The sequence below is a fragment of the Streptomyces sp. NPDC093598 genome (assembly GCF_044764825.1).
In the GTDB taxonomy this organism is placed as follows: domain Bacteria; phylum Actinomycetota; class Actinomycetes; order Streptomycetales; family Streptomycetaceae; genus Streptomyces.
The window spans coordinates 55569-112162 of the sequence record NZ_JBIWIV010000020.1; the positions used below are offsets into that span (position 1 = coordinate 55569).

General features: G+C 72.1%; 50 protein-coding genes (1 of these 50 only partly in view). 32 read left to right on the forward strand and 18 right to left on the reverse strand.

Annotation, left to right across the window (positions count from 1 at the left end; translation table 11 throughout):
- Positions 1 to 69 precede the first annotated feature (69 nt).
- On the reverse strand, positions 70 to 915 hold the full coding sequence (locus tag ACIRDU_RS35200; protein ID WP_403587516.1) for a class I SAM-dependent methyltransferase: 846 nt from the start codon (positions 913 to 915) through the stop codon (positions 70 to 72).
- A gap of 305 nt (positions 916 to 1220) precedes the next feature.
- The gene (locus tag ACIRDU_RS35205; RefSeq protein WP_403587519.1) at positions 1221 to 1496 is read right to left on the reverse strand and encodes a DUF2530 domain-containing protein; all 276 of its coding nucleotides are present in this window, start codon (positions 1494 to 1496) and stop codon (positions 1221 to 1223) included.
- A 117-nt stretch (positions 1497 to 1613) separates the two neighbouring features.
- Between ACIRDU_RS35205 and ACIRDU_RS35210 the strand changes: the two genes are divergently transcribed.
- Positions 1614 to 3065, forward strand: coding sequence for an NCS2 family permease (locus tag ACIRDU_RS35210; RefSeq protein ID WP_403587522.1), 1452 nt, complete (start codon positions 1614 to 1616; stop codon positions 3063 to 3065).
- Here the strand turns inward: ACIRDU_RS35210 and ACIRDU_RS35215 are convergent.
- Entirely contained in the window at positions 3035 to 3268 is a 234-nt protein-coding gene (locus ACIRDU_RS35215; protein WP_403587524.1) for a ribbon-helix-helix protein, CopG family, read from the reverse strand. The genes ACIRDU_RS35210 and ACIRDU_RS35215 overlap by 31 nt on opposite strands.
- Before the next feature lie 149 nt (positions 3269 to 3417).
- Between ACIRDU_RS35215 and ACIRDU_RS35220 the strand changes: the two genes are divergently transcribed.
- Both ACIRDU_RS35220 and ACIRDU_RS35225 read left to right on the forward strand, forming a co-directional pair.
- Positions 3418 to 3855, forward strand: coding sequence for a MarR family winged helix-turn-helix transcriptional regulator (locus tag ACIRDU_RS35220; RefSeq protein WP_104786119.1), 438 nt, complete (start codon positions 3418 to 3420; stop codon positions 3853 to 3855).
- A gap of 26 nt (positions 3856 to 3881) precedes the next feature.
- Positions 3882 to 5255, forward strand: a complete 1374-nt coding sequence (locus ACIRDU_RS35225) for an MFS transporter (RefSeq protein WP_403587527.1) — start codon at positions 3882 to 3884, stop codon at positions 5253 to 5255.
- Positions 5256 to 5262: 7 nt separating this feature from the next.
- Here ACIRDU_RS35225 and ACIRDU_RS35230 read toward each other — a convergent pair whose 3' ends face one another.
- On the reverse strand, positions 5263 to 5850 hold the full coding sequence (locus tag ACIRDU_RS35230) for a Uma2 family endonuclease (protein WP_403587529.1): 588 nt from the start codon (positions 5848 to 5850) through the stop codon (positions 5263 to 5265).
- Positions 5851 to 5945: 95 nt separating this feature from the next.
- The gene (locus ACIRDU_RS35235) at positions 5946 to 6467 is read right to left on the reverse strand and encodes a GNAT family N-acetyltransferase (RefSeq protein WP_403587532.1); all 522 of its coding nucleotides are present in this window, start codon (positions 6465 to 6467) and stop codon (positions 5946 to 5948) included.
- A 25-nt stretch (positions 6468 to 6492) separates the two neighbouring features.
- On the opposite strand from ACIRDU_RS35235, the gene thpR reads away from it, so the two are divergent.
- Positions 6493 to 7065: an RNA 2',3'-cyclic phosphodiesterase gene (gene thpR, locus ACIRDU_RS35240; RefSeq protein WP_403587535.1), complete on the forward strand. Its 573-nt coding sequence runs from the start codon at positions 6493 to 6495 to the stop codon at positions 7063 to 7065.
- A gap of 286 nt (positions 7066 to 7351) precedes the next feature.
- Here thpR and ACIRDU_RS35245 read toward each other — a convergent pair whose 3' ends face one another.
- A complete protein-coding gene (locus ACIRDU_RS35245) occupies positions 7352 to 8344 on the reverse strand; it encodes an aldo/keto reductase (RefSeq protein WP_403587537.1) in 993 nt (330 codons plus the stop codon).
- Positions 8345 to 8419: 75 nt separating this feature from the next.
- On the reverse strand, positions 8420 to 9094 hold the full coding sequence (locus ACIRDU_RS35250) for a GDSL-type esterase/lipase family protein (protein ID WP_403587540.1): 675 nt from the start codon (positions 9092 to 9094) through the stop codon (positions 8420 to 8422).
- Between the two features lie 122 nt (positions 9095 to 9216).
- Here ACIRDU_RS35250 and ACIRDU_RS35255 point away from each other — a divergent pair, with 122 nt between their 5' ends.
- The gene (locus ACIRDU_RS35255) at positions 9217 to 10191 is read left to right on the forward strand and encodes a WD40 repeat domain-containing protein (protein ID WP_403587542.1); all 975 of its coding nucleotides are present in this window, start codon (positions 9217 to 9219) and stop codon (positions 10189 to 10191) included.
- Positions 10192 to 10228: 37 nt separating this feature from the next.
- Here ACIRDU_RS35255 and ACIRDU_RS35260 read toward each other — a convergent pair whose 3' ends face one another.
- Complete coding sequence (locus tag ACIRDU_RS35260) at positions 10229 to 10696, reverse strand: MarR family winged helix-turn-helix transcriptional regulator (RefSeq protein ID WP_403587544.1); 468 nt, start codon at positions 10694 to 10696, stop codon at positions 10229 to 10231.
- 82 nt (positions 10697 to 10778) lie between these two features.
- Here ACIRDU_RS35260 and ACIRDU_RS35265 point away from each other — a divergent pair, with 82 nt between their 5' ends.
- The gene (locus tag ACIRDU_RS35265; RefSeq protein WP_403587547.1) at positions 10779 to 11240 is read left to right on the forward strand and encodes an ester cyclase; all 462 of its coding nucleotides are present in this window, start codon (positions 10779 to 10781) and stop codon (positions 11238 to 11240) included.
- 12 nt (positions 11241 to 11252) lie between these two features.
- Here the strand turns inward: ACIRDU_RS35265 and ACIRDU_RS35270 are convergent, their stop codons facing one another.
- Positions 11253 to 12026 (reverse strand): TetR/AcrR family transcriptional regulator, encoded by a 774-nt coding sequence (locus ACIRDU_RS35270; protein WP_403587550.1) that lies wholly within the window; start codon positions 12024 to 12026, stop codon positions 11253 to 11255.
- A 111-nt stretch (positions 12027 to 12137) separates the two neighbouring features.
- On the opposite strand from ACIRDU_RS35270, the gene ACIRDU_RS35275 reads away from it, so the two are divergent.
- The 5 genes from ACIRDU_RS35275 (at position 12138) to ACIRDU_RS35295 (ending at position 19971) form a co-directional block, all read left to right on the forward strand.
- Positions 12138 to 13097, forward strand: coding sequence for an ATP-binding cassette domain-containing protein (locus ACIRDU_RS35275; RefSeq protein ID WP_403587553.1), 960 nt, complete (start codon positions 12138 to 12140; stop codon positions 13095 to 13097).
- Entirely contained in the window at positions 13094 to 13915 is an 822-nt protein-coding gene (locus ACIRDU_RS35280; RefSeq protein WP_403587555.1) for an ABC transporter permease, read from the forward strand. The genes ACIRDU_RS35275 and ACIRDU_RS35280 overlap by 4 nt, the downstream gene beginning before the upstream one ends.
- A 136-nt stretch (positions 13916 to 14051) precedes the next feature.
- The gene (locus tag ACIRDU_RS35285; RefSeq protein WP_403587558.1) at positions 14052 to 15569 is read left to right on the forward strand and encodes a cellulase family glycosylhydrolase; all 1518 of its coding nucleotides are present in this window, start codon (positions 14052 to 14054) and stop codon (positions 15567 to 15569) included.
- 904 nt (positions 15570 to 16473) lie between these two features.
- Positions 16474 to 18660, forward strand: a complete 2187-nt coding sequence (locus tag ACIRDU_RS35290; protein WP_403587560.1) for a bifunctional polysaccharide deacetylase/glycosyltransferase family 2 protein — start codon at positions 16474 to 16476, stop codon at positions 18658 to 18660.
- A gap of 636 nt (positions 18661 to 19296) precedes the next feature.
- Positions 19297 to 19971: a formylglycine-generating enzyme family protein gene (locus tag ACIRDU_RS35295; RefSeq protein WP_403587562.1), complete on the forward strand. Its 675-nt coding sequence runs from the start codon at positions 19297 to 19299 to the stop codon at positions 19969 to 19971.
- 94 nt (positions 19972 to 20065) lie between these two features.
- Here ACIRDU_RS35295 and serC read toward each other — a convergent pair whose 3' ends face one another.
- Positions 20066 to 21184, reverse strand: coding sequence for a phosphoserine transaminase (serC, locus tag ACIRDU_RS35300; protein WP_403587564.1), 1119 nt, complete (start codon positions 21182 to 21184; stop codon positions 20066 to 20068).
- A 74-nt stretch (positions 21185 to 21258) separates the two neighbouring features.
- Here serC and ACIRDU_RS35305 point away from each other — a divergent pair, with 74 nt between their 5' ends.
- The 4 genes from ACIRDU_RS35305 to ACIRDU_RS35320 all read left to right on the forward strand — a co-directional run bounded on the left by ACIRDU_RS35305 (position 21259) and on the right by ACIRDU_RS35320 (position 27181).
- Positions 21259 to 24144 (forward strand): FAD-binding and (Fe-S)-binding domain-containing protein, encoded by a 2886-nt coding sequence (locus ACIRDU_RS35305; protein ID WP_403587567.1) that lies wholly within the window; start codon positions 21259 to 21261, stop codon positions 24142 to 24144.
- A 120-nt stretch (positions 24145 to 24264) separates the two neighbouring features.
- Positions 24265 to 25386, forward strand: coding sequence for a lipid II:glycine glycyltransferase FemX (locus ACIRDU_RS35310; protein WP_403587569.1), 1122 nt, complete (start codon positions 24265 to 24267; stop codon positions 25384 to 25386).
- A 161-nt stretch (positions 25387 to 25547) separates the two neighbouring features.
- On the forward strand, positions 25548 to 26507 hold the full coding sequence (locus tag ACIRDU_RS35315) for an EamA family transporter (protein ID WP_403587571.1): 960 nt from the start codon (positions 25548 to 25550) through the stop codon (positions 26505 to 26507).
- 71 nt (positions 26508 to 26578) lie between these two features.
- A complete protein-coding gene (locus ACIRDU_RS35320; protein ID WP_403587574.1) occupies positions 26579 to 27181 on the forward strand; it encodes a DinB family protein in 603 nt (200 codons plus the stop codon).
- Positions 27182 to 27258: 77 nt separating this feature from the next.
- Here the strand turns inward: ACIRDU_RS35320 and ACIRDU_RS35325 are convergent, their stop codons facing one another.
- Positions 27259 to 28125 (reverse strand): hypothetical protein, encoded by an 867-nt coding sequence (locus ACIRDU_RS35325; RefSeq protein ID WP_403587576.1) that lies wholly within the window; start codon positions 28123 to 28125, stop codon positions 27259 to 27261.
- 193 nt (positions 28126 to 28318) lie between these two features.
- Here ACIRDU_RS35325 and ACIRDU_RS35330 point away from each other — a divergent pair, with 193 nt between their 5' ends.
- Genes ACIRDU_RS35330 through ACIRDU_RS35370 form a run of 9 tightly spaced genes read left to right on the forward strand, consistent with a single transcriptional unit; the run spans position 28319 to position 38996 of the window.
- Positions 28319 to 29113, forward strand: a complete 795-nt coding sequence (locus tag ACIRDU_RS35330; RefSeq protein WP_403587578.1) for a TIGR03084 family metal-binding protein — start codon at positions 28319 to 28321, stop codon at positions 29111 to 29113.
- Positions 29110 to 30816 carry an acyclic terpene utilization AtuA family protein gene (locus ACIRDU_RS35335; protein WP_403587581.1) on the forward strand — a complete coding sequence of 569 codons (1707 nt, stop codon included), beginning with the start codon at positions 29110 to 29112 and terminating at the stop codon, positions 30814 to 30816. Before ACIRDU_RS35330 ends, ACIRDU_RS35335 begins: the two co-directional genes overlap by 4 nt.
- Complete coding sequence (locus ACIRDU_RS35340; RefSeq protein ID WP_403587583.1) at positions 30813 to 32411, forward strand: acyl-CoA carboxylase subunit beta; 1599 nt, start codon at positions 30813 to 30815, stop codon at positions 32409 to 32411. The genes ACIRDU_RS35335 and ACIRDU_RS35340 overlap by 4 nt, the downstream gene beginning before the upstream one ends.
- Before the next feature lie 8 nt (positions 32412 to 32419).
- A complete protein-coding gene (locus ACIRDU_RS35345) occupies positions 32420 to 34261 on the forward strand; it encodes an acetyl/propionyl/methylcrotonyl-CoA carboxylase subunit alpha (protein WP_403587586.1) in 1842 nt (613 codons plus the stop codon).
- A gap of 58 nt (positions 34262 to 34319) precedes the next feature.
- Positions 34320 to 35441 carry an acyl-CoA dehydrogenase family protein gene (locus ACIRDU_RS35350; protein ID WP_403587588.1) on the forward strand — a complete coding sequence of 374 codons (1122 nt, stop codon included), beginning with the start codon at positions 34320 to 34322 and terminating at the stop codon, positions 35439 to 35441.
- 39 nt (positions 35442 to 35480) lie between these two features.
- Positions 35481 to 37049, forward strand: a complete 1569-nt coding sequence (locus ACIRDU_RS35355; RefSeq protein ID WP_403587589.1) for a 4-coumarate--CoA ligase family protein — start codon at positions 35481 to 35483, stop codon at positions 37047 to 37049.
- Entirely contained in the window at positions 37046 to 37780 is a 735-nt protein-coding gene (locus ACIRDU_RS35360; RefSeq protein WP_403587591.1) for an enoyl-CoA hydratase family protein, read from the forward strand. Before ACIRDU_RS35355 ends, ACIRDU_RS35360 begins: the two co-directional genes overlap by 4 nt.
- Positions 37768 to 38379, forward strand: coding sequence for a TetR/AcrR family transcriptional regulator (locus ACIRDU_RS35365; protein ID WP_403587593.1), 612 nt, complete (start codon positions 37768 to 37770; stop codon positions 38377 to 38379). Before ACIRDU_RS35360 ends, ACIRDU_RS35365 begins: the two co-directional genes overlap by 13 nt.
- A 35-nt stretch (positions 38380 to 38414) precedes the next feature.
- Positions 38415 to 38996, forward strand: a complete 582-nt coding sequence (locus tag ACIRDU_RS35370) for a hypothetical protein (RefSeq protein WP_403587596.1) — start codon at positions 38415 to 38417, stop codon at positions 38994 to 38996.
- Between the two features lie 12 nt (positions 38997 to 39008).
- Here the strand turns inward: ACIRDU_RS35370 and pdxH are convergent, their stop codons facing one another.
- Positions 39009 to 39677, reverse strand: a complete 669-nt coding sequence (pdxH, locus tag ACIRDU_RS35375) for a pyridoxamine 5'-phosphate oxidase (protein WP_403587598.1) — start codon at positions 39675 to 39677, stop codon at positions 39009 to 39011.
- A gap of 282 nt (positions 39678 to 39959) precedes the next feature.
- Between pdxH and ACIRDU_RS35380 the strand changes: the two genes are divergently transcribed.
- Both ACIRDU_RS35380 and ACIRDU_RS35385 read left to right on the forward strand, forming a co-directional pair.
- The gene (locus tag ACIRDU_RS35380; RefSeq protein ID WP_403587601.1) at positions 39960 to 41060 is read left to right on the forward strand and encodes a citrate synthase 2; all 1101 of its coding nucleotides are present in this window, start codon (positions 39960 to 39962) and stop codon (positions 41058 to 41060) included.
- Positions 41061 to 41668: 608 nt separating this feature from the next.
- On the forward strand, positions 41669 to 43126 hold the full coding sequence (locus ACIRDU_RS35385; RefSeq protein ID WP_403587604.1) for a PAS domain-containing protein: 1458 nt from the start codon (positions 41669 to 41671) through the stop codon (positions 43124 to 43126).
- Positions 43127 to 43153: 27 nt separating this feature from the next.
- Here the strand turns inward: ACIRDU_RS35385 and ACIRDU_RS35390 are convergent, their stop codons facing one another.
- Positions 43154 to 43909 carry an SIS domain-containing protein gene (locus ACIRDU_RS35390; RefSeq protein WP_403587607.1) on the reverse strand — a complete coding sequence of 252 codons (756 nt, stop codon included), beginning with the start codon at positions 43907 to 43909 and terminating at the stop codon, positions 43154 to 43156.
- 270 nt (positions 43910 to 44179) lie between these two features.
- On the opposite strand from ACIRDU_RS35390, the gene ACIRDU_RS35395 reads away from it, so the two are divergent.
- Both ACIRDU_RS35395 and ACIRDU_RS35400 read left to right on the forward strand, forming a co-directional pair.
- Positions 44180 to 44872 carry a metal-dependent transcriptional regulator gene (locus tag ACIRDU_RS35395; protein ID WP_010035781.1) on the forward strand — a complete coding sequence of 231 codons (693 nt, stop codon included), beginning with the start codon at positions 44180 to 44182 and terminating at the stop codon, positions 44870 to 44872.
- A 602-nt stretch (positions 44873 to 45474) separates the two neighbouring features.
- Positions 45475 to 46392, forward strand: coding sequence for an alpha/beta fold hydrolase (locus ACIRDU_RS35400; protein ID WP_403587610.1), 918 nt, complete (start codon positions 45475 to 45477; stop codon positions 46390 to 46392).
- Positions 46393 to 46413: 21 nt separating this feature from the next.
- On the opposite strand, the gene ACIRDU_RS35405 is transcribed toward ACIRDU_RS35400, so the two are convergent.
- From ACIRDU_RS35405 to ACIRDU_RS35415, 3 genes are all read right to left on the reverse strand, one after another.
- Positions 46414 to 48006, reverse strand: coding sequence for a transporter (locus ACIRDU_RS35405; protein WP_403587613.1), 1593 nt, complete (start codon positions 48004 to 48006; stop codon positions 46414 to 46416).
- Complete coding sequence (locus ACIRDU_RS35410) at positions 48003 to 48794, reverse strand: ABC transporter ATP-binding protein (RefSeq protein ID WP_403587616.1); 792 nt, start codon at positions 48792 to 48794, stop codon at positions 48003 to 48005. The genes ACIRDU_RS35405 and ACIRDU_RS35410 overlap by 4 nt, the downstream gene beginning before the upstream one ends.
- Positions 48795 to 48905: 111 nt before the next feature.
- The gene (locus tag ACIRDU_RS35415; protein ID WP_403587619.1) at positions 48906 to 49568 is read right to left on the reverse strand and encodes a bifunctional DNA primase/polymerase; all 663 of its coding nucleotides are present in this window, start codon (positions 49566 to 49568) and stop codon (positions 48906 to 48908) included.
- 306 nt (positions 49569 to 49874) lie between these two features.
- On the opposite strand from ACIRDU_RS35415, the gene ACIRDU_RS35420 reads away from it, so the two are divergent.
- Together ACIRDU_RS35420 and ACIRDU_RS35425 are read left to right on the forward strand one after the other, a co-directional pair.
- Positions 49875 to 51260, forward strand: coding sequence for a transcriptional regulator (locus tag ACIRDU_RS35420; RefSeq protein ID WP_403587622.1), 1386 nt, complete (start codon positions 49875 to 49877; stop codon positions 51258 to 51260).
- Between the two features lie 201 nt (positions 51261 to 51461).
- The gene (locus ACIRDU_RS35425) at positions 51462 to 53303 is read left to right on the forward strand and encodes a hypothetical protein (protein WP_403587625.1); all 1842 of its coding nucleotides are present in this window, start codon (positions 51462 to 51464) and stop codon (positions 53301 to 53303) included.
- Positions 53304 to 53346: 43 nt separating this feature from the next.
- Here ACIRDU_RS35425 and ACIRDU_RS35430 read toward each other — a convergent pair whose 3' ends face one another.
- Complete coding sequence (locus tag ACIRDU_RS35430) at positions 53347 to 54657, reverse strand: ABC transporter substrate-binding protein (protein WP_403587628.1); 1311 nt, start codon at positions 54655 to 54657, stop codon at positions 53347 to 53349.
- 117 nt (positions 54658 to 54774) lie between these two features.
- Here ACIRDU_RS35430 and ACIRDU_RS35435 point away from each other — a divergent pair, with 117 nt between their 5' ends.
- Both ACIRDU_RS35435 and purU read left to right on the forward strand, forming a co-directional pair.
- Positions 54775 to 55275 carry a hypothetical protein gene (locus tag ACIRDU_RS35435; protein ID WP_403587631.1) on the forward strand — a complete coding sequence of 167 codons (501 nt, stop codon included), beginning with the start codon at positions 54775 to 54777 and terminating at the stop codon, positions 55273 to 55275.
- A 46-nt stretch (positions 55276 to 55321) separates the two neighbouring features.
- The gene (gene purU / locus ACIRDU_RS35440; RefSeq protein ID WP_403587634.1) at positions 55322 to 56203 is read left to right on the forward strand and encodes a formyltetrahydrofolate deformylase; all 882 of its coding nucleotides are present in this window, start codon (positions 55322 to 55324) and stop codon (positions 56201 to 56203) included.
- Positions 56204 to 56299: 96 nt separating this feature from the next.
- On the opposite strand, the gene ACIRDU_RS35445 is transcribed toward purU, so the two are convergent.
- On the reverse strand, positions 56300 to 56594 hold the final stretch of the coding sequence (locus tag ACIRDU_RS35445; RefSeq protein ID WP_403587637.1) for a zf-HC2 domain-containing protein. It continues 1070 nt past the right edge of the window; only the last 295 of its 1365 coding nucleotides appear in the window; its start codon lies beyond the right edge, outside the window; it ends in the stop codon at positions 56300 to 56302.

Below are 56594 nucleotides of genomic sequence, written 5' to 3' on the forward strand. Positions count from 1 at the left end.
AAGGACGGACTTCATGCCGTGGTCGTACGGCAGTTGTACGCCGTCCGACCTCGGTGCCGGTCCCGCATGTCAGCCCGCCCGGCGGGCGGTGAAGAGCAGGTACTCCCACTCCAGGACCGTCCCGCCCGGGCCCGTGCCGAGGTCGCCGTCGCGGGCGAGATCCACCAGGGCACCGTCCAGGGCGGCGGCGCGTTCGGGCTCGCCGGCGATGTTCTTGTAGACGCTGATGGTCGGGCCGTAGCGCTCCTTGAAGTAGTCGCGGAACATCTCGGGCGTCTCGAAGCGGTCGATCCGGACCGTGCGGCGTTCGGCACGCACGTCTGTGACCGCGTCGCCGAGGAGGGCGCGCACATGGTCCTCGTCCCCCCACAGCGGGGGCGGCTGGGCTCCGGGCGGGGGCGGTGGCGCGTACGGCTTCATCACGGCGAACATCCGGCCGATGAAGCCCTGCGGCGTCCAGCTGAGCAGCCCGATGGTCCCGCCCGGGCGGCAGACCCGGACGAGTTCGCCGGCGGCCTGCTCGTGGTGCGGAGCGAACATGACGCCGACGCAGGACAGCACGGTGTCGAACTCCGCGTCGCCGAAGGGCAGGGCCTCCGCGTCGGCCTCCTGCCAGGTGAGGTGCGCGCCCTGCTTCTCGGCCACCCGCCGGCCGGCCTCGAACAGCTCCGGGGTCAGGTCGGAGGCCACCACGTCCGCACCGGCCAGGGCCGCCGGGATCGCGGCGTTGCCGGAGCCGGCGCCCACGTCCAGCACGCGCTGACCGGAGCGCACCCCGCACGCCTCGACCAGGATCGCGCCCAGTTCCGGGATGACCTCGGCGGCCAGGGACGGGTAGTCGCCCTGGGCCCACATCGCCCGGTGCTTGGACTTCAGGGCGCGGTCGGCCTCGGCCGCGCCGTTCCGCATCGTCATCGCTGCGCTCCTCACCGGTCCGGCGGCGGGTCCGCGCGACGGATTCGAGCGTTTCGCCGCCATCTCCTGAGCGTAGGGAGGGGGCGGGCGGGTGTCTCGTCGTGGAGCGCGGGTTCGCGTTCGCGTCGCCTTCGCGTCGGGGGTGGGTCGGGGCCGCGCCGGGGGGTGTCCGTCCTCGGAACGGCGCGATGGGGTCGGACGCCGACTGACTGTTCGTCGACGCGCCAACCGCTGCGGGCGGACACCCCCCGACACGACCCCTTCTCGCCGTACGCGGGCGTGGGCGCGTCTCGGCTCGACTCGGCCTACTGGGCCGTGGGAGTCGCCGTCGGATCCTGTGCCGCCGCGCGTTTGATCGCGGCGTCGCGCCTGCGGACGTACCAGACGCCGATCAGTCCCAGCCCGCCGCCGGCCAGGCAGGTCCACACCCACCAGGTGTGGCCGTGGTCGTCGAACCAGCCGTAGAAGGGGAGCTGGACCAGGAAGAGGACGAACCACAGGAGCGTGCCGCCGGTGATGGTGGCGACCACGGGGCCCTCCAAGGGCTCCGGCGCCTCGTGTCTGGGGGTCCATTTCGCCATGGGGACAGCTTACGAGGCGATCAGGTCTACGCGCGGAGATGGCCGATCGAGGCCTTATATGTTCATACTGAAACGGTTTGTGTCTGACCACTTCTCTTCGTAGGAAACACCAAACACATGTCCTCCTCGGCTCCCGCCAAGGTCCCCGCCCCTCAGCAGCCGGGAGCCGGGCGCACGTACGGCGCACTCGACCGCTTCTTCCGGATCTCCGAGCGGGGCAGCACCCTGTCCCGCGAGGTCCGGGGCGGTCTCGCCACCTTCTTCGCGATGGCCTACATCATCGTGCTGAACCCGATCATCCTCGGCAGCGCCAAGGACATGTACGGTCACCAGCTCGACAACGGGCAGCTGGTCACCGCGACGGCCCTCACCGCCGCGCTCACCACCCTCCTCATGGGCGTCATCGGCAACGTCCCGATCGCGCTGGCCGCCGGGCTCGGCGTGAACTCCGTCGTCGCCCTCCAGCTCGCCCCGCGGATGTCCTGGCCGGACGCGATGGGCATGGTGGTCCTCGCCGGGTTCGTGGTCATGCTGCTGGTCGCCACGGGACTGCGCGAGCGCGTCATGAACGCCGTGCCCTACGGGCTGCGCAAGGCCATCTCCATCGGCATCGGCCTGTTCATCATGCTGATCGGGCTGGTCGACGCGGGCTTCGTCTCCCGGATCCCGGACGTCGCCCAGACCACCGTCCCGCTCCAGCTCGGCGGCGACGGTCACCTCGACGGCTGGCCGGTCCTCGTCTTCGTGCTGGGCGTCCTGCTGACCCTCGCGCTCATCGTGCGCAAGGTCTCCGGCGCGATCCTGATCTCGATCGTCGCCATGACGGTCCTCGCGGTGATCATCAACGCGGTGGCCAAGGTGCCGAGCTGGGGCCTGACCACGCCCAAGTGGCCGGGCAACCCGGTCGCGAGCCCCGACTTCGGGCTGATCGGGCAGGTCAGCCTGTTCGGCGGTTTCGGCAAGGTCGGCATGCTCACCGGCGTGCTCTTCGTCTTCACCGTGCTGCTGTCGTGCTTCTTCGACGCGATGGGCACGATCATGGGCGTCTCCGACGAGGCGAAGCTGACCGACGGCGAGGGACAGATGCCCGGCATCAACAAGGTGCTGTTCGTCGACGGCCTCGCGGTCGCCGCCGGCGGCGCCAGCTCCTCCTCCGCGACGACCGCCTTCGTCGAGTCCACGGCCGGGGTCGGCGAGGGTGCCCGGACGGGTCTGGCGAACGTCGTCACCGGCGGCCTCTTCGCCCTCGCCCTCTTCCTGACGCCCATCGCCACGATGGTCCCGTCCCAGGCGGCCACGCCCGCGCTGGTCGCGGTCGGCTTCCTGATCATGGCCGGTTCGGTCAAGGAGATCGACTGGGCGGACCACACGATCGCCGTCCCGGCCTTCGTGACGATGCTGATGATGCCGTTCACCTACTCGATCACCAACGGCATCGGCATGGGCTTCCTCACCTTCGTGGTGCTGCGGCTGGCGGCCGGGCGGAGCCGGGAGGTGCCGGTGGCGATGTACGTGGTGTCGGCGGTGTTCGCGTTCTACTACCTGATGCCGGCGCTGGGTCTGACCTGATCCTCGTCGCCCGAGTCGGGGGAGCCGTAGAACCTCTCCGTCTCCTCGACGGCGGCCTGGAACCGCTGGTCGAAGTCATCTCGAATGAGCGTCCGGACGACATGGTCCTGGACGCTCATTCCCCTTTTCGCGGCATGATGCCGGAGCCGTTCGAGCAGGTCGTGGTCTATTCGCAGGCTGAGCACGCTGGTCCCCATGGCCATGAGGGTCTCGGCACCGCTCGGTGCGGCGGGGCGCGTTCCGCCGCCGTGTCACCCATATGAGTGATGTCACGGTTCAGTGGCGGGCGTCACGGACGGTCCTGCGTGTTCCGGCTGGTCTTTAGCGAGAGTAATGAGTTACGCTAAAGAACATGCCGGACCTCAACCATGGCGACGACGTAGCCGCCGTGAACTCCCTCCGCTCCGCCGTGATGCGGCTGTCCCGTCGGCTCAAGCACCAGCGGGTCGACGAGTCGCTCAGCCCCACCGAGATGTCGGTGCTGGGCACCCTGTCGCTGTGCGGCCGGGCCACCCCGGGCGAGCTCGCCCGCAAGGAGCACGTCCAGCCGCCGTCGATGACCCGCATCGTGGCGCTGCTGGAGGCCAAAGGCCTGGTCCGGCTGGAGCCGCACCCCGAGGACCGGCGCCAGAAGGTCGTCACACGCACCGAGCAGGCCGAGGCCATGCTCGCGGAGAGCCGCGCCAAGCGGAACGCGTTCCTGGCCACGCTGGTGGAGAACCTCGACGAGGACGAGTGGGCGAAACTGCGCGCCGCCGCCCCCGTGCTGGAGAAGCTCGCGCATCTGTAAGAAGCCGTTGCAAGGAGGCGACCCATTTGAGTTCGGGACCCGGAGCAGCTTCCGCCCCCGCACCTGACCCCCACGATTCCCCGCCCACCTCCGACGCACCCGCCGCCCGGCCCGCCCGCAAGTCCTCGATGTTCTCCTCCCTGAGGGTGCGGAACTACCGCCTGTTCTTCATGGGGCAGGTCGTCTCCAACATCGGCACATGGATGCAGCGCATCGCCCAGGACTGGCTGGTGCTCAGCCTCACCGGCTCCTCCGCCGCCGTCGGCATCACGACCGCCCTGCAGTTCCTGCCGATGCTGCTCTTCGGCCTCTACGGCGGTGTCCTCGTCGACCGGCTGCGCAAGCGGCCCGCGCTGCTCGTGACGCAGTCGGCGATGGCGCTCACGGCGATCGCCCTGGCCGTCCTCACGCTCACCGGGCACGTCCAGGTGTGGCACGTGTACGTCGCCGCGTTCGCGGTCGGCCTCGCGACCGTCGTCGACAACCCGGCCCGGCAGTCCTTCGTCTCCGAGCTGGTCGGCCCGGGGCAGCTGCAGAACGCGGTCAGCCTGAACTCGGCGAACTTCCAGTCCGCCCGCCTGGTCGGCCCCGCCGTCGCGGGCATACTCATCACCGGCGTCGGCACCGGCTACGCGTTCCTCTTCAACGGCCTGTCCTTCATCGCGCCGCTCACCGGCCTGCTGCTGATGCGCGCCCGCGAGCTGCACGTCGTGGAGCGCGCCCCGCGGGGCAAGGGGCAGCTGCGGGAGGGCGTGCGTTACGTCACCGGCCGCCCGGAGCTGATCTGGCCGATCGTCCTGGTCGGCTTCGTCGGCACGTTCGCCTTCAACTTCCCCGTCTACCTGTCGGCCTTCGCGGACGACGTGTTCCACGCGGGCGCGGGCGCCTACAGCATGTTCAACACGCTGATGGCGGTCGGCTCGGTCGCGGGCGCGCTGCTCGCCGCGCGGCGGGGCACGGCCCGGCTGCGGCTGCTGATCCTGGCGGCCATGGCCTTCGGCGCGCTGGAGATACTGGCGGCCACGACCCCCACGCTGTGGATGTTCGCGCTGCTCATGGTCCCGCTGGGCCTGTTCGGCATGACGGTCAACGTCACGACGAACACCAGCATCCAGATGTCCACGGACCCGGCCATGCGCGGCCGTGTCATGGCCCTCTACATGATGGTCTTCCTCGGCGGCTCCCCGGTCGGCGCCCCGATCGTCGGCTGGATCACCGACACCTACGGCGCACGGGTCGGCCTGGCGGCCGGCGGTGCGGTGGCGGCGCTCGCCGCGGCGGTGATCGGCCTGATCCTGGCCCGGGTCGGCAACCTGCGCCTGTCGGTGGGCTGGCACCGCGGCCACCCCCGGGTGCGTTTCGTCCCCCGGGAGCAGGAGGCGCTGGCCCCGGCGGCGTAGGGCGGCGTCAGTCCCGGGGGAACTCGCCGGTCTTCAGGACGAGCCCGACCACCGTTGCGGTCAGGTCGATCTCGTCCCCGAAGTCCAGACTCAGCTCGCCCCGGTACTCGCCGTCCTTGGGCTTGGTGTGCAGATGCCAGCGGCCGGTGTACGGATCCACGATCAGGTACACCGGCACGCCGGCGGCGGCGTAGGCGTCCTTCTTCGGGCCGTAGTCGTTGGCGCCGGTCTTCCTGGAGATGACCTCGGCGACGAACTCGACGTCCTGGTAGCGCCACAGTCCCTTCGCGTTCTTCGCCGCGCCCTCCGCCATCACGGTGATGTCGGAGGCGAAGCCGTTGAGGTGGCCCGGGTAGTCGACACGGACGTCGGACTTCACGCGCTTGCGCGGGTACTTGGCGCGTAGCTGCTCGACGATGTCCAGGATGATGTCCCAGTGGGTGTCCCGCTGAGGCGCCATGAAGATGTTCCCCCCGACGATCTCGACCTTGTAGCCCTCGGGGACCGGCATCGACTCCACCCACTCGAACAGCGTGTCGAGGGTGAGTTCACCGCTGCTGTCGGCCATCTCGATCCTGTCGTCAAGGACGGTCATCGTGGCGCTCCTCCCCGGCCGCACCCGCGGATGGGCCCGGCCGCGCGGTACAACGATACGCACGGTGACCTGGACACGCCCGGGCCGGAGACCGCCTACACCCGCCGGGCCAGCAGCTGCCCCGGCCAGTCGTTCTCGCCGACCGTGAAGGCCTCGGTGCGGGTGAAGCCGTTGGACTCGTAGTAGCGGACGAGCTTGCCGTCGTCGCCGGCGTAGCAGTCGACGCGGAGGAGGGAGACTCCGGCCCGGCGGGTCTCCCCGGCGGCGTGGGCGAGGAGGACGCTGCCCACGCCGTGCCCCTTGAAGCGGCGGTCGGAGGCGAGCCAGCGGATGTAGCGCTCGGGTTCGCCGGGCTGCGGGAGGTGCGACAGGTAGGCGCCCGCCGAGTCGGTGAGGGTGAGCGTGCCGGCGGGGACGCCGTCGACATCGGCCATGTACACACTGCCCTCCGCCACGTACCGGCCGACGGACTCCACCGTCTTCGGGCTCTGCGACAGGGGCCGCGTCCCCCACTGCCCCGTGCGCCCCTGGGAGACCAGCCACTCCACGCAGCTGTCGAGCATGCCGAGTATCGCGGGAATGTCGTCGGGCCCGCCGTCCCGGATGGTGATCCGCATGGCCTCATGGTGCCAGGCTGGCCCCATGAGACTCTTCGCGGCCGTGCTGCCCCCTGACGAGGTGTGCCGGGAACTCGGCGCCGTGGTGGACGAGTTGCGGGAGCTGCCCGGCGCCGACGGCATGCGCTGGACCGGCCGTCCCGGCTGGCACTTCACGCTCGCCTTCTACGGCGAGGTCGACGACGGGCTCGTCCCGGAGCTGTCGCAGCGGCTGGAGCGTGCCGCGCACCGCACCGGGCCGTTCCCGCTGGCCGTACGGGGTGGGGGCCAGTTCGGGCACGGCAAGGCGCTGTGGGCCGGTGCCGAGGGGGATCTGGCGACGCTGCGGCTGCTGGCCGAGCGGGCCGAGGCCGCGGCGCGCAAGGCGGGGGTGCCGATGGGGGAGCACCGGCGGTACAAGGCCCATCTGACCGTGGCGCGAAGCCGGGCGGCAGGGGATGTGCGGGCCTTCCTGGACGCCCTCGCGGGATTCACGGGCCGGACCTGGACCGTGCGGGAGCTCTGCCTGGTGCGCAGCAATCTGCCGACCTCCGGGGTTCCGGGGGAGCAACCCCGGTACGAGGCGGTCGGGCGCTGGCCGCTCGGAGGCGCCGGTTAGGCTCGGTGCCGTGGACCCGAAAACCCGCAACCGGATCATGGCCGGTGTGCTCGTGCTGATGTTTCTCGTCGTCGCCCTGGCTTCGGTGCTCGGGAGGTAGAGCAGGCGGCGGGGGAACTGCGGACGGCTGTCCCTCGGCTGCGGGCCGGTGGGGGCCGGTCGCGCAGTTCCCCGCGCCGCTCGTCAGGGGCGGCCTACTGCCCGGTGAGGCCGGTCGCGCCCAGGCGGCGGGGCCGCACCTTGACGCAGCCCCGCGCCCCCGGAAGAGGCACCGGCCCACCCACGACTACCAGGCGAAGGCCTCCGGGCTCGGCCCCGGGCCCGGGAAGATCTCGTCCAGGCCGGTCAGAAGCTCCTCGGACAGCTCCAGCTCGGACGCGCGGACGGCCGAGGCGAGCTGCTCTGCGGTGCGCGGGCCGACGATCGGGCCGGTCACGCCGGGGCGGGTGAGCAGCCAGGCCAGGGCGGCCTCGCCGGGCTCGACGCCGTGCTTGTCGAGCAGGTCCTCGTAGGACTGGATCCGGGCGCGGGTGCCGGCGTCGGCGAGCGCGTCGGCCGCGCGGCCGGAGGCGCGGCGGCCGCCCTCGACCTCCTTCCTGATCACGCCGCCCAGCAGACCGCCGTGCAGCGGGGACCACGGGATGACGCCGAGGCCGTACTCCTGCGCCGCCGGGATGACCTCCATCTCGGCGCGCCGCTCGGCGAGGTTGTACAGGCACTGCTCGCTGACCAGGCCGATGGTCCCGCCGCGCCGGGCGGCGATCTCGTTGGCCTGGGCGATCTTGTAGCCGGGGAAGTTCGACGACCCGACGTAGAGGATCTTGCCCTGCTGGACCAGGACGTCGATCGCCTGCCAGATCTCGTCGAAGGGGGTGGCCCGGTCGACGTGGTGGAACTGGTAGACGTCGATGTAGTCGGTCTGGAGCCGCTTGAGGCTGGCGTCCACGGCCCGCCGGATGTTCACCGCGGACAGCTTGTCGTGGTTGGGCCAGGCCGGGCCGTCGGCGCCCATGTTGCCGTACACCTTCGTGGCGAGGACGACCTTGTCGCGCCGTCCCCCGCCCTGGGCGAACCAGTTGCCGATGATGCTTTCGGTGCGGCCCTTGTTCTCGCCCCAGCCGTAGACATTCGCGGTGTCGAAGAAGTTGAGGCCCGCGTCCAGCGCCGCGTCCATGATGGCGTGACTGTCGGCCTCGTCGGTCTGCGGACCGAAGTTCATGGTGCCGAGGACGAGCCGGCTGACCTTGAGTCCCGTGCGTCCGAGCTGCGTGTACTTCATGGTCCCCAAGCCAACGTGTTGAAGTGCGCTCCAGGCAAGCGGTCTCGGGAAGATGCCGCGGCCCGTCGAGCTCGGCTACTTCTCGTAGGGACCGGCGAGGTCCCAGCCCTGGTGCATCGCCTCCGCGAAGGCCGACGCGATCTTGTGCTCGCCGCTCGCGTTGGGATGGGTGCCGTCGTAGGTGTCGGTGTCGACGTCGTACGACGGTGGGGGTGAGGCCAGGAGGATGGGGGAGCCGGGCTCGTCGAGGTCGGCTGCCGTCTTGGCGAGGAGTTCGTTGAAGCGGGCGACCTCGCCGGCGAAGGCCGCGTCCGACCGGGCGCGCACGTTCGGGGTGACCGGCAGCCACACCATGCCCACCCGCCGGTTCGCCGCCCGCGCCTCGGCCGCGAAGACCCGGACGTTCTCGGCGGTCTGCTCGGCGTTCGTGTAGAAGCCCAGGTCGATCAGGCCGAGGGAGACCAGGAGCACGTCCGCGCGGCACGAGCGCACCGCATCGCCGATCAGCGGTGCCATGTGCTGCCAGCCCTCGCCCCAGCCGGCCAGGTGGGCACGCGGGAAGTCCGGTTCGGCGTAGGCGTACGACACCGGGGCCTCGGCGAGCTTGTCGTAGAGCGTCTCGCGCGGGCCGACGAGGGTGAAGGGGCCGCTGCAGGAACGGCACAGGTGCTGCCACAGCCGGTAACGCCATGTGTGTTCGCCCGTGCTTCCGATCGTCATGGAGTCACCGACGGGCATGAACCTGAGCATCCGCTCATGATGAACGATCACGACGGCCCACGGGGTGTGAGTCGGGACACGCGCCTCGGCCGGCCGTCGGCCGGTGATCCGTTACGCCGGTGAACCGCGGAGCCAGATGGCAGGCTTGGGGCATGCGCAGACCGTTCGCCCTTCTCGCCGCGGCCCTTCTCACGGGCGCCCTCGCCGTGCCCGCCTCCGCCGCCGACGGCGACGAGAAGTTCACGATCAAGGACCCGCGCATCACCGAGTCCAGCGGCCTGGCGGCCTCGCGACAGCACCCCGGCATCTACTGGACGCACAACGACAGCGACGACGGCGCGTACCTGTACGCCGTCGACAGCGCGACGGGCGAGACGGTCGCCACGATCACCATGTCCGGGGTGGGCAGCCCGCGCGACGTCGAGGCCATCTCCATCGGGCCGGACAACCAGATCTACGTCGGTGACATCGGTGACAACCTCGGCGGCACCTGGCCGTACGTCTGGATCTACCGGCTGCCCGAGCCGAAGAACCTGCGCGACCAGACGATCAAGGCCACGCAGTACGTCGTGAAGTACTCCGACGGCGCCCGGGACGCCGAGTCCCTCGTCGTGCACCCGAAGACGGGCCGTGTCTACATCGTCGACAAGAACGACAAGGGCGGGCACCTGTACGAGGGCCCGGCCCGGCTCTCGCCCTCCGGGTCGAACACCTTCCGCCCCGTCGCGGCCGTCCCCGACCTGGAGGCCACCGACGCCACGCTCTCCCCGGACGGCGAACACCTCGTCGTACGCAGCTACTTCGGCGCGATCGCGTACGACTGGAACGGCGGGGAGATCAAAAAGAAGGAACGGCTCGGCGTGCCGTTCCTGGGGCAGGGGGAGTCCGTCACCTACACCGTGGACGGCAAGAAGCTGATGTACGGCGCCGAGGGGGCGGACAGCCCCGTGGAGCCGCAGGACGCTCCCGGCAGCGGGGGGTCCGACTCCTCCTCCGGGAACGGCGGTTCGGCCGCGTCCGACGGCGGGGGAGACGGACTGGGCGGCGATCTCAAGACGGGCGCGATCGGCGCGGGTGTCCTTCTGGTGGTCGTGCTGGGGGTGCGGGGGATGCGGCGGCGGGGCTGAAGGCGCCCGCTCCCCGGCCCGGGCACGATGTGCCGGGCTACCGCTCGCGCAGCCGTGCCGCCTGGGCGGATCCCACCTGGGTGGACTGGCGCAAGTAGCGCTCGATCACCGCGAGTTCCTCGTCGCCGAACTCGGCGAGCAGTTCGGCGAAGGCGCTGCCGGGGGCGTCCCACGCGGCTTCCGCCTCCGGTGCTCGCCGGGCGGTGAGCGAGACGCGGGTCCTTCTGCGGTCGTGCGCGTCCGGCCTCCTCTCGACCAGTCCCGCCCGCTCCAGCCGGTCGACGAGCCGGGTGGCCGAACCCGAGGTGAGGCCGGTCAGCTTGGCGATCTCGCCCGTGGTGAGTGGTTCGGGCTCAAGGCCGAGCAGGCTCACGCACTGCAGATCCGTCGGATGCAGTCCCAGCCGGTCCGCCATGGCCTGGTTGAAGAGGGTGTACGCGGCGTGCTGCCGCCGGGCGGCCACGGTGACGGCCGCGAGCAGGTCCTCACGATTCTCGATTGACACGACCCGGCATCCGCCCTTCAATTCCCTGCGTCACGCAGACACTTTGTGACGCAGATAATACCCCCCTGCGAAGGAGCGCATCATGAGCACCCTGTCCGCCGAGCGGATGACCGAGCTGTACGGCCGCTGGACCGCGCTGTGGCACGGCGACTTCAGCCCTGCCGACGAGATCCTCGATCCCGGTTTCGTCGTGCACCAGGCGCGGCCGGACGGCAGCGACTCGGAGGCGGTGACGGGTCCGGCCCGGCTGCTCCCCGAGATCGAGCAGACCATGGCGGTGTTCGGGGACGTCGGCATCACCGTGGACCTCGGGCCGATCGTCCAGGGCGACCTCGTCGCGGCACGCTGGACGCTGCGCGCACGGTATACGGGCGGCCTGGAGCACGCCGCGGCCCCGCCCGGCACCCCGGTCGAATTCAGCGGCCACGACATCCTTCGGGTCGCCGGCGGCAGGTTCGTCGAGTACTGGACCTGCACCGACGTGCTGTCCGGCCTCGCCCAGCTCGGCGCCGTCTCGGGCCCCAACGGCCCGGCCCGGTCCTGACGGCCCGAGCACCTACGCCTTGCGTGCCGCCACCAGTACCTCCAGTCCGTCCAGGATCCGCTGCAAGCCGAACTCGAAGTGGTCGAAGTCCGTGCCGAAGGCGTCCTCCGAGAGGGACGCCATGACCGGGTAGCGGCCCGAGGCCAGGACCTTCTCCAGCACCGGCACCTGCGCCTGCCAGAACTCGGTGTCCGTCAGGCCCGTCCGGCGCTCCGCCTCCTGCTGGTACAGCTGCGTGCGCGCGGCCCCGACGACGTATCCGTCGATCATGATGATCGCGGAGACCAGTTCGGGGTCGGTCAGGCCCATCGGGCGGATCAGGGTGAGGACCTTCTCCATGCCGTCGAGGGCGCTCGGGCCGAGGATCGGGCGGGACTGGTTGACCTGGAGCAGCCAGGGGTGGCGGCGGTAGAGGGCGAGGGTCTCGCGGCCCAGTGCCTCCAGGGCCGCGCGCCAGCCGCCGTCGCCGAGGTCGGCAGGGTTCTCGGAGGGGCGCTGTACCCGGTCCAGCATGAGGTCGAGCAGTTCGCCCTTGCCGGGGACGTACCGGTACAGCGACATCGTGCCGGTGCCGAGCTCGGCGGCGACGCGGCGCATGGAGAGCCCCTCCAGTCCCTCGGTGTCCGCCACCCGGACGGCGGCTTCCACGATCCGGTCCAGGGTCAATGTCGGCTTGGGGCCGCGACTGGGGCGCCGGCCGGTGTCCCACAGCAGTTCGAGGGTGCGCGCGATATCGCCGCTCCCGCTGGTCTCCGTGCCGCCCGTGCCGCTCGTACCGCTCGTCATGGAACCCAGCTTAGGTCCCCGGAGAAAAACTGGGTACAACGTACGCGCAATCGGGTACGCTGTACTCAGTTCGGGATGCCGGGCACGGCACACACAAACGGGAGGGGCGGCATGGACGGATACGCGGTGCGGGCCGAGGCGTTGGAGAAGCGGTACGGCGAGAAGCGTGCCCTCGACGGTTTCGACCTGGCGGTGCGCGAAGGCACGGTGCACGGCCTGCTCGGGCCGAACGGGGCGGGCAAGACCACCGCCGTCCGCATCCTGTCCACGCTGATCCATCTGGACGGGGGCGGTGCGACGGTCGCCGGGCTGGACGTGGCCCGGCAGGCGCGTGAGGTGCGGGCGCGGATCGGGCTCACGGGCCAGTACGCGGCGGTGGACGAGGTGCTCACCGGCCGGCAGAACCTGGAGATGTTCGGCCGCCTGTTCCACCTGGGCGGCAGGCGCGCCAAGCTCAGGGCGACCGAGCTGCTGGAGCAGTTCGACCTGACCGACGCCGCCGACCGGGGCGTCGGCAAGTACAGCGGCGGCATGCGGCGCCGCCTCGACCTCGCGGCGTCGATGATCCTCGCCCCGGCCGTCCTCTTCCTCGACGAGCCGACGACGGGTCTCGACCCCCGCAGCCGGGGTGAGGTGTGGGACTCCGTCCGGGCACTGGTGGCGGGCGGCACGACCGTGCTGCTGACCACGCAGTACCTGGAGGAGGCCGACAAGCTGGCCTCGCGCATCACGGTCATCGACCAGGGCCGGGCCATCGCCGACGACACCCCGGACGGGCTGAAGAACCTGGTCGGCGGCGACCGGATCGAGGTCGTGGTCGCCGAGCGGTCCGAGATCCCGCGGGTCGTGAAGGTCGTCGCCCGGGTCACGGACGGCGAACCCGAGGCGGAGGAGACCGAGTTGCGGGTGCACGCCCCGGTCACCGACCGGGTCACGGCCCTCACCGAAGTGGCGCGGACCCTCCAGGACGAGGGCGTCCGCGTCGAGGACATCGGGCTGCGCAGGCCGAGCCTCGACGACGTGTTCCTGCGCCTGACCGGACACCGGACCGAGAAGGAGTCCGCAGCATGAGCGCCACCGACCTGAGCACACCCGGTACGCGGAGCGGTACGTACTGGCTGCTCGCCGACTGCTGGAACATCGTCCGCCGCGGCCTGACGCACTACCAGCGCCAGCCGATCAACATCGCCTGGCAGCTGGGCTTCCCGATCCTGTCCGTGCTGCTCTACGGCTACGTCTTCGGCAGCGCGATGACGGTGCCGGGCGGCGGGGACTACAAGGACTTCCTGATGCCGGGCATGTTCGTGATGACCATGGCGTTCGGCTTCATCAACACCGCGACCGTCGTGGTCTACGACTCCACCAAGGGCGTCATCGACCGCTTCCGCTCGATGCCGATGGCCTCCTCGGCCGTGGTGGCCGGGCGCGGAGTCACCGACCTGATCGTCGCCTGCGCCGAGCTGGCCATCATGATGCTCACCGCGTTCGCCATGGGCTGGCGCCCGGACGGCGGCTTCGGCTTCCTCGCCGCGTTCGGGCTCCTGCTCTGGCTGCGGTTCGCGCTCATCTGGATCGGCGTGTGGCTCGGCCTGCTGGTGCCCAACCCGGAGGCGGCGGGCGGCCTGTTCGCGGTCGCCTTCCCGCTGACGATGATCTCCAGCATCTTCGTGGCGCCGCAGCTCATGCCCGACTGGCTCGGCTGGGTGGCGGCCTGGAACCCGATCTCCTCGACGGCGGCGGCGACCCGCGAGCTCTTCGGAACGCCGGTCGGGGGTGGCGACTCCTGGGTGGAGCAGCACGCGCTGCTGATGGCCGGGGTGTGGCCGGTGATCCTGACGGCGGTCTTCCTGCCGCTGGCCGTACGGCGGTTCAAGAAGCTCAGCCGATAGCGGTTGTGGCGGTCGCACACCTCCCGGAGTCTTGACGTGCTCATGGTGCGTCAGTTCTCTGGGAGGTGCGCGGCGTTATGGGAGCGCTCCCATTCTGTTCCGGGTGCCGCGCCTCCCCCCGAGAGGAAGCAGCCACATGTTCCGCACTCTGCGCAGAGCGCTGTGTGTTGCCGCGGCGCTCCTGTTACCGCTGGCGGGTGTGCAGTCGGCACACGCCGACGTGGACGCGAAGGCCGCCGGCGCCGGCTACTGGCACACCAGCGGCCGTCAGATCCTGGACGCGGCCGGACAGCCGGTCCGTATCGCCGGCGTCAACTGGTTCGGCTTCGAGACCGCCAACCACGTCGTCCACGGCCTGTGGGTCCGCGACTACAAGAGCATGATCGACCAGATGAAGTCGCTGGGCTACAACACCATCCGCATGCCCTACAGCGACGACATCCTCAAGCCCGGCACCATGCCCGACAGCATCAACCACGACGGCAAGAACACCGACCTGCGAGGGCTCACGTCCCTCCAGGTCCTGGACCGGATCGTGGCCTACGCCGGTCAGTCCGGCCTGAAGATCGTCCTGGACCGGCACCGCCCGGACGCGGCCGGGCAGTCGGCCCTCTGGTACACCTCGTCGGTCCCCGAGTCGACGTGGATCACCAACCTGAAGGCCCTGGCGACCCGCTACAAGGGCAACTCCACCGTGATCGGCATCGACCTGCACAACGAGCCGCGCGACCCGGCCTGCTGGGGCTGCGGCGACACCTCCCGCGACTGGCGCCTGGCCGCACAGCGCGCGGGCAACGCGGTGCTGTCGGTCAACCCCGAGCTGCTGATCATGGTCGAGGGCGTGCAGTCGTACAACGGCGCGAACGGCTGGTGGGGCGGCAACCTGATGGGCGTGGCCCAGTACCCGGTCCAGCTGGACGTCCCGAACCGGCTGGTCTACTCGGCCCACGACTACGCCACGTCGGTGGCCCAGCAGCCGTGGTTCGGTGACCCGTCGTTCCCCGCGAACATGCCGGGCGTCTGGGACAAGTACTGGGGCTACATCTTCAAGCAGAACATCGCCCCGGTGTGGCTCGGCGAGTTCGGTACGACGCTCCAGTCGACGGTGGACCAGAGGTGGCTGTCCGCGCTGGTGACGTACCTGAGGTCGACGTCGGCGTACGGCGCCGACAGTTTCCACTGGACGTTCTGGTCCTGGAACCCCAACTCCGGTGACACGGGAGGCATCCTCAAGGACGACTGGCAGACGGTGGACACCGCGAAGGACGGGTACCTCAAGGCGATCAAGGCGCCGGGGTTCGAGGGGGGCGGTCCCGGGCCGGACCCCGGCGGGCCGGGTGACCCCGGCGGCACGGCCGCCTGCACCGCCGTCTACGCCGTGAGCAGCGACTGGGGCGGCGGTTTCAACGCCGAGGTGAGGGTGACCAACACGGGCGGCACGCCGCTGAAGTCCTGGAAGGTCACCTGGGCGTGGAGCGGTGCGCAGAAGGTCACCAGCATGTGGAACGCGTCGTACACGCAGAGCGGGAGCAGCGTGACGGCTGTCAACGCCGCGCACAACGGGAGCGTGCCGGTGGGCGGTTCGGCGAGCTTCGGCCTCGGAGGGGCTCCCGGGGGCGGGGCTGCGCCGAGCGTGAGCTGCACGGCGACATGACGGCGGTGTGACGGGGGTGCTCGGTGCACACCGGGCGCCTCCGGATCACACCCGTGCCCGGCCGGGCACCCGCCCGGGGTGCTCGCCGGGAGCGCCCGTCCTCCGATGCGGAGGGGGCCCCGTGCCCGCCCGTCCTGCAACGGCGTACTCTGATCCGTATGGTGCTTCATCGTGCCAAAGCTGGACATTCAGGGTCGCAATCGTCGAGCGATGCGGGCCTCCCCGTGTTCGTCGACGCCTCCGGTCGACGCGCGCGGAATCTGCGCCGCACCGGTTACGCGCTGGCCGCCTGTGCAGCCTCGTACATGGCGGTGCTGGGGCTGAGCCTGATGGGAGCAACGCCCTTTGCGCCGGGGGCGATCCTGCCCGGTGACGTAGCGGCGCCTGCCGCGCCCGAACCGCGCACCCCCGGCCCGACGCCCCAGGCGTCACCGGAAGCCCCTTCGAACGCGACCGGCCCGAGCGCCCTGCTCATCCCTCAGCTCACCCCGCCCGGGCCTCCCCTCGCCCCACCCCTCGTGCCCGTGAGCCCACCCAACAGCGCACCCGCATCTCCTGACACACCGGAACCACAGGCACCGACGACCCAGGACCCCCTCTCATCGGCGCAGCCCACGGCCCCTGATGATCCTGCCGCTCCCGCCCCTGCACCCGGCACGGACAGCGGCACTCCCGCCTCGCCTCCGCCCCCGTCCGCACCTGCCCCGCCGACCAGCGCGCCACCCGCGCCTCCGGCACCTCCCGCGTCTCCGGCACCTCCCGCGCCACCCGCTTCACCGGCGCCTGAGCCCCCGGCACCGGTGCCGCCGCCCGCCCCCCAGCCCACCGCACCGATGACCGCTCCCTCGGCACCGCCCGTGGTCGAGCCTCCGCCCTCCGGCCCATCGGTGGCCGAGACCCCCTGATGCGGCGGCGCCACGACCGGTCACCCGGCCGCTCACCGAGGTCGCCCGGTCCCAGGCGGACACGAGCGCCCCTGTCGCCGCGGCACCGCTTCCGTCTCGTCGTTCCCCTCGTCCTGCTGGCCTTCCTCGCCTCGGTCCTGCTGGTCGAGGGGTACACCACCAGGGGCTTCGCCGGTGACCATGAGGGGCGCGGCGGACGACCGGCCACCGGCGTCCCGCGCAGGATCGCCGACGGCGGCCCGATCGTCGACACCACCGACGACCACCTGCGGACGTACCGCACACCGGACAAGACCGTCGTCCTGACCTTCGACGACGGCCCCGACCCCACCTGGACGCCCCGCATACAGGCCGTTCTCGACCACCACGGCACGCCCGGCACCTTCTTCGTCACCGGGCAGCAGACCGCCCGGCACCCGGACGTGCTGCGCAGTGTGGTCCGCTCCGGCCACGAGATCGGCGTGCACACCTTCTCCCACCGGGACATGACCACCCAGTCCGCGAGTGCCGTCGACCGTGAACTGGCCCTGACCCAACTCGCCCTCGCGGGGGCCGCGGGCATCAACACGTCACTGATGCGGATGCCCTACTCCTCGACCCCCTCCGCCCTCGACGCCGAGGCCTGGTCCGTGGCCCAGCGCCTGGGTGAGAAGGGGTACGTCCTGGCGTTCATCGACCAGGACACCAACGACTGGCGGCGGCCGGGCGCCCGGGCGATCGCCGATGCGGCCACACCGAGCGCACCGGGCCGGGGTGCGGTCATCCTCCTGCACGACGCGGGAGGGGACAGATCCCAGACCGTCGAAGCCCTCGAGACCCTGATCCCCCGGCTGAAGGCCGAGGGCTACCGCTTCACCACCCTCGCCGATCTCGTGGGCACCGAGAGTCTCACCAGCCCCGTCGACACGGCGGACCTGTGGAGCGGCCGCGTCTTCGTGGCCGCCGTCACCGTGTCGGCGACGGCGGTGTCGGCCGTCAGCGTGCTGCTGCTGGCGGTGGGTTCGCTCGTCCTCGCACGCTGTGTGCTCCTGCTCGTCCTGGCCCGGCACCACGCCCGCCGCCTCCGGCGCCCCGGGACCGGCCGGCACCGACCCGTCACCCGGCCCGTCAGCGTCGTCATACCGGCCTACAACGAGGAGCTGTGCATCGCCAAGACGCTCCGCTCCCTCGCCGCGAGCGACCACCCCGTCGAGATCATCGTCGTGGACGACGGTTCGCTCGACGGGACCGCGGACATCGCGCAGTCGCTCGCCCTCGCGAACGTCACCGTCATCCGCCGGCCCAACGGCGGCAAACCCTCCGCCCTCAACACCGGTGTCCTGCGGGCCTCCCACGACCTCGTCGTCATGCTGGACGCCGACACCGTCTTCGCACCCTCGACCGTCGGCCGCCTCGTCCAGCCGTTCGCCGATCCCCGCGTCGGCGCCGTCGCCGGCAACGCCAAGGTCGGCAACCGCCGGCGGCTGATCGGCCGGTGGCAGCACATCGAGTACGTCATGGGCTTCAACCTCGACCGCCGCATGTACGACCTGCTGCGCTGTCTGCCCACCATCCCCGGCGCCGTGGGGGCGTTCCGTGCCGAGGCCCTGCGGGACGCCGGAATGATGAGCGCGGACACCCTCGCCGAGGACACCGACATCACCATGGCCCTGCACCGGGCCGGGTGGGAGATCCGCTACGCGCCGGACGCACTCGCCTGGACGGAGGCGCCGTCCTCGCTGCGGGAACTGTGGCGCCAGCGCTACCGATGGAGCTACGGCACGATGCAGGCCACGTGGAAGCACCGTCACGCGCTGCTCGAGCGCGGGCCCGCGGGTCACTTCGGCCGCCTCGGCCTGCCCTTGCTGGCCGTCTTCCAGATCTTCACCCCTCTGCTCGCTCCGCTGATCGACATACTGGCCCTCTACGGCCTGCTGTTCGGGAACCCGCGCACCACCGCGCTGGCCTGGGGCGGCGTGCTGGCGGTGCAGGCCGTCTGCGCCGTGTACGCCTTCCGTCTCGACGGCGAGCGGCTCCGGCCGCTGTGGGCGCTTCCGCTCCAGCAGGTCGTCTACCGCCAGGTGATGTATCTGGTCCTCATGCAGGCCTGCCTGACCGCGATCAACGGCTACCGGCTGCCCTGGCAGCGGCTCAAACGCAGTGGAGACGTGGTGCTGCCCCCGCAGCCCTCCACCCGCCGGACGTGAGCTGCCCGGCCGCGGCCTCCTACGCCGGATGGCTCATCCGGCGTATCGACGTCCCCGACGCGTTCTGACGTGGCCCTTTCCCAGGCCCGCGCGCCCGGGTCTCCTCGGTGAATCGCACGATCGGGTTGAGTTGCCCTGCCGAGGGGCCGTCAGCCTTCCTCCCGCGCGCTTCTCCGCTCAAGGTGTGATCATGAAAACTCCGCTCATGCACCGTATGCCCCGATCCCTCGCGCACTCGGCCGGTGCGGTTGTCATCGTCCTCGCGGCAGCCCTGACCTCCGCAGCACCGGTGGCGGCCCACACCGCTGCGCCGGCGGACCAGGGCGGCGACCAGAGTTACTCGTGCCAAACGTCCCGCACTCAGCGGCAGGGGCTCGATCAGATCATTTGGGCTGTCCTGCTCGGGCCCCAGAAAACCGAGACGAAGACCCGGTGCGAAGGCGGCGCGGCAAAGGGGGAGCAGGGCGCGGCCACCGGGGAGGGGGAGCAGGGCGCGGCCACAGGCTTCCTCCCGCCCTCCTCGGGCTCCTGAGCTGTCAGGGGCGCTCGGGCATTCCGCGCGCCCCCGAAGTCGTGTGGCGAGCACCCGGCGGCCGAACAGGCTGCCCGGCCACGGGCACCGTTAGGGTGCCTGTCATGGGGGTCGACTCGCGGAACATGATGGTCGCCGTCCCGGCGGGGCGTGTGAGGCTCTCCGACCGGCGGACGCAGCGCAGTTGGACGGCCGAGGTCGCACCGTTGCGGATGTCGGCGTACCCGGTGACCCAGGCGTGGTACGCCGAGGTCACCGGCGAGCATCCGAGCACCGCCCGTGGCGACCGGCTCCCCGTCGAGGGCGTGTCGTGGTGGGACGCGGTCGGCTTCTGCAACGCCCTGTCCCGTCGCGCGGGGCTCACCCCCGCCTACGAGCTGCGCCCCGGCTCCGGAACGGCCGACTGGGACACCACCGCCGACGGGTACCGGCTGCCGACCGAGGCGGAGTGGGAACACGCCTGCCGCGCCGGCACCACCGGCCCCCGCTACGGCTCCCTTGACGACATCGCCTGGTACCGGGGCAACTCCGGCGACCGCATCCACCCCGTGGGCCGCAAACAGCCCAACGCCTGGGGCCTGCTCGACATGCTGGGCAACACCTGGGACTGGTGCTGGGACTTCTACGACCCCGAGGTCTACGGCACGTACCGGGTGCTGCGCGGCGGCGGCTGGTCGGACGAGCACTGGAGCTGCCGTGCCTCGGTGCGGCGCCGGAGCCATCCGACGTTCCGGATCGACGACGTGGGGTTCCGGGTCGTGCGCTCGGCTCACGGGTGACGCGGCACGACCCGGCCTCCGGGCTCCGGCACGGCGGCATGAGTGAGGACGCCCCGCACACGCGGGGCGCCCTCGTTTCACGCGGGGGAGAAGGTCAGAGCTTCTCGATGACGTAGTCGACGCACTTGGTGAGCGCCTCGATGTCCGCCGGGTCGATCGCCGGGAACATCGCGACGCGCAGCTGGTTGCGGCCGAGCTTGCGGTAGGGCTCGGTGTCGACGATGCCGTTGGCGCGCAGCACCTTGGCGACGGCGGCGGCGTCGACCTCGTCCGTGAAGTCGATCGTGCCGATGACCGCCGAGCGCTTGGCCGGGTCGGTGACGAACGGGCTGGCGTACTTGATGTCCTCGGCCCAGCCGTAGAGCGTGCGGGCGGAGGTGGCCGTGCGCCGGACCGACCAGTCCAGACCGCCCTGGCCGTTGATCCACTCCAGCTGCTGGTTCAGCAGGAAGAGGGTGGCGAGGGCCGGGGTGTTGTACGTCTGGTTCTTGCGGGAGTTGTCGATCGCCGTCGGCAGCGAGAAGAACTCCGGGACGTGGCGGCCGGAGGCGTGGATCCGCTCGGCGCGCTCGATCGCGGCCGGGGAGAAGACGCCGATCCACAGGCCGCCGTCGGAGGCGAAGGACTTCTGCGGGGCGAAGTAGTAGACGTCGGTCTCGCTGATGTCGACGGGCAGGCCGCCGGCGCCGGAGGTGGCGTCCACGAGCACCAGGGCACCCTCGTCGGCACCGGCGACGCGCTTGATCGGCATGGCGACACCGGTCGAGGTCTCGTTGTGAGTGAAGGCGTAGACGTCCACGCCCGCCTCGGCGACCGCCTCGGGATGCGTGCCCGGGTCGGCGGAGATGACGTCCGGCTCGGCCAGCCACGGCGCGAGCTTCGCGGCCTTGGCGAACTTGGAGGAGAACTCGCCGAAGCTGAGGTGCTGCGACCTGTTCTCGATCAGACCGTGCGTCGCGACGTCCCAGAACGCGGTCGAGCCGCCGTTGCCGAGGATCACCTCGTAGCCGTCGGGGAGCTGGAACAGCTCGCTGATGCCTTCGCGCACCTTGCCGACCAGGTTCTTGACGGGAGCCTGGCGGTGTGAGGTGCCCATGAGCGAGGTGCCGGTCGCGGCGAGGGCGTCCAGCGCCTCCGTCCGCACCTTGGAGGGACCCGCGCCGAAACGTCCGTCCGCGGGCTTGATGTCAGAGGGAATCCGGATCTCAGCCACGCAGGGGAGCGTAGCCGTTTCGGGAAACGCGGGCGAAACGTCGTCCGTCGGATGAGACGGTGTTGAGTGGGGTCATGTCGAAACTTGAGGCGGAGCTTCGCGGGGCCGTCCGCGGCGAGGTCGGGTTCGATGTCACCTCCCGCGCGCTGGTCACCATGGACGCGTCCAACTACCGGCGGGTCCCGCTCGGGGTGGTCGCCCCGGTGGACGCCGACGACGTGGCCGCCGCCCTGGCGGTCTGCCGGGAGCACGGCGTGCCCGTGGTCCCCCGGGGCGGGGGCACGTCCATCGCCGGGCAGGCCACCGGTACCGGTGTGGTCCTGGACTTCACCCGGCACATGAACGGGCTGGTCGCGCTGGATCCCGCGGCGCGTACGGCCGTGGTGCAGCCGGGACTGGTGCTGGACCGGCTCCAGGAGGCCGCCGCCCCCCACGGACTCCGCTTCGGGCCCGACCCTTCCACCCACAGCCGGTGCACGCTCGGCGGCATGATCGGCAACAACTCCTGCGGCTCGCACTCCGTGGCGTGGGGGACGACCGCCGACAGCGTGCGGGAGCTGGCCGTCGTCACCGCGCGCGGTGAGCGGCTGCGGCTCGGGCGGGACTGGGCCGGGGCGCCGGAGGGGCTGCGCGCCCTGGCCGAGGGGGAACTGGCGCGCCTGCGCACCGGCTTCCCGGACCTGCCCCGCCGCATCTCCGGATACGCGCTGGACGCCCTGCTGCCCGAGCGGGGGGCGGACGTGGCCCGCTCCTTCTGCGGCTCGGAGGGCACCCTCGGCGTGCTGACGGAGGCGGTCGTACGCCTGGTCGAGGCGCCCCGCGCGCGTGCGCTGGCCGTGCTGGCGTACGCAGACGAGAGCGCGGCGGCCGAGGCGGCGGCCGGCCTGCTGCCGCTCGGTCCGCTGACGGTGGAGGGCATGGCGGCGGACCTGGTGCCGTCGGCGGCCGCGCTGCCGAGGGGCGGGGCCTGGCTGTTCGTGGAGACCGGCGGGGAGTCGGAGGCTCAGGCGCGCGGGCGTGCGGAGGCGATCGTGCGGGCGGCCGATGTCGTGGACGCGCTCGTGGTCACCGATCCGGCGGGGCAGCGCGCGCTGTGGCGGATCCGGGAGGACGCGAGCGGTACGGCCACGCGCATGCCGGACGGCACCGAGGCGTGGCCGGGCTGGGAGGACTGCGCGGTGCCGCCCGCCCGGCTCGGCGCGTATCTGCGGGACTTCCGGGGGCTGCTCACCGCCCACGGGCTGCGCGGCACGCCGTACGGGCACTTCGGGGACGGCTGCATCCACGTCCGTATCGACTTCGACCTGCTGACGCGGCCCGGCGTCGCCCGTTTCCGCCGCTTCTCGGAGGAGCTCGCGGAGCTGGTGGTGGCGCACGGCGGGTCGCTGTCCGGGGAGCACGGGGACGGGCAGGCGCGGGCGGAGCTGCTGCCGAGGATGTACGGGGCCGGGATGGTGGGCCTGTTCGAGCGGGTGAAGGGGGTGTGGGACCCGGACGACCTGCTCAACCCCGGGATGCTCGTCCGCCCCGCGCCCCTGGACACCGGCCTGCGCTTCTCCGTCCTGCCCCGTGAACCGGTCGACGTGGCCTTCGGCTACCCCGCCGACGGCGGTGACTTCCCGGCCGCGGTACGGCGCTGCGTGGGCGTCGCCAAGTGCCGTACGACGTCGGTGTCCGGCTCGGGCGTCATGTGCCCGTCCTTCCGGGCGACGGGCGCGGAGGAGCACTCCACGCGCGGGCGGGCCCGGTTGCTGCACGAGATGCTCGCGGGCGAGGTGGTGACCGACGGCTGGCGCTCCACAGAGGTCCGGGACGCGCTCGACCTGTGCCTGTCCTGCAAGGGCTGCCGCTCGGACTGCCCGGTCGGGGTCGACATGGCCACGTACAAGGCGGAGTTCCTGCATCGGCACTACGCCGGCCGGCGCCGCCCGGCCGCGCACCACACGATGGGCCGGCTGCCGGTGTGGCTGCGGGCGGTGTCCCGTACGCGCACGGCGTGGCTGGTCAACGCGCTGTCGCGGATACGGCCCGTCGCGTGGGCGGCGAAACGGCTGGGCGGCATCGCCCCGGAGCGGGAGATCCCGCGGGTGGCGCGGCGGACGTTCACCGCCTGGTGGGAGCGCAGGAGGGCGCACCGCCCGGCCACGCAGGGCGACCTGGTCGTCCTGTGGCCGGACACCTTCACCGAGCACCTCTCGCCGGCCGTGGGGCAGGCCGCCGTACGGGTACTGGAGGCGGCCGGGCTGCGGGTGGCGCTGCCGCCGACCCTGCACCTGGCCAAACCGCCGGTGGGCGACGGCCGGACGGTCGCCCTCGACCCGCTGTCCCTGCTGCGCGGCCGGGGCCGGGTCTGCTGCGGGCTGACGTACGTCTCGACGGGCCAGCTGGACCGGGCACGGGCCGTCATGCGGCGCACGCTCGACCTGATGGAACCCGTGCTGGAGACCGGCGCCCCGGTCGTGGTCCTGGAGCCGAGCTGCGCCGCGGCCCTGCGCACGGACGTCCCCGAGCTCCTGCACGACGACCCGCGCGCGGCGCGCCTCGCCGCGAGCGTCCTCACCTTCGCGGAGACCCTGGAGCGCCACGCCCCCGGCTGGGTCCCGCCGCGCGTGGACCGCCCGGTGGCCGGGCAGACCCACTGCCACCAGCACGCGGTGCTCGGCGACGCGGCCGACCGCCGGCTGCGTCGGGCCGCTGCGCTCTCCGGCGAACTGAGCGGCGGCTGCTGCGGCCTCGCGGGGAACTTCGGCTTCGAGAAGGGCCACTACGAGGTGTCCACCGCCTGCGCGGAGGAACAGCTCCTGCCGTCCGTACGGGACGCCCCGCACGGCACGGTGGTCCTGGCGGACGGCTTCTCCTGCCGCACCCAGCTGGAGCAGCTGGCGGGCGTGCGGGGCAGGCACCTGGCGGAGGTACTGGCCGAGGCGCTCGACGACGACCGCCGGCGCGGCGGCGCGTGAGGCGTTCGGGCCACCGGACGGGCGGACCCGAGTGTCTGAGCCGGGGGAGGCCGGGGCCGCTCCTAGGCTCGCGGAACCAGCCACTGCCCGCCGAGGGCCGCTGCTCGAAGGAGCCCGCGCATGAGCGTCCGCGTCCAGCCGATCACCCGTGACGAGCACCTCGCGTTCGTCACGGCCCGCCCCTCCGCCAGCCACACCCAGGTCCCGTCCTGGGGTGAGGTGAAGCCCGACTGGCGGGCGGAGAGCCTCGGCTGGTTCGACGACGGCGGGCAGCTCGTCGGCGCGGGACTGGTGCTGCTGCGCCCGCTGCCCGGGCTGCCGCGCCACCTCGCGTATCTGCCCGAGGGCCCGCTCCTGGACTGGCACGAGCCCGGCCTGGAACGGCTGCTGGAGCCGATGCTCGCCCACCTGAGGCGGCGGGGCGCCTTCGCGGTGCGGATGGGCCCGCCGGTCGTGGTGCGCCGCTGGAGCGCCGAGGCGGTCAAGGCGGCGATCGCGGACCCGGCCGCCCGGCGGCTGCGCGACGTGCGGGCGACGTCGTACGAACCGCGGGCCGGGCAGGTCGCGGACAGCCTGCGCCGCATGGGCTGGCGGCAGTCCGAGGTCTCCGGCGAGGACGGCTTCGCCGCGGGCCAGCCCCGGTACGTCTTCCAGGTGCCGTTCGCCGGCCGCTCGCTGGACGACATCCACAACGGCCTGAACCAGCAGTGGCGCCGCAACATCAAGAAGGCGGAGAAGGCCGGGGTGAAGGTCGTGCGCGGCGCCCTGGAGGACCTGCCGGCCTTCCACGAGCTGTACGTCGAGACCGCCGAGCGGGACCGTTTCATCCCGCGCCCGCTGCCGTACTTCCAGCGCATGTGGACCGCGCTCACCGCCGAACACCCGGACCGGATGCGGCTCTACCTCGCCCACCACGACGGCGAGGTGCTGGCCGCGGCCACCATGCTGACCGTGGGTGACCACGTCTGGTACTCCTACGGCGCCTCCACCGGCCGCCGCCGCGAGGTCCAGCCGAGCAGTGCCGTGCAGTGGCGCATGATGAGCGACGCGCACGAACTCGGCGCCGCCGTCTACGACCTGCGCGGCATCACCGACACCCTGGAGGAGTCCAGCCACCTGCTGGGCCTGCTCCGCTTCAAGGTGGGCACCGGCGGCGAGGCCGTGGAGTACCTCGGCGAATGGGACTACCCGCTCAACCGGCTGCTCCACAAGGCGTTCGGCCTCTATCTGTCCCGGCGGTGACGTCTCACGCCCCGAGACAGCGGCAAAAAGGGTTCACGCCCCTGACGGAGTCCATTACCCTGGACTGTGCAGTGCACCGGGCTGCACGTTGAGTGCGTCCGGGTGTACGCACCGCACACGCGCAGCACCCCGACACCGACCCCCGAGCACAGGACCCGCCCGTGACCACGCCGGAGACCGCCACCTCGCGCCCGACCGCGACCACCGCCGAATCCGTGCCGGGCGCCGGCCTGGGCCGGCTCGGCTCCCTCGGGCCGGTGGGCCTGGTGCTCGCGGGCGGCATCTCCGTGCAGTTCGGCGGCGCCCTCGCGGTCACGCTGATGCCCAGGGCGGGCGCCCTCGGAGTGGTGGCGCTGCGCCTGCTGGTCGCGGCCGTCGTCCTGCTCCTGGTCTGCCGTCCGCGGCTGCGCGGCCACTCGCGCACCGACTGGGGCACGGTCGTCGTCTTCGGCGTCACCATGGCCGCCATGAACGGTCTCTTCTACCAGGCCGTCGCCCGTATTCCGCTGGGCCCCGCGGTCACCCTGGAGGTCCTCGGCCCGCTCGCCCTCTCGGTCCTCGCCTCCCGCCGTGCGATCAACCTCGTCTGGGCGGCGCTGGCCCTCGCCGGTGTCTTCCTCCTGGGCGGGGGAGGCCTCAGCGGCCTCGACCCCACAGGAGCGGCCTTCGCCCTGGGGGCAGGCGCCATGTGGGCGGCCTACATCGTCTTCAGCGCCCGTACGGGCCGCCGCTTCCCGCAGGCGGACGGACTGGCTCTGGCGATGGCGGTGGGGGCGGTGCTGTTCCTGCCGCTGGGCATCGCCGAGTCGGGGACGAAGCTGCTCGACCCGGTCACGCTGGGCCTCGGCGCGGCGGTGGCCCTGCTCTCCTCGGTCCTGCCCTACACCCTCGAACTCCTCGCCCTGCGCCGCCTGCCCGCCTCCACCTTCGCGATCCTGATGAGCCTCGAACCGGCCATCGCCGCGACGGCCGGATTCCTCATCCTCGACCAGGCCCTCAGCGCCGCCGAGGCCGCCGCCATCGCCCTCGTCGTCGCTGCGAGCATGGGGGCGGTGCGCACCCAGGTGGGACGCGGCCGGAGGAAGACGGCGGCGCTGGAGGGAACCGGCCTGGAGGGCTGACCGGCCCTGCGGGAAAGCAGCCGCCGCTCCGCTCCGGTCCGGTTGTCAGTGCCGGGTGCGAGACTGCCCGCATGACCGCACCGGACCCGAAGGCCGACCTCCTCCGCTACCTCCAAGAGGCGCGTGACGCCCTGCTGTGGAAGCTCGACGGGCTCTCCGAGTACGACATCCGGCGCCCCCTGACACCGACCGGCACCAATCTGCTGGGACTGGTCAAGCACACCGCCGGAGTGGAGCTGGGGTACTTCGGCGACACCTTCGGCCGGCCTTTCTTCGACGACAACCCTCCGCCCTGGTGGTACAGCGAGGACGCCGCACCCAACGCCGACATGTGGGCCACCCCGGACGAGTCGCGCGAGGACATCGCCGGGCTGTACCGCAGGGCGTGGGAGCACGCGAACGGCACGATCGCGACGTTGCCGCTGGACGCGCCCGGTCATGTCCCCTGGTGGCCCGAGGAACGGCGCGAGACCACGCTGCACCACATCCTGGTGCGCGTGATCGCCGACACCAGCCGTCACGCCGGCCACGCCGACATCGTGCGCGAACTCATCGACGGGTCGGTGGGCCTGACGCCGGGCAAGGACAGCATGCCGCCGGGCGACCGGGTCATGTGGGAGGCTCATCGGCACCGGCTGGAGGAGGCGGCCCGCGCAGCGGACAAGACCGTCTGAGCCCGCCGAGGCGGACCGGGCCTGCGGCGGTCCTGCCCCGCGACCCGGGGCGGACGGCGCGACGTTGCGGGCACCGCCTAGCGCGCCAGCATCCCGCGCACCGAGATCCCGTAGCGCGCCCGCAGCCGGCGCAGTTCCCACAGCCCCACCACGGTCACCGACAGCGGCGCTCCGAGCATGAACACCGCCCGCACCGGCCCCGGCAGGCCGGAGTACGCCCCGGTGAACAGGTCGATCAGCGTCATCTCCCACACCAGCGTCATGGCGAGCAGCGGCGGCATGGCCTGGTGGATGTCGGCCGTGCGGAACACGTGCAGCAGCGCCAGGCCGACGCCCCAGACGCTGAACGGCAGCACCCACACCAGGACGAGCGCGACGACCACCCACGTGACCACGGTCATCGCCGGGTCGGTGGCGAACCGCCCGTCGACGAAACCGGTGAGCACCATCAGCGGGAACACGAAGACCGCGGCGATCAGGGCCACCATCGCCCCGAAGGGCTTCGCGGCCCGGCGCAGCAGATCCCGGCGGGCCGGCGGGGCGGTCAGGGCCAGCAGGACGCCCACGACCACCGGGAACGTCACGGACAGCACCAGCACGCTGTTCCACGACTGGTCGACACGGTCGTCGGCGGCGTCCCGCAAGGAGCTGCTGACCTTGTAGCTCACCGACACCCACACCACCGCGGCCAGCCCCACGAGCGTGCGGATCTTCTGCATACGGGCGACGAAAGCGTCCTCGACGAGGTCCGGCCGGGACGGCCTGAACACCCGGCGCGCGGTGTGGACGGGGCCGATCCGCCGCCGCAGCCGCGCGATCGGGCCGGGCGGCGGCGCCTGCGGCGGCATGGGCTGAGGCATATAGGGGTGGGGCACATGGGGTGGATACGGCTGCGGACCGTTCGGGTCGTGCGGCGGCTGCCCGCCCGGATTCCAGGTGCTCATCCTTGTGTCTCCCCCGACGCGTGACCAATGGAACGAGCGCGCGGCTCGCAGTGTATTGATCTCGCCGTCGAAGAGCACGCTTCCGGCCACCGCACCATTTCATGCAAGCACGCTTGATTGTTTCTGGTGCCACTGCCATGCTCCTCAGCACGCCGCACCACCCCGCACACCGCCGTGCCCCGAGGGAGCGCCCGTGTCCGATCCGACGTCCGTGATCGACGATCTGCGCGAGGAGAGCGAGGAACTCGACCGCCTCGTCGCCGGGTCGGCCGCGCAGCGCTGGTCGCTCGCGACCCCCGCGCCCGGCTGGACCGTGGCCCACCAGATCGCCCACCTCGCCTGGACGGACCGCTCGGCCCTGCTCGCCGTCACGGACCCCGACGGCTTCCGCGCGCTGGTCGAGAAGGCCCTCGCCGCGCCGGGCTCCTTCGTCGACGAGGGCGCCGAGGAGGGCGCCGCGCTCCCGCCCGCCGAGCTGCTCGCCCGATGGCGTGACGGCCGTACGGCCTTGGAGGCGGCGCTCCGGGCGGCACCGCCCAAGGCGCGCTTCCCCTGGTACGGCCCGCCCATGTCGGCCGCCTCCATGGCGACGGCCCGCCTGATGGAGACCTGGGCCCATGGGCAGGACGTGGCCGACGCCCTGGGTGTGGTGCGCCCACCCACCGACCGGCTGCGGCACGTGGCCTGGCTCGGGGTGAGAACCCGGGACTTCGCCCACGGCGTGCACGGCCTGACCCCGCCCGCCGACCCCTTCCGCGTCGAACTGCGCGCCCCCTCCGGCGACCTGTGGACGTACGGCCCCGAGGACGCCCCGCAGCGTGTCACCGGGCCGGCCCTCGACTTCTGCCTCCTGGTCACCCAACGCGCCCACCGCGTTGACCTCGACCTGCGCGCCGAGGGCCCCGACGCCGACCGGTGGCTCGCCATCGCGCAGGCCTTCGCGGGACCGGCCGGTGGCGGACGCCCGCCGAAGGACCCCGCCTCGTGACCCTCCGCATAGGCAACGCCTCCGGCTTCTACGGCGACCGCTTCGACGCCATGCGCGAGATGCTCACCGGCGGCGAACTCGACGTGCTCACCGGCGACTACCTCGCCGAGCTGACGATGCTCATCCTCGGCCGGGACCGTCTCAAGGATCCCGCCGCCGGATACGCCCGCACGTTCCTGCGGCAGTTGGAGGACTGCCTGGGCCTCGCGCACGAGCGGGGCGTCAGGATCGTCACCAACGCCGGCGGACTCAACCCGGCCGGACTCGCCGACGCAGTACGGCAGTCGGCCGACCGGCTGGGCATCCCCGTACGCGTCGCCCATGTGGCGGGCGACGACCTCACCGCCGTCCTCCCCCGAGCTCTCGGCTTCGCTCGAGCAGGGGGGACCCCCATCGGCACCCTCGCCGCCCACGCCTACCTCGGCGGCTTCGGCATCGCGCAGTGCCTGCGGGCGGGCGCCGACGTCGTCGTCACCGGGCGGGTGACGGACGCGGCCCTCGTCACCGGCCCTGCCGCCGCCCACTTCGGATGGACACCGCACGACCACGACCGGCTCGCGGGTGCGGTGGTCGCCGGGCACGTCCTGGAGTGCGGGGCACAGGCCACCGGCGGCAACTACGCCTTCTTCCGGGACGGCGACGTCCGCCGCCCCGGCTTCCCGCTCGCCGAACTGCACCAGGACGGCAGCTGCGTCATCACCAAGCACCCCGGCACCGGCGGCTTCGTCGACATCGGCACAGTCACCGCGCAACTGCTGTACGAGACGGCCGGTGCCCGGTACGCGGGGCCGGACGTCACCGCCCGGCTGGACACCGTACGGCTGAGCCAGGACGGCCCCGACCGGGTACGGATCGAGGGCGTGCGCGGGGAGGCACCGCCGCCCACCCTCAAGGTCGGGCTCAACAAGCTCGGCGGCTTCCGCAACGAGGTCGTCTTCGTGCTCACCGGCCTCGACATCGAGGCCAAGGCCGCCCTCGTGCGGGACCAGATGGAACCGGCCCTCGGCAAGGTCGCCGACGTGCGCTGGGAGCTGGTCCGCACCGACCGTGCCGACGCCCCGAGCGAGGAGACGGCGAGCGCGTTGCTGCGGCTCGTCGTGCGGGACCCGGACCAGCAGGCCGTCGGGCGGACGCTGAGCGGGGCGGCCGTGGAGCTGGCGCTGGCCGGCTACCCCGGCTTCCATGTGCTGGCCCCACCCGGGAAGGGCTCGCCCTATGGGGTCTTCGAGGATGTGTACGTCCCCCAGGGTGCCGTGGACCATGTGGCGGTCCTCCACGACGGACACCGGGTGCCGGTGCCGCCACCCCACGACACCCTTGTACTCGACGACGTTCCGGAGCCTCCGCTCCCCGAGCCGCTGTCGCCCGGGCCGGTGACAAGGGCCCCCCTCGGCCTTCTCGCCGGCGCCCGCAGCGGGGACAAGGGCGGCGACGCCAACGTCGGGGTGTGGGCGCGCACGGACGACGCCTGGCGGTGGCTCGCGCACGAGCTGACCGTCGACCGGTTCCGGGAGCTGATCCCGGAGAGCCGCGAGCTGACCGTCGTACGGCACGTGCTGCCGAACCTGCGCGCCCTCAACTTCGTCGTCGAGGGCATCCTCGGCGCCGGCGTCGCCGCGCAGCACCGCTTCGACCCGCAGGCCAAGGCCCTCGGTGAATGGCTGCGCTCCCGCCACCTGGACCTACCGGAGGCCCTCCTGTGACCGTCCTGACCTCCGTGCTCGACCCCGCCGGCCCCGACCACCGGGCCAACCGCGAGGCGATGCTCGCCAAGCTCGCCGAACTCGACGCCGAGCACGCCAAGGCCCTCGCGGGCGGTGGCGAGAAGTACGTCGAGCGGCACCGGCGCCGCGGCAAGCTCCTCGCCCGCGAGCGCATCGAACTGCTCCTGGACCCCGACACGCCGTTCCTGGAGCTGTCCCCGCTGGCCGCCTGGGGCAGTGACCACCCCGTCGGCGCGTCCCTCGTCACCGGCATCGGGGTCGTCGAGGGCGTGGAGTGCCTGATCACCGCCAACGACCCGACCGTGCGCGGGGGAGCGAGCAACCCCTGGTCGCTGAAGAAGGCCCTGCGCGCCAACGACATCGCCCTCGCCAACCGGCTGCCCTGCATCAGCCTGGTGGAGTCCGGAGGGGCCGACCTGCCCTCCCAGAAGGAGATCTTCATCCCCGGCGGCGCCATCTTCCGCGACCTCACCCGGCTGTCCGCCGCCGGCATCCCGACCGTCGCGGTCGTCTTCGGCAACTCCACCGCCGGCGGCGCCTACATCCCCGGCATGTCCGACCACGTGATCATGGTCAAGGAGCGGGCGAAGGTGTTCCTCGGCGGTCCGCCGCTGGTGAAGATGGCGACCGGGGAGGAGAGCGACGACGAGTCCCTGGGCGGCGCCGAGATGCACGCGCGCGTGTCGGGCCTCGCCGACTACTTCGCCGTCGACGAGCCGGACGCGCTGCGGCAGGCCCGGCGCGTGGTCGCCCGCCTCAACCACCGCAAGGCGTACGAGGACCCGGGTCCCGCCGAGCCGCCCGAGTACGACGCGGAGGAGTTGCTGGGCATCGTCCCCGGCGACCTCAAGAGCCCCTTCGACCCGCGCGAGGTCATCGCCCGCATCGTCGACGCCTCCGACTTCGACGAGTTCAAGCCGCTCTACGGGACGAGCCTGACGACCGGCTGGGCGACCCTGCACGGCTACCCGGTGGGGGTGCTGGCGAACGCCCGAGGTGTGCTGTTCAGCGAGGAGTCCCAGAAGGCCGCCCAGTTCATCCAGCTCGCCAACCAGCGCGACATCCCGCTGCTGTTCCTGCACAACACCACCGGCTACATGGTCGGCAGGGAGTACGAGCAGGGCGGCATCATCAAACACGGCGCCATGATGATCAACGCCGTCAGCAACTCGACGGTCCCGCATCTGTCCGTGCTGATGGGCGCCTCCTACGGTGCCGGCCACTACGGCATGTGCGGCCGGGCCTACGACCCCCGCTTCCTCTTCGCCTGGCCCAGCGCCAAGTCGGCCGTCATGGGCCCGCAGCAGCTCGCGGGCGTGCTGTCGATCGTCGCCCGCCAGTCCGCCGCCGCCAAGGGCCGGCCCTACGACGAGGAGGCGGACGCCGCGCTGCGCGCCATGGTGGAGCAGCAGATCGAGTCCGAGTCGCTGCCGATGTTCCTGTCCGGGCGGCTCTACGACGACGGCGTCATCGATCCGCGCGACACCCGCACCGTCCTCGGCCTGTGCCTGTCCGCGATCCACACCGCCCCTTACGAGGGCGCGCGCGGCGGCTTCGGCGTCTTCCGGATGTGAGGCAAGAGATGATGTCCACCCTGCTGGTCGCCAACCGGGGCGAGATCGCCTGCCGCGTCTTCCGCACCTGCCGCGACCTGGGTATCCGTACCGTCGCCGTGCACTCGGACGCCGACGCGAACGCCCTCCACGCGCGCGTGGCCGACGTGAGCGTACGACTCCCGGGGGAGACGCCCGCCGACACCTATCTGCGCGGCGACCTCATCGTGAAGGCCGCCGTCGCGGCCGGCGCGGACGCCGTGCACCCCGGCTACGGCTTCCTCTCCGAGAACGCCGACTTCGCCCGGGCCGTCCTGGACGCGGGCCTCGTCTGGATCGGCCCGCCCCCGCGGGCCATCGAGGCGATGGCGTCCAAGACCCGCGCCAAACAGCTCATGGGCATCGAGCCCCTCACCGAGGTCACCGAAGCCGACCTGCCCGTGCTGGTGAAGGCGGCGGCGGGCGGCGGCGGACGCGGCATGCGCGTCGTACGGCACCTGGCGGACCTGGACGCCGAACTGGCCGCCGCACGCGCCGAAGCGGCGAGCGCCTTCGGCGACGGCGAGGTCTTCGCCGAGCCGTACGTGGAGAACGGCCGCCACGTCGAGGTGCAGATCCTCGCCGACACCCACGGCACGATCCGGGCCCTCGGCACCCGAGACTGCTCCCTGCAGCGCCGCCACCAGAAGGTGATCGAGGAGGCCCCGGCACCCGGCCTGTCCGCCGCACTCGACGAGGAGGTCCGCGCCCTCGCCGTACGGGCCGCGCGGGCCGTCGACTACGTGGGCGCCGGCACGGTCGAGTTCCTCGTCGCCGACGGCAAGGCCCACTTCCTGGAGATGAACACCCGACTCCAGGTCGAACACCCCGTCACGGAAGCCGTCTTCGGCGTCGACCTGGTGGCGGAGCAGATCCGGATCGCCGAGGGCCACCCCCTCGCATCCGACGCGCCACGCGCGCGTGGCCACGCCGTGGAGGCCCGCCTCTACGCCGAGGACCCCGCCCGCGACTGGTCCCCGCAGACCGGCACCCTGCACCGCTTCTCCGTCCCCGAGTCGGTCCGGCTGGACACGGGCTACACCGACGGCGACACGATCGGCGTCCACTACGACCCCCTGCTCGCCAAGGTCGTGGCCCACGCCCCCACCCGCACGGAGGCCCTCCGCAAGCTCGCCGCCGCCCTGGAACGCGCCGTGATCCACGGCCCCGTCACCAACCGCGACCTCCTGGTCCGCTCCCTGCGCCACCCGGAGTTCACCGCGGCCCGCATGGACACCAGCTTCTACGACCGCCACCTGCCGGACCTGACCGAGCCGGTCCCCGACCCGCACGCCCCCCTGGCTGCCGCCCTCGCCGACGCCCACGGCCGCTCCCGCTTCGGCGGCTGGCGCAACGTCCCCGCACAGCCGCAGACCAAGCGGTACCTGATGGCGGGCGAGGAGCACGAGGCCCGTTACCGGTACACGAGGGAGGGTTTGGATGCGGACGGGGTGCGGGTGGTGCACGCCGACGCCGGTCTCGTGATCCTCGAAGCGGACGCGGTGGAGCGGAAGTACGAGGTCGCCCGCTACGGCAACCAGGTGTACGTCAACGCCACGCCCCTGACGGCCCTCCCCCGTTTCCCCGACCCCACCGCCCAGCACGCCCCCGGCTCCCTCCTGGCCCCCATGCCGGGCACGGTCGTCCGCGTCGCCGACGGCCTCACGGCGGGCACACCGGTGAAGGCGGGCGAGCCCCTCCTCTGGCTGGAGGCGATGAAGATGCAGCACAAGATCACCGCGCCGGTGACAGGCACGCTGACCGACCTGTGCGTCGCGCCCGGACAACAGGTCGAGCCGGGCATGTTGCTGGCGGTTGTGCAGCAGGCCTGAAGGGGCGCGGGGAACTGCGCGACCAGCCACATACGACCCGCACCCGAAAGGACGCCTCATGGACGCGGAAGCCCACGAAGCCCTACGACAAGCCGTGGCCGCACTCGGCAGACGCCACGGCCGCGGCGGCGACACCACCCGACTCTGGTCCGAGGCCGGGAAACTCGGCTACTTGGGCGTCAACCTCCCGGCGGAGTACGGCGGCGGAGGCGGCGGCATCGCCGAACTCTCCATCGTCCTCGAAGAACTCGGCGCCGCGGGCTGCCCCCTCCTCATGCTGGTCGTCTCACCGGCGATCTGCGGCACCGTGATAGCCCGCTTCGGCACGGACGCCCAGAAACAACAGTGGCTCCCCGCCCTGGCCGACGGCACCCGCCTCATGGCCTTCGGCATCACCGAACCCGACGCCGGCTCCAACTCGCACCGCATCACGACCACGGCTCGGCGCGACGGAGCGGACTGGCTCCTCACCGGCCGCAAGGTCTTCATCTCCGGCGTGGACATCGCGGACGCGACCCTCATCGTCGGCCGCACCGAAGACGCCCGCACCGGCCGCCTCAAGCCCTGCCTCTTCATCGTCCCGCGCGACACCCCGGGCTTCACCCGCCGCCCCATCGACATGGAACTCAACGCCGCGGAGAAGCAGTTCGAACTGGTCCTGGACGACGTACGGCTGCCCGCCGACGCCCTGGTCGGCGACGAGGACGCGGGACTCCTCCAGCTCTTCGCCGGCCTCAACCCCGAACGCATCATGACCGCCGCCTTCGCGATCGGCATGGGCCGCTACGCCCTCGCCAGGGCCGTCGAGTACGCCCGCGACCGCACCGTCTGGAACACCCCCATCGGCGCCCACCAGGCCATCGCCCACCCCCTCGCCCAGGCGCACATCGACCTCGAACTCGCCCGCCTGATGATGCAGAAGGCAGCCGCCCTCTACGACGCGGGCGACGACATGGGCGCCGGAGAGGCCGCCAACATGGCGAAGTACGCGGCCGGGGAGGCCTGCGTGAAGGCCGTCGACCAGGCCGTGCACACCCTCGGCGGCAACGGCCTCACCCGCGAGTACGGCCTCGCCTCGCTGATAACGGCCGCGCGCGTGGCTCGTATCGCCCCGGTGAGCCGGGAGATGATTCTCAACTACGTCTCCCACCAGACCCTGGGCCTGCCCAAGTCGTACTGAGGACCCTGAGACGGCCCGCGCCGCGAGGAGGAACCCGCCATGTTCCGCAGCGAGTACGCAGACGTCCCGCCCGTCGAACTCCCCATCCACGACGCGGTCCTCGCCCGGGCCACCGAGTTCGGGGACATCCCGGCGCTGATCGACGGCACCGACGGCACCACCCTCTCCTACGACCAGGTGGACCGGTTCCACCGGCGCGTCGCCGCCGCCCTCGCCGAGGCCGGTCTCCGCAAGGGCGACGTCCTCGCCCTGCACAGCCCCAACACCATCGCCTTCCCGACCGCCTTCTACGCGGCCACGCGCGCGGGTGCCACCGTCACCACCGTGCACCCGCTCGCCACCGCCGAGGAGTTCGCCAAGCAGCTGCGGGACTCGGGCGCCCGCTGGATCGTCACCGTGTCACCGCTGCTGGACGTCGCGCGCCGGGCCGCCGAAGTCGCGGGCGGCGTACGCGAGATCTTCGTGTGCGACAGCGCGACCGGCCACCGCTCCCTGATCGACATGCTGGCCTCCACGGCCCCCGAACCGCAGGTCGCCATCGACCCCGCCGAGGACGTCGCGGCCCTGCCGTACTCCTCCGGGACCACCGGCACCCCCAAGGGCGTGATGCTCACGCACCGGCAGATCGCCACCAACCTCGCCCAGCTCCACCCGGCGGTCCCCGCGGGCCCGGGAGAGCGCGTCCTGGCGGTCCTGCCCTTCTTCCACATATACGGCCTCACCGCCCTGATGAACGCGCCCCTGCGGCAGGGCGCCACCGTCGTCGTCCTGCCCCGCTTCGACCTGGAGCAGTTCCTCGCGGCCGTCCAGAACCACCGCATCACGGCCCTGTACGTGGCCCCGCCCATCGTCCTGGCCCTCGCCAAGCACCCGGCCGTCGCCCGGTACGACCTGTCGTCCCTCAAGTACGTCATCAGCGCCGCCGCCCCCCTGGACGCCCGCCTCGCCGCCGCCTGCTCCCAGCGCCTCGGCCTGCCGCCCGTCGGCCAGGCCTACGGCATGACGGAACTGTCCCCCGGCACGCACGTCGTCCCCCTGGACGCCATGAACGACGCCCCGCCCGGCACCGTCGGCAAGCTCATCGCCGGCACCGAGATGCGCATCGTCTCCCCCGACGACCCCGGCAAGGACCTCCCCGCCGGTGAATCCGGCGAGATCCTCATCCGCGGCCCCCAGATCATGAAGGGCTACCTCGGCCGCCCCGACGCCACCGCCGCGATGATCGACCCCGACGGCTGGCTGCACACCGGGGACGTGGGCCACGTCGACCAGGACGGCTGGCTGTTCGTCGTCGACCGCGTCAAGGAACTCATCAAGTACAAGGGCTTCCAGGTGGCCCCCGCCGAGCTGGAGGCCCTGCTCCTCACCCACCCGGGCATCGCCGACGCCGCCGTCATCGGCAGGTACGACGACAACGGCAACGAGGCCCCGCACGCGTACGTGGTCCGCCAGCCGTCCGCCGCGGACCTCACCGAGGCGGAGATCATGATGTACGTCGCCGAGCGCGTGGCCCCCTACAAGCGGATCCGCCGCGTCACCTTCATCGTCGGCGTCCCCCGCGCGGCCTCCGGCAAGATCCTCCGCCGACAGCTCAGGGAGAACGCATGACGCTGATCGCCCGCACCCGCGACCGTGCCGTGGAGACCCTGTCCCTCGACTCGCCGCACAACCGCAACGCCCTGTCGGCGGCCCTGGTCGGCGAACTGGCCGACGCGCTCACCGACGCCGGCCAGGACACCGGCGTCCGCGCGATCGTCCTCACCCACACCGGCAACACGTTCAGCGCGGGCGCCGACCTCAAGGACCCCCCGCCGCCCGAGGCACTGGTCGCCCTGCTGCGGCAGATCATCGAACTGCCCAAGCCGGTCGTCGCCCGGGTCACCGGCCACGTCCGCGCGGGCGGCCTCGGCCTCCTGGCCGCCTGCGACCTCGCGGCCGCCGCCACGGACGCCACCTTCGCCTTCACTGAGGTGCGCATCGGGGTCGCCCCCGCGGTCATCTCCCTCCCGCTCCTGCCCCGCACGAACCCGCGCGCCCTGTCCCGCTACTACCTCACCGGCGAACGCTTCGACGCGGCGGAAGCGACCACGACGGGCCTGCTCACCACCCACGCCGACGACGTCGACACGGCCCTGGCACCCCTCCTCGACGGACTGCGCCGCTCCGCCCCCGAGGCCCTGGCCGAGACGAAACGGCTGCTCACGGCTAGGGTGCTGGAAGCCTTCGACCGGGACGCGGACGCCCTCACCGCGCTCTCGGCCCGGCTGTTCTCCTCCCCGCAGGCCCGCGAGGGGATGACGGCCTTCCTCGAACGACGGGATCCGGCATGGGTGGTGTGAGCACGGTCGACCGTGCGGAGAGAGTCCCCAAGCAGGACCGCAGCCGGGCCACCCGGCAGCGGCTCCTCGAAGCCGCCGTGTCCTGCCTCGCCGAACACGGCTGGGCGGGATCCACCGTCTCCGTCGTCGCCGAACGCGCCGGCGTCTCCCGCGGCGCCGCCCAGCACCACTTCCCGACCCGCGAGGACCTCTTCACGGCCGCCGTCGAGTACGTCGCCGAGGAACGCTCCACGGCCCTGCGCGCCCTGTTCCCCGAGGGCGCGGCCGAAGACCGCCACGCCGTCGTCGCCGCCCTGGTCGACCTCTACACCGGGCCGCTGTTCCGCGCGGCCCTCCACCTTTGGGTCGCCGCCTCCAACGAGGAGCAGCTCCGCCCCCGCGTCACCGAGCTCGAATCCCGCGTGGGCCGTGAAACCCACCGCATAGCCGTCGACCTCCTCGCCGCCGACGAATCCGTCCCCGGCGTCCGCGAAACCGTCCAGGGCCTCCTCGACATGGCCCGCGGCCTGGGCCTCGCCAACCTCCTCACGGACGACGCGGCCCGCCGGGAACGGGTGGTGGCCCAGTGGGCAGGGCTGCTGGAGGAGACGCTGGGCTGAGGGGCGGTGTCAGTGCCGGGCACTACCGTTCCGGCATGGGTGATCACTACCAGACGATCGTCGACCTCGACGCGAACGCAGCGGATGCGGAGCCGCTCGCGCGACGAGTCGTGGACTGGCTCGTGGCAGAGGGCATCGTCCTCGCCGAGCGCACGGAGTGCGTACTGAGCCTGCCCATGGGACACCCACCGGGCCCGCGATGGGGGCGCGCGGTCGCGGGGACCGACGCGGACGACGAGCCGTGGGACGGCCTCGCCGCGCACACCGGGCGCACTGTCTTCCACGGCTGCCCAGGAGGCCTGGAGGCAGCCGTATGTCCGCGCTGCTCGACCACGACCCGCCTGGTCGACGACGAGTGGGCGATGATCGACGAGGTCTGGTCGCCCTTCGTCGACGCAATCGGCACCTGGTCCGCCACCGGCGCGGCCCAGGTCCGCTGCCCGGCCTGCACCCGCCGGGTCCCCCTGCGCGACTGGGCTTGGACCGACGACTACTTCGCCTTCGCCCACCTCGGGTTCGAGTTCTGGAACTGGCCCGAGCTCACACCGGAATTCCGCAGCCGCGTGGCCGGGCTGCTCGACGGACACCGCACGGGGTACGTCCGGGGAAAAATCTGAGGCCCGGGTCCCTCACGGACTGAGCCGCTCCACCCGCCAGCTTCCGTCCGGCTGCTCCACGTACCGCAACCGGTCGTGCAGCCGGTTCTCGCGGCCCTGCCAGAACTCCACCGTCTGCGGGGCCACCCGGAAGCCGCCCCAGTTCGGGGGCACCGGCACCTGCTCGCCCTCCGGGTAGCGGGCCGCCAGCTCGGCGTACGCGCCGTCGATGTCGGCGCGGGTGGAGATCACCGAGGACTGGGCACTGGCCCACGCCCCCAGCTGCGAGCCGTGCGGCCGGGTCCGGAAGTACGCCGCCGTCTCGTCCCGGCCGGTGCGCCGGGCGATCCCGTTCACGATGACCTGCCGGGCCATGGGATGCCAGGGGAACAGCAGCGACACGTACGGGTTCTCCGCCAGGTCACGGGCCTTGCGGGAGTCGTAGTTCGTGTAGAAGACGAAGCCCTGCTCGTCGAAGTGCTTGAGCAGCACCGTACGGGAGCTCGTCCGCCCCTCGGCGTCGGCCGTCGAGACGATCATGGCGTTCGGCTCGAACAGCCCGCCGTCCGTCGCGGCCTGTTTGAACCAGCGCGCGAACTGCTCTACGGGCGTGGCGGCCAGCTCGGCCTCGGAGAGCCCCTCGGCCCGGTACTGCTTGCGCATCGAGGCCAGATCGAAGGGGACGTCGTCGCGGTCGGTCACCCGGTCATCTTGCCGTATCGACGGTGTCCTTCGTCACTGAGTGGCACTGAGTGCCGGGAACCCTCCCCAACGGTGGCACTCGGAGATATCGTTTCCGTGCCGTTCCGGTTGGGTGACCGTCAGCCGTACGGGGCATCACAGGGGCAACCGGCCAGGACCGCGAGTCGCCGTACGACAGCGGATCCACTGGACGGCGCCCGCTTCGCAAGCTGACTGACACATGGTTCGTTCGCCCCACCCCACATCACACCATCTGTCACTTACATCACGAGGAGCCGCCTGATGTCCGACTTCGTACCCGGGCTCGAGGGAGTCGTCGCGTTCGAGACGGAGATCGCCGAACCGGACAAGGAGGGCGGCGCACTCCGGTACCGGGGCGTCGACATCGAGGACCTGGTCGGCCACGTCTCCTTCGGCAATGTCTGGGGCCTGCTCGTCGACGGCGCCTTCAATCCCGGTCTGCCGCCCGCCGAGCCGTTCCCCATCCCCGTGCACTCCGGCGACATCCGCGTGGACGTCCAGTCCGCCCTGGCCATGCTCGCGCCCGTCTGGGGCCTCAAACCCCTCCTGGACATCGACGCCGAAGAGGCCCGCGAGGACCTGGCCCGCGCGGCCGTCATGGCACTCTCCTACGTCGCCCAGTCGGCCCGCGGCCAGGGCCTGCCCATGGTCCCGCAGCGGGAGATCGACAAGGCCCAGTCCGTCGTCGAGCGCTTCATGATCCGCTGGCGGGGCGAGCCGGACCCCAAGCACGTGGCGGCGGTGGACGCGTACTGGACGAGCGCCGCGGAGCACGGCATGAACGCGTCCACGTTCACCGCCCGTGTGATCGCCTCGACGGGCGCCGACGTCGCGGCCGCGCTCTCCGGCGCGGTGGGAGCGATGTCCGGCCCGCTGCACGGCGGCGCCCCGTCGCGCGTCCTCGGCATGATCGAGGAGATCGAACGCACGGGCGACGCGGAGGCGTACGTCAAGAACGCGCTCGACAAGGGCGAGCGCCTCATGGGCTTCGGCCACCGCGTCTACCGTGCCGAGGACCCGAGGGCGAGGGTCCTGCGCCGCACGGCCCGCGAGCTGGGAGCCCCCCGCTTCGAGGTCGCCGAGGCCCTGGAGAAGGCGGCCCTCGCGGAACTCCACGCCCGCCGCCCCGACCGCGTCCTCGCCACGAACGTCGAGTTCTGGGCGGCCATCGTCCTGGACTTCGCCGAGGTCCCGGCCCACATGTTCACGTCCATGTTCACCTGCGCCCGCACGGCCGGCTGGTCCGCCCACATCCTGGAGCAGAAGCGCACGGGCCGCCTGGTCCGCCCCTCGGCCCGCTACGTGGGCCCGGGCACCCGCAACCCCCACGACATCGAGGGCTACGAGGACATCGCCCACTGACCCCACACACACGGCCTCACCCGACTCCGGGTGAGGCCGTCCGCATGTCTCACCCCGTGGGGAAACGCAGACGACCCGCGAGTCTGGTTCCTCCTGCGGAGGAGCCGGCCGGACGTACCGGCGACTCGCGGGTCGGGTGACTGCTTGAGATTGGGCCGGCTGCACGTGCGCTCACGCGCTGGCTCGGCACCGCACTGAGTGTGGTGACGGGCCGCTAGCCCGCAGCCACCTCACGCGTCCGGGATTCATACATCTGCCGGATCACCTCCTTTCGGTGTGAGCCTCACACTAAGAACAGCTGGGCCACCGATCAACCCATTTTTCCGAGACGTTGACTGCGTCGGACTGTGCTGCCCCCTGCTGCCCGAGCGGGAGGATCTCGAGCCGGGTGTGCGGGCTGGCGGACCCCCGTATGAAGATCGAGATCGTGGGTACGCGCGGTGGGGGAGCGGCGACGGGGCCCTGCCGTTGATCGACTGAGGGCGTCGAGCGGCTGACGATGTGGCCTGCCGGGCGGCCTCCGTGGCGTTGACGTGGGGATTGCCGCCGTACAACGATTCCTTCAATGTTGTGGGAACTCGGTGTGCGCTGGGTCACGTTCCAGTTGAATGATTGCAAGGAGCGAACCGACGTGCCGTACGTGCGGACGCAGCCTGCAGGGGGTCCAGGTGAGTGCTTCCCGGCGTAGTGGGACCACCGACGAGCTGGGGCCGGACGAGCCCGAGCGGGAGAGTTCGGATGGTTCGGATCTGCTTGCCGCTTTGCTGGAGGGGATGGACGCGGCGCTGTGCGCGTTCGACGCCGACGGGGTCGTGACGCACTGGAACCGTGAGGCCGAGCGGATTCTCGGCTGGAGCGCGGACGAGGCCGTGGGGCGGCGCGGGCTGGCCGGGTGGGCCGTGCGCAGCGCGGACGCCGAGGAGGTCGAGGGGCGGCTGTTGTCGGCGATGCACGCGCCGGGGCGGCAGGTGCACGAGTTCGCTCTGCTGACGAAGGACGGCGGGCGGGTGCTCGTGCGGATGCAGTCGGCGGCGGTGCGCGGGACCGACGGGAAGCCGGCGGGGGTGTACTGCGCGTTCAGCGAGGTGCACGCGCAGATCGATCTGGAGCGGTCGATCGCGCTGAGCGAGGCGCTGTTCGAGGATGCCAGCTGGGGTGTCGTACTGGTGGACGTGGACCTGCGGCCGGCCGTGGTGAACGCGCACGCGGCCCGCGCGCTGGGCACGGGGCGTACGTCGGTGCTGGGGCGGCCGCTCGGGGAGTTGCTGTCGCAGGGCGTGGAGGAGCTGGAGAGCGCGCTGCAGCATGTGCTGGCGGAGGGTGCGCCGCCCGCGCCGGCCGAGGTGTGGGTGAGTGTGCGCGCGTCGGAGGGCGAGAAGCGGCGGTGCTGGCGCAGCGGCTTCCTGCGGCTGGCCTCGCCGCTCGCCGAGGAGCCGGTTCCGCTGGGTGTGGGCTGGCTGTTCCAGGATGTGACGGAAGCCAAGCAGGCCGAGCAGGAGGCGTCGCTGCTGCGGTTCCGTACGCAGCAGCTGCACCGCGCGTCGCGGGCCGCCGCCGAGTGCGAGGACCCGGGGGAGGCGGCGACGGTCCACCTGGATTTCGCCCTGGCCGGTTTCGCCGACCACGCGCTGATCGACCGGGTCGCCGGGGGCGCGCTCACCGACGCGGAGGCCGAGGGGCCGGTTCGGCTGGTCCGGGTCGCGGCCACGCCCTCGGGGGCGCCGGGCCCGAGCAGGCTGGCCGGCCGCGCGGGCCTGCCCGTCCGGTACGCCGAGGGGCACCCGGCCCTGCAGTGTGTGGAGCGGGTGGGAGCCCTGCGGGCGAGCGCGGGCGCGGCCCCGCCGGAGGCGGCCCGCGAGTGGGCCCTGGCCCGTCAGTGGCCCCCGGACGCGGTGCACGCGTTGTGTGCGGTACTGCGCAGCCGGGGCCGGACGCTGGGCGTCGTGACGTTTCTGCGGGGGGCCGGTCGCAGCGCCTTCGAGCGCTCCGACGCGATGTACGCGGAGGACGTGGCGGTGCGGATCGCGGCCGCTCTGGATCTGGCGGGGCTGTCGGGCGAGGAGTGAGAGGGGGCGTCGCCCCGGCGTGCCCGCTCAGTGCCGGTAGAAGATCCGGTCGCGGTACTGCTCCATCACCCGGGCGTTCCAGTCGTGGCCGCCGTCGACGTTCCCGGAGCGCAGCAGCGGCGGCTCGATGCCGCGGTCGGCGAGGGTGGTGGCCGTTGTCGCCATGACGGCCTGGAGGAGGGCCGAGGTGACGACCGTGGAGGCGGGGGCGAACGGGGCCGGGATGTCGTCGTGGACGAGTTCGGCGTCGCCGACCGCGATCTTGGAGTCGAGGACGAGGTCGCAGTGGTCCTTGAGGTACGTCCCGGAGGCGTGCCGGGACTTCGTCTCCGAGGCGTAGGCCACCGACGTGACGCCGATGACCTTGACGCCCAGGGCGCGGGCGTTCATGGCCATCTCCACGGGCAGGGCGTTGCGCCCCGACAGGGAGATGATCAGCAGGGCGTCGCCGTCGCGGAGCGGGGAGCTGTCGAGGACGGCGCTCGCGAGTCCGTCGACGCGTTCCAGGGCGGAGCCGAGCGGCGCGGGCATGACGTCGACGCCGACGACGCCCGGCACGGCGAGGAGGTTCATCAGCGCGAGGCCGCCGGCGCGGTAGACGAGGTCCTGCGCGGCGAGGGAGGAGTGCCCGGCGCCGAAGGCGAAGAGCCGGCCGCCGCTCGCGACGGTGTCGGCGAGGAGCGTCCCGGCGGCGGCGATGCTGTCGGCCTCCTCGTCGCGGATCCGCCGCAGCAGGCCGATCGCGGCGTCGAGGTACTGTCCGGCCGGCGCGCGGTCGCTCATACGGGGTCCCTTCGGGCTGGCCTCGGCGGCTTGTGTCGCGCATCACGGTGCGGTCTGGACCAGTGCGGTGTCAATACGGCCGTGCGGGCCGTGCGCCGAGCCCCGGCCCGTGTCTGAAGGGGAAGTCCGTACCCTTGCTGCGGCCGCGTAATCCCCGGCTTCTCCTCCGGCGGCACGGTTGTCGGTGGTATCCGGCAGAATTGGGTGCAGGGCCAGCGCACACGCCGGTGAGCCGTCCAGCCTCCGGCAGATCTCATTCGAGGGGCACGTATGTCCGGACTGATCGACACCACGGAGATGTATCTCCGCACCATCCTCGAGCTGGAGGAAGAGGGTGTGGTCCCCATGCGCGCCCGTATCGCCGAGCGGCTGGACCAGAGCGGGCCCACCGTCAGCCAGACCGTGGCGCGGATGGAGCGTGACGGACTGGTGTCCGTCGCCAGTGACCGGCATCTGGAGCTGACCGACGAGGGCCGTCGGCTGGCCACGCGCGTGATGCGCAAGCACCGCCTCGCCGAGTGTCTGCTCGTCGATGTGATCGGGCTGGAGTGGGAGCAGGTGCACGCCGAGGCGTGCCGCTGGGAGCACGTGATGAGCGAGGCCGTGGAGCGTCGCGTCCTGGAGTTGCTGCGACACCCGACGGAGTCGCCGTACGGCAACCCGATCCCGGGTCTGGAGGAGCTCGGCGAGAAGGACGGCGCCGACCCGTTCCTGGACGAGGGCATGGTGTCGCTCGCCAGCCTCGACCCGGGCGCCGAGGGCAAGACGGTCGTGGTGCGCCGGATCGGCGAGCCGATTCAGACGGACGCGCAGCTGATGTACACGCTGCGGCGGGCGGGGGTGCAGCCCGGCTCGGTGGTGAGTGTGACGGAGTCGGCGGGCGGTGTGCTGGTGGGCAGCGGTGGCGAGGCGGCCGAGCTGGAATCGGACGTCGCCTCCCACGTGTTCGTCGCCAAGCCCTGAGCCGGCCGCTCGTCCGGCGCGGGCGTCGCGCCGGGGCGTAGTCAACTCCCGTTGCGGGCGGGGGTCTTGTGGTTTGGCGTGATCCGGACCGAATCCGGGATCCAGTCCGTCGAATGGCAGCGCTCGTACGCTTCCCGTGCGACGCTGTCGCGTGAGGCATATGACCTGAGGGGCTCTGGGCCGTGGCTTGACAGCGATGTCGCCCGACCGGGGAGGGGGCTGGAGGATGTGCCGCGGAGATGTGGAGGGCCCCGGCGCCGTGAGGCGCCGGGGCCTGTCCTCCCCTGTGCTGACCCGGAGCCCCGAGCTCTCAGGGTCATTCCCCGCGGACCGGTTTCCCCGAGCGGTCCGCCCCCCGCTGAAGATCTCCCCTCGGCAGCGGAGATCAATCCCCGGGAGGGGTCACTCGAACGAGGGGTGTTGCCCGCGAGAACCCCATTCTCGAATGCGCATTCGATAGTCTGCGGGGCGGCGCACGGCACACTGGCACGGACAGGTACGGCGGCAAGCAGGGCAGAAGGAACAGCAGGCGGAACACGGTTCACAGGACCGGCCGGCTCGAGGGAGCCACGGTCCTCGCGAAGCTTGGGGGGTGCCGGCACATGGCGCGACGCATCGACGTGACCGGAACGGGCGGCGTACGCCTGGCGGCCTGGGAGTTCGGCGACCCGCCCAAGACCGATCCGGCACAGGACGGGCAGGGGGCGTACGACGGGCAGGGGGCGTACGACGGGCACACCGCACCGGAGGGCTCGCCCGGCGTGCTGTTACTGCACGGCCTCATGGGCCGCGCCTCGCACTGGGCCTCCACTGCCCGCCGGCTCTCCGCGCGCTACCGCGCGGTCGCCCTCGACCAGCGCGGCCACGGCCGCAGCGACAAGCCCCCGCAGGGCTCCTTCACACGTGACGCCTACGTGGACGACGCCGAGGCGGCTCTGGAGCAGCTCGGCCTCGCCCCGGTCGTCCTCATCGGGCACGCCATGGGCGCCCTGACCGCCTGGCAGCTCGCCGCCAGGCGACCCGACCTGGTCCGCGGGCTGATCATCTGCGACATGCGGGCCTCCGCGCTCGGCGCCGCCTCGCAGCGCGAGTGGGGCCAGTGGTTCGAGTCCTGGCCGCTGCCCTTCGCCACGCTCGCCGACGTCCGCAAGTGGTTCGGCGAGGACGACCCCTGGGTGGAGCGGCCCAATCCGGCCCGTGGCGAGTTCTACGCCGAGGTGATGGCCGAGTCCCCGGACGGCTGGCGCCCGGTCTTCGAGCCGGAGCAGATGCTCCGCTCCCGCGAGACCTGGGTGTACGACGCGCATTGGGAGGAGCTGGCCCAGGTCCGGTGCCCCGCCCTGGTGGTGCGTGGCCTGGACGGTGAGCTGGGCCGCGCCGAGGCCCAGGAGATGGTCCGCGTCCTGCCCCGCGGCCAGTACGCGGAGGTCGCCGACGCCGGTCACCTGGTGCACTACGACCAGCCGGAGGCCTGGTGCGCCGCCATCGAGCCGTTCCTGGACGGGCTGGGCGACGGCTGACGCCGGCCTCCGGGGGGCGTGTCAGCCCTTGCTGACCGCCGCCAGGATCTCCGGCAGCCGCCGGGCCGTCCGCGGAGCGGCCAGCTTCAGCCCCGCCGCCGCGAGAGCCGCGCCGTACGCCGTGCCGGCCGGCAGCAGCAGCCACCTCCAGTCGTCGCCGTCGGCGCTCACGTTCAGCCAGATCGTGAGCGCGATGACGGGCGCGCACAGCAGGGCGGCCGCCATCATGCCGCCGAAGATGGAGATCCAGGCGAGCCCGGTCTGCCCGGGGGCGACGTTCTTGTAGCCCTCCTGCGGGATGGAGTAGGGAAAGCGGGCGGACGTCCACGCCCCGGTCGCGAGCATCGCGCCGAGCAGCGCGAAGGACAGCCCCAGCGCCTCGGGCAGGGTCCGCCAGTCGCCGAGCATGGCCGTCGTCAGGACCGTCACGAGGGTGGCGTACGGCAGGGTGATCAGCAGCAGGGCGTACGCCCGGGCGCGCAGCTCGACGTAGGCGTCACGCGTCGAGGAGATCGTCATCGCGACCATCCAGAACGCCGAGGTGTCCTGGCCGAACTGGTTGTACATCTGGATGCCGAGCATCCCGGCGGCGAAGCACGCGAAGTACACCGAACCGGTGCCCTGCCAGGCGTTGAACACGGGCACGATCAGCCCGATGGCCAGCGACGTCACCCACGCGGCCTTGGTCTTCGGGTCGCGCCACACGTACCGCAGGCTGCGCTCCATGACCGTGCCGGTACGCCCCGCGGGCAGCAGCCGCCCCAGCCCGGTCGACGACCGTTCCTTGGCGGCCGACTCGGCGCCCGGCAGGGTGGATCCGTCGGGCGAGGTCATCAGCCGGGTCAGATGCCGCGACCAGAGCGCGAGCAGCGCCACCAGCGCACCCGCGGTCAGTGCCAGCTGGGCGGCGGCGACACCGTACGACCCCTCGCCGACCGCGTGCACGGCCCCGATCGCCGACGCGGGCGGCACCCACCGCAGCACCTCGGCAGCCGGGTCGAGTTCGCCCAGCCCCGACGCCCCGAGCCGCTGCGCGCCGAAGTTGACGATCTGCGCCCCGATGGCGATGACGAGCCCGCTGAGCACCGCGAGGTCCCGCCCCTTGCGGCTGGTCAGCAGCCGTACGTTGGCGGCGGCGACGGCCCGTGCGAGGGCCACGCACACCAGCAGCGCGAGGACGACGGCGACGGCACCGACGGCGAACGCCGCCCCGCCCCGCGCCACCGCGATCACGGATCCGACCAGCAGGCACAGGGTGAACAGCGGCCCGATGCCCACCAGCGAGGCCGTCAGCAGCGCCCGTACCAGCGGCCGGGGCCGCAGCGGGAGCATCACCAGCCGGGTCGGGTCGAGGGTCTCGTCACCGCTGGGGAAGAACAGCGGCATCACCGCCCACCCGAGCCCCAGTACCGCCGCGGCCAGCACGACCACCGACTCGGCGTGCGCGTGCCCGCGCAGCGCGATCAGGCCGATCAGCTGGAGCGCGGCGAACAGCAGGGCGAAGACGGCCGACGTGATGTAGGCGGCCTTCCGCCCGCCGGACTGCCGCAGTCCGTTGCGCAGCAGGGACAGCTTCAGCCGTACGAAGACGGGGGTGATCGCGGGGGTGCTCACCGCGACCCACCGCCCAGCCAGTCGAGGTCGGACCCGGCGTCCCGGCTCTGCGCGCCGACGAGTTCGAGGAACGCCCGCTGCAGCGAGGGCGCGTCACCGCGCACCTCGGCGAGGGTGCCGGTGGCTCGGATCCGCCCGGCGGCCATCACCGCGACCCAGTCGCACAGCGACTCGACGAGCTCCATGACGTGGGAAGAGAACACGACCGTGGCGCCCGATGCCGTGTACCGCTCCAGCACACCCCGGATGGTCTGCGCGGAGACGGGGTCGACCCCCTCGAACGGCTCGTCCAGGAACAGCACTTCGGGATTGTGGAGGAGAGCGGAGGCGAGCCCGATCTTCTTGCGCATACCGGTCGAGTAGTCGACGACCAGTTTGTGCTGGGCGCCGGCGAGATCGAGTACGTCGAGGAGCTGCGTGGCCCGCTTGTCGACCTCGGCACCGGGCAGCCCGCGCAACCTCCCGGAGTACGCCAGCAGTTCCCTCCCCGAGAGCCGCTCGAACAGCCGCAGTCCCTCCGGCAGCACCCCGATCCGGGCCTTCACCTCGACGGGGTCGCGCCACACGTCGTGCCCGACCACCTCGACTGTCCCGTGGTCGGGCCTGAGCAGCCCGGTCACCATCGACAAGGTGGTGGTCTTCCCGGCCCCGTTCGGCCCGACGAGCCCGATGAACTTGCCCGCGGGCAACTCGAGATCGACCCCGGCGACAGCGACCTGCTGCCCGAACCGCTTCCAGAGCCCCCGCACACGCACAGCGCTGGATCCCACCGCGCCTCCCTCCGTCACCTTGCACCCTACGGTGGTGGAACGGACCCAGGGGGGTGCGGGGAACTGCGCGATCGGCCACGAACGAGCCGCAGCCGCCGACGAACACGGACCAGGCAGACGAAAGGGCGCCTACCGATCCCGCCCGCACGCATAAGCCAACGGCGAGATCAACTCCTCCGCATCCGGCAGCCACCGATTCGCAGGCGTCGGCCGGCAGGCCCACTGCACAGCCCCCCGCGACCCGAACCGTGTGGGCGGCGCAGCCACATACGCACCCTCGCCCAGCACGGTCAGGTCCAGCGACGACACCGACCATCCCAGCTTCCGCACCAGATCGGGCACCTTCACCGCAGCCCCCGGCAGCACGAAGAACTCCATGCGCCGATCCGGCGTGAGCGTCACCGGCCCCAGCGTCAGCTCCATCCGCTCCATCCGTGCGAGCGCGAGAAACCCCGCCGTCTCCGCCACGGAGATCGCGTCGAACGTCCGCCCCGTCGGCAGCAGGATCGACGCGGTCGGCTGCTTCTGCCACATCCGCCGCGCGACCGTCGCACTGCCCGTCGCCTGCGTCGCCCAGTCCGGACGCGCCGGGTGCGACCCGGGCGCCGGGCACGCCGCGTCACCGCAGGAGCAGCGCTGGCTCCCGTCGACGGCTTCCAGCCAGGTGCCGGGGAACACGTCCCAGTGACGCTCCTCGGCGTAGCGAACAGCGGTCTCCAGCAGCGATTCCCCGCGCTGCTTCGGGATCTGAGCGGCTTCGGTGCCGGCGATCGTCTCTTCCACGATGAACACAACTCTGGTCGTCACCAGGGGTTACGCCCGCCCGTGTGCGCGGGGAGGAGCATCGCCCCGGTATCCGGGGCGCATGGGTGCATGTGCGGGGGCGCGCAGGAGGAACCGTCGTCGGAGCTGGGTAACCACGAGTGGGGCCGGCAGCAGCCGTCACCCCGGCATTCCTCACATGCCTCGCATTTTCGCCTGGTCGGCGGGGCATTGATCTTCACGGCCGGATCTTTTCGCTGGGACGTGAGGGGCTCGGCCGCGGAAGACACGTCAACTCGGTGCGTGGGCAGGCACCGCAGCCACAGGGGGTACGCCATGGCCGCAAGGCCGCTCGTCGCCAGGCAGCCGAACGAACGGCTCCAGGCGCTCATCCAGGAAGCCGGATGCTCCAACGCCGGCCTGGCCCGCCGGGTCAACATGTGCGGTGCCGAGCACGGCCTCGACCTGCGCTACGACAAGACGTCGGTGGCGCGCTGGCTGCGCGGGCAGCAGCCGCGGGGCCGGGCCCCGGCGATCATCGCCGAGGCCCTGGGCCGCAAGCTCGGCCGTACGGTCACGATCGACGAGATCGGCATGGCCAACGGCAAGAACCTCGCCTCGGGCGTGGGCCTTCAGTTCTCGCCGACGGTACTGGGGGCCGTCGAGCAGGTCTGCGAGCTGTGGCGCAGTGACGTGGGGCGGCGGGACTTCCTGTCCGGCTCCTCCGTCGCCGCGTCCGCGCTGGTCGAGCCCAGCCGCGACTGGCTGATCTCCGCGCCCGACGCGCAGGTGTCGCGCTCCGCGGGACCGCGGGTGGGGCAGTCCGACGTCCAGGCGGTACGGGCCATGACGCAAGCGCTGGTGGATCTCGACCACCAGTACGGAAGCGGGCATGTGCGGCCGGTCGTCGTGCACTACCTCAACAGCGTCGTCTCGGGGCTGCTGGCGGGCTCGTACCGGGAGGCGGTCGGGCGGGACCTGTTCGCCGCGGTGGCCCGGCTGACGGAGCTCGCCGGGTACATGGCCGTCGACACGGGGCAACCGGGCCTGGCCCAGCGCTACTACATCCAGGCGCTCCGGCTCGCCCAGGCGGCCGGGGACCGCGGCTACGGCGGGTACGTCCTCGCGGCCTCCATGAGCCACCTCGCCGCGCAGCTCGGAAACCCGCGGGAGATCGCGCAGTTGGCGCGGGCGGCGCAGGAGGGGGCGCGGGGGCGCGTGTCACCGCGTGCGGAGTCCATGTTCCACGCGGCGGAGGCGCGCGGGCACGCCCTCATGGGCGACGTGCGCGCCGCCCAGTCCTCGGCCGGGCGTGCGGTGAGCGCCCTGGAGGCGGCCGACCCGGCCGCCGGGGACGACCCGGTGTGGATCGCGCACTTCGACGAGGCCTACCTCGCAGACGAGTTGGCCCACTGCCACCGGGACCTGGGGCAGGCCGAGGCGGCGGCCCGGTGCGCGCAGGAGTCGCTCGCCGGGCATCCCGAGACCCGGGCACGCCGCCGGGCCATCGGTTATGTGCTGTTGGCCACGGCACAGGTGCAGCAGCGCGAGGTCGAAGAGGCGTGCAGCACCGGCATGAAGGCCGTGGAACTGCTGGAGGGGCTGCGCTCCAACCGGGGCGCCGAGTACCTGGAGGACTTCCAGCAGCGGCTGGAGCCGTACCGGGACGAGGCGGTGGTCAGGGAGTTCGGCGCGCGGCTCGACCTTCAGGCCGCGGCGTGAACACAAGGTCTGCGGATGCGTGAACGTGCGGGAAACGGCCGCCTGGGGCGCAGGAGGTGACATGAACAGCGTGCCGTGACCCCGTGGTGTTACCGCGCTCACAGGGCAGGGGGCCGGGCCCTGTGCTGCGTGGCACGGGGCTCCGGGGACCCGGTAGCGTGACCCGACGATTCACAAGGTCCCCCATTAGTAGGAGTCCCGGTGACGCAGAGTGGACAGGGCGAGGAGCCCTCGGCGCGCCCCGCGCGCGAAGGCATCGTGCTGCCCTCCGACGGTGGCGAACCCCTGCTGCCGGGCATGACGGGCGGACCGGGTGACGCCCCCGGCCGCAGGCCCGCCCCGCCGTCGACGGGCGGGCCGCAGGCGTCGGGCCCCGCGGAGGGCCAGACCTGGGGCCAGCCGTGGGGCCCGGACCAGCAGCAGGCCGCGCCTCCGCCGCCGGGGCAGACCTGGCAGTCCCAGCCCCAGCAGTGGGGTACCCAGGAGCCGCCCGCCTGGGACGCCCAGGCCCCGGGCGCGCTCCCCCCGGAGGGCACCCGGCCCCCGAACCCGTACGCCGGCACACCGGCGCACCCCGGCCCGTACGGCACGCCCCAGCCGCCCGCGGGCCACACCGGCTACGACCCGTACGGCACCTCCGGCGCAGGAGCCCCCCTGCCTCCGGAGGGCTCGGGCGCGCAGGGGTACGGCTGTCCGCACGAGGCGGGAGCCGGCGAGGGGCAGCAGGCGCAGGGAGCTTCCGGGTACGGGTATCCGCAGGGGACCGGCAGGCCGCAGGGCGCCGACCCGTACGGGGGTGGCCTGCCGCCGGGCTCCGGTACGTACGGGCAGCCTGCCGGGGGAGCAGTACCGCCGCAGGCCGGAACCGGTGCGTACGGGGCAGCCGGTGGCGCGCCCCTGCCCGCGCCCGCGGACGAGGGCGCGACGCAGTACATACCGCCCGTCGCGGGGGACGCGGCCGCCGCGGCCACGCAGTACCTGCCGCCCGTCCCCCCGGCCGCCGACGAGGGGGCGACTCAGTACATACCCCCCGTGGGACCGGGGGAGCTGCCGCCCGGGATGCCTTCCGGGGAGGACCCCGAGGCGACGCGGTACCTCGGGACCGGACCCCGGGCCGGGGCGGGAGCCGGGCCGCTGCCGCCCGCCTCGAACACCCCCGCCTCGAACCCGCCCGCCTCGAACCCGGACGCCGAGGCGACGCAGTACATCGCGCCGGTGCCCGGCGGTGACAAGCAGCCGCCCGCCGAGTTCGACAACCTCTTCCGCAGCGAGCACGGTGCCGAGAGCCCGGCCGGGGCGACCCAGCAGATGCCCCGCATCGAGCAGCCCCGGCCGCAGCCCCAGCCCTCGTACGGCGCTCCCGAGCCTTCCCACGCCCCGCCCGCCGGAGGCCGGTCGCGCGGTGGCCGTGCCGGTTCGCGCGTGCCCGTGATCGCCGCCGTAGGCATCGGTATCGCCGTCCTCGGCGTCGGCGCGGGCGCGCTGCTCGCCGGTGGCGGAGGCGGCGGGGACGACGACGGCGGCGCCAACAAGACCGTGGCCGCCTCCGCTCCCGCGACGGACGGCTCCGCCTCGCCGTCGGCAGACCCGGCCCGGGCCCAGGCCGTCGAGCTGGACAAGCTGCTCGCCGACAGCGGCAACAGCCGCAGCACCGTGATCAACGCGGTCGCCGACGTCAAGGGCTGCGACAACCTCGCCCAGGCCGCGAAGGACCTGCGCGACGCGGCCAAGCAGCGCAGCGGGCTGGTCACCCGGCTCTCCGGCATCGAGGTCGACCAGCTGCCCGACCACGTCGCGCTGACCACCGCCCTCACCAAGGCCTGGCAGGCCTCCGCCTCGGCCGACAGCCACTACGCGGCCTGGGCCGACCAGACCGCAGGCAAGAAGGGCTGCAGGAAGGGCCAGGCCCGAGCCACCAACCAGACCCAGGCCGGCAACCGGGCCAGCGGCGTCGCCAGCGCCGAGAAGGCCAAGGCGGCCGGGCTGTGGAACGGGATCGCGAAGAAGTACGGCCTGACCGAGCGGCAGCCCACCCAGCTGTGACGGGGACGGCCGGATCCGGACGTGAACTGCCGGGCGTGGGCGCTCAGTAGTTCACGTCGGCGTCCTGAAGCGTCTTCGTCGTGTCCACGAAGCCCTGGCGCGCCGACACCAGCCGCCCGTCCCGCACCACCTGAAGGGTCACGTTCGCGTTGACCAGGCGCGGGAAGCCGACGGCGGCGAGCTCGTCCTGGAACTGCCACCGCAACGTCGGCGTGAGCCCGCCCGTGCTGACCTTCAGGCCGTCGTCCAGAGCCTCCGCCACCGTGTCCGCGGTCACCTCGCCGTCGCCGAGCGACTCGATGATCTGCCGGAACACCGTGTAGGCGATCCACGTGGTCTGCACTCCGGCGTCCGCGGGGTCGATGCGGTTGTCGCCGAAGGCCTCCTCCCGGATCACCCGCTTCATCCCGTCCCAGCGCGGATCGCTCGCCACCGGGTACCAGCCGGTGATGTACGAGCCCTCGTAGGGCCCCGAGGCCCCGCCGGTCGCGTCGATCACCGTCTGGTCGACGCTGCCGAGCACGGTGGCCGTCCGCACGTCCGGGTAGTCCTCGCGGGCCCGCCGGAAGGAGTCCATGAAGGTGCCGTTGCGGTCCCCGAGCGCGGGCACCACGCACCCGTCGTCCGCCGCGTCGGCCGTCGTCGTGCGCAGCGCCCGCGCGGCCTGGCCGTCGTACTCCGTGGCGTCCTCCGCCGCCCGCTGGTCGTGCGAGGCCCGGTGCCCGCCCGCCTTCAGACCGGAGTCGAGCAGCGGGGGCAGCTGGTCGCCCGCGAGGGTGTCGGGACGGATCAGCGCGACGGGCCCGCATTCGGCGAGGGCGCTGCCGAGACCGGCGAGCAGCGCGGGCTGGCCGCCGTTGACGGGGTAGGACAGGGGGCTGGTGAACTCGGCGTTGGTGATGCCGTAGCCGCCTATGTAGGGGATGCCGGCGCCCTCGAGCGACGGGAAGAAGGAGTCCGCGTACTGGCTGTAGGATCCGACGACCGCGACGACGTTCTCCTTGGCGGCCCGGCGGGCGCACTTCGCGGCGGCCACGCTGTCGTTGTGGTCGTTGCAGGTCAGCACGTTGAGCTTGCGGCCGTTGATCCCGCCCTCGGCGTTGATCCAGCGGGCGTAGGCGTGGGCGAAGGCGGGCATGCCGGGCTTGTTGGTGGCTTTGGTGTTCTGCGGAGCCCAGGTCATGACGGTGATCGTGTCGCCCCCGACATCCCCCGTGGTGCCGGGGACGACACCGCAACCGGCGAGGAGCGACGCGCACACGACCGCCGTGCCCGCGGAGAGGACGCCGTTTCTGGCGTGACGGGTGAGGAGGCCGGGGAGGAATGTGCTGCGGGTGTGTCGCCTGCCGGTCATGGTTCCGCACGATTCCGTCACATGGCTAACCCATGAGTGATCTCGGGGCAATGATCGGTGACGCACAGGTGAATTGCGGGGGTCGATGTGACCGATGTGGAGGGGAACGTACGATCGATGACCGTGCAAGCTTCGGAGAACTCTTCCCGTCGTGGCCGTCGCTCATCCACCATGGGCGGCATGCCTGCCAACGACATGCCGTGGTGGCGCTGGCGCAGCAACGTGCGCTCGGCGCTGCACATGCTCTCCGATCCCGCCTTCCAGCGGGACGTCTGGCTGGCCGGCGTGGACGGCTACGGCGACGTGACCGACGCGGTGTACCGGCTGGTCGAGGACACCTGGCTGGACCACTGGTCCGCCGAGAAGTACGTCGGCACGATCTTCCGCGACTCCCAGGAGGCGGCCCTCGTCGACACCGCGGTGCTGCGGGTGCTGCGGATCATGCACCAGGTCGGGCCGGACGCGCCGGTCGCCGCGTACCTGGAGCACGAGGCGTGGCCGGAGGCGGTCCGGGCGGCCCGGGAGGCGCACGTGCGGCTCGCGGCGAGTGACGGTGAGGAGCCGGACGCGCAGCCGCGCAGCCTGGACGTACTGCGGATCATGACCAGGTCCGCCTAGCGGGACGATTGCCGGTGGTGTCGTTCCTTGTGGGAACCTGTCCTGCATGAACGAGCAGTCCACCAGCGCCGCGGTCCCGGCCGACCAGTACGTCCTCACCCTTTCCTGCCCTGACCGGAAGGGCATCGTGCACGCCGTGTCGAGCTATCTGTTCATGACCGGTTGCAACATCGAGGACAGCCAGCAGTTCGGCGACCACGACACGGGACTGTTCTTCATGCGGGTCCACTTCTCGGCGGACGCGCCGGTGACGGTGGAGAAGCTGCGAGCCAGCTTCGCGGCGATCGGTGACTCGTTCCAGATGGACTGGCAGATCCACCGGGGCGACCAGAAGATGCGCATCCTGCTGATGGTCAGCAAGTTCGGGCACTGCCTGAACGACCTGCTGTTCCGGGCGCGGACCGGGGCGCTGCCGGTGGAGATCGCCGGAGTGGTGTCGAATCACACGGACTTCGCCGAGCTGGTGGGCTCGTACAACATCCCCTTCCACCACATTCCGGTGACGAAGGACACGAAGGCCGAGGCGGAGGGGCGGCTGCTCGACATCGTGCGTGAGGAGGGCGTGGAGCTGGTCGTACTGGCCCGCTACATGCAGGTCCTCTCGGACGATCTGTGCAAGCAGCTGAGCGGGCGGATCATCAACATCCACCACTCGTTCCTGCCGAGCTTCAAGGGCGCGAAGCCGTATCACCAGGCTCACGCCCGGGGCGTGAAGCTGATCGGTGCGACGGCTCACTATGTGACGGCTGATCTCGACGAGGGGCCGATCATCGAGCAGGAGGTCGAGCGGGTCGGGCATGACGTGACGCCGGAGGGGCTTGTCGCGATCGGGCGTGACGTGGAGTGCCAGGCGCTGGCGCGTGCGGTCAAGTGGCATGCCGAGCGGCGGATTCTGCCCAACGGGCGGCGGACTGTGATTTTCGCCTAGGAGCTCGGTTCATCCCGTTTGGTGGCGGGTGCGGAGTGTGTGTGGTTGTTCGCGCGGTTCCCCGCGCCCCTGAGGGCACGTCCCTGAGGCCGGGTTCTACATTCTGCTCAGTGAAGCCGCCGCGAACAGGACGTCCCTGATCGCCTCTCTGTCTCCCACCTGGCCCGCCGCTGCCTCCTGTGGAGGTACGTGGCCGGCGGCCAGGCGGCAGAACTCGACGCCGTCCAGGGCCACATGCGCCACCTCGTGTTCGGCGGAGCCCTTCGCCGCGGGGGAGTCGAGGGGGATCAGCCACTCGCCGCCGCCCGAGCCCTCGATCTCCAGGCGGAGGCTGCGGCCCGGTTCGCCCGCCGCGACCAGGTGGCGGTGGTGGGCGGGGGAGGCCAGGCCC

Bases quoted from the DNA above. Each gene is read 5' to 3' on its own strand.
- ACIRDU_RS35385 (WP_403587604.1), top strand. From the start codon at position 41,669: ATGATTGCAAGGAGCGAACCGACGTGCCGTACGTGCGGACGCAGCCTG.
- ACIRDU_RS35435 (WP_403587631.1), top strand. From the start codon at position 54,775: ATGACCGTGCAAGCTTCGGAGAACTCTTCCCGTCGTGGCCGTCGCTCA.
- ACIRDU_RS35355 (WP_403587589.1), top strand. From the start codon at position 35,481: ATGTTCCGCAGCGAGTACGCAGACGTCCCGCCCGTCGAACTCCCCATC.
- ACIRDU_RS35345 (WP_403587586.1), top strand. From the start codon at position 32,420: ATGATGTCCACCCTGCTGGTCGCCAACCGGGGCGAGATCGCCTGCCGC.
- ACIRDU_RS35325 (WP_403587576.1), bottom strand. From the start codon at position 28,125: ATGAGCACCTGGAATCCGGGCGGGCAGCCGCCGCACGACCCGAACGGT.
- ACIRDU_RS35380 (WP_403587601.1), top strand. From the start codon at position 39,960: ATGTCCGACTTCGTACCCGGGCTCGAGGGAGTCGTCGCGTTCGAGACG.
- ACIRDU_RS35320 (WP_403587574.1), top strand. From the start codon at position 26,579: ATGACCGCACCGGACCCGAAGGCCGACCTCCTCCGCTACCTCCAAGAG.
- ACIRDU_RS35390 (WP_403587607.1), bottom strand. From the start codon at position 43,909: ATGAGCGACCGCGCGCCGGCCGGACAGTACCTCGACGCCGCGATCGGC.
- ACIRDU_RS35205 (WP_403587519.1), bottom strand. From the start codon at position 1,496: ATGGCGAAATGGACCCCCAGACACGAGGCGCCGGAGCCCTTGGAGGGC.
- thpR (WP_403587535.1), top strand. From the start codon at position 6,493: ATGAGACTCTTCGCGGCCGTGCTGCCCCCTGACGAGGTGTGCCGGGAA.
- ACIRDU_RS35270 (WP_403587550.1), bottom strand. From the start codon at position 12,026: ATGACGAGCGGTACGAGCGGCACGGGCGGCACGGAGACCAGCGGGAGC.
- ACIRDU_RS35420 (WP_403587622.1), top strand. From the start codon at position 49,875: ATGGCCGCAAGGCCGCTCGTCGCCAGGCAGCCGAACGAACGGCTCCAG.
- ACIRDU_RS35215 (WP_403587524.1), bottom strand. From the start codon at position 3,268: ATGGCCATGGGGACCAGCGTGCTCAGCCTGCGAATAGACCACGACCTG.
- ACIRDU_RS35250 (WP_403587540.1), bottom strand. From the start codon at position 9,094: ATGCTCAGGTTCATGCCCGTCGGTGACTCCATGACGATCGGAAGCACG.
- ACIRDU_RS35255 (WP_403587542.1), top strand. From the start codon at position 9,217: ATGCGCAGACCGTTCGCCCTTCTCGCCGCGGCCCTTCTCACGGGCGCC.
- ACIRDU_RS35230 (WP_403587529.1), bottom strand. From the start codon at position 5,850: ATGACCGTCCTTGACGACAGGATCGAGATGGCCGACAGCAGCGGTGAA.
- ACIRDU_RS35275 (WP_403587553.1), top strand. From the start codon at position 12,138: ATGGACGGATACGCGGTGCGGGCCGAGGCGTTGGAGAAGCGGTACGGC.
- ACIRDU_RS35370 (WP_403587596.1), top strand. From the start codon at position 38,415: ATGGGTGATCACTACCAGACGATCGTCGACCTCGACGCGAACGCAGCG.
- ACIRDU_RS35290 (WP_403587560.1), top strand. From the start codon at position 16,474: ATGCGGCGGCGCCACGACCGGTCACCCGGCCGCTCACCGAGGTCGCCC.
- ACIRDU_RS35200 (WP_403587516.1), bottom strand. From the start codon at position 915: ATGACGATGCGGAACGGCGCGGCCGAGGCCGACCGCGCCCTGAAGTCC.
- ACIRDU_RS35305 (WP_403587567.1), top strand. From the start codon at position 21,259: ATGTCGAAACTTGAGGCGGAGCTTCGCGGGGCCGTCCGCGGCGAGGTC.
- ACIRDU_RS35220 (WP_104786119.1), top strand. From the start codon at position 3,418: ATGCCGGACCTCAACCATGGCGACGACGTAGCCGCCGTGAACTCCCTC.
- ACIRDU_RS35350 (WP_403587588.1), top strand. From the start codon at position 34,320: ATGGACGCGGAAGCCCACGAAGCCCTACGACAAGCCGTGGCCGCACTC.
- ACIRDU_RS35365 (WP_403587593.1), top strand. From the start codon at position 37,768: ATGGGTGGTGTGAGCACGGTCGACCGTGCGGAGAGAGTCCCCAAGCAG.
- ACIRDU_RS35400 (WP_403587610.1), top strand. From the start codon at position 45,475: ATGGCGCGACGCATCGACGTGACCGGAACGGGCGGCGTACGCCTGGCG.
- ACIRDU_RS35295 (WP_403587562.1), top strand. From the start codon at position 19,297: ATGGGGGTCGACTCGCGGAACATGATGGTCGCCGTCCCGGCGGGGCGT.
- ACIRDU_RS35210 (WP_403587522.1), top strand. From the start codon at position 1,614: ATGTCCTCCTCGGCTCCCGCCAAGGTCCCCGCCCCTCAGCAGCCGGGA.
- ACIRDU_RS35285 (WP_403587558.1), top strand. From the start codon at position 14,052: ATGTTCCGCACTCTGCGCAGAGCGCTGTGTGTTGCCGCGGCGCTCCTG.
- ACIRDU_RS35235 (WP_403587532.1), bottom strand. From the start codon at position 6,467: ATGCGGATCACCATCCGGGACGGCGGGCCCGACGACATTCCCGCGATA.
- ACIRDU_RS35245 (WP_403587537.1), bottom strand. From the start codon at position 8,344: ATGAAGTACACGCAGCTCGGACGCACGGGACTCAAGGTCAGCCGGCTC.
- ACIRDU_RS35280 (WP_403587555.1), top strand. From the start codon at position 13,094: ATGAGCGCCACCGACCTGAGCACACCCGGTACGCGGAGCGGTACGTAC.
- ACIRDU_RS35430 (WP_403587628.1), bottom strand. From the start codon at position 54,657: ATGACCGGCAGGCGACACACCCGCAGCACATTCCTCCCCGGCCTCCTC.
- ACIRDU_RS35310 (WP_403587569.1), top strand. From the start codon at position 24,265: ATGAGCGTCCGCGTCCAGCCGATCACCCGTGACGAGCACCTCGCGTTC.
- ACIRDU_RS35265 (WP_403587547.1), top strand. From the start codon at position 10,779: ATGAGCACCCTGTCCGCCGAGCGGATGACCGAGCTGTACGGCCGCTGG.
- ACIRDU_RS35395 (WP_010035781.1), top strand. From the start codon at position 44,180: ATGTCCGGACTGATCGACACCACGGAGATGTATCTCCGCACCATCCTC.
- ACIRDU_RS35360 (WP_403587591.1), top strand. From the start codon at position 37,046: ATGACGCTGATCGCCCGCACCCGCGACCGTGCCGTGGAGACCCTGTCC.
- purU (WP_403587634.1), top strand. From the start codon at position 55,322: ATGAACGAGCAGTCCACCAGCGCCGCGGTCCCGGCCGACCAGTACGTC.